Genomic DNA, 52,929 nt, shown 5'->3' with positions numbered 1-52,929 from the left:
CTGTAGACCAGCCAGCGGCGCAGGGCCGCGCCGAAGGCCGGGGGCTCGTGGGCCTCGATGTCCCGCACCTCCAGGCACCGAAGCCATGACCGACACGAACACCGGAGGCAGCCTCACCGACGGCCTCGACGAGCTCGCTCGCGCGCTCGACCGCGAGCATGTCTTCCACTCCTGGTCGACGCAGGCGAATCCGTCGGGCCTCGTGATCGCGAGCGGTCGCGGCAGCCGGGTCTGGGATCACGCGGGCCGTGAGTACCTGGACTTCTCGAGCCAGCTCGTGAACGTCAACATCGGACACCAGCATCCCTCGGTGGTGCAGGCGATCCGCGAGCAGGCCGAGCTCCTCACCACGGTCGCCCCGTCGACCGTGAACCTCGCCCGCGGCGAGGCCGCCAAGCGCATCGTCGAGCGCGCGCCATCCGGATTCCGCAAGGTGTTCTTCACCAACGGCGGCGCCGATGCCAACGAGAACGCGATCCGCATGGCGCGCCTGCACACCGGCCGTGACAAGGTGCTCTCGACGTACCGCTCGTACCACGGCAACACCGGTGCGGCCATCGTCTCGACGGGCGACTGGCGCCGCATCCCCAACGAGTTCGCCCGGGGCCACGTGCACTTCTTCGGGCCCTATCTCTACCGCTCCGAATTCTGGGCGACGACGCCCGAGCAGGAGTCCGAACGGGCCCTGCAGCATCTCCGCCGAGTCATCGAGGCCGAAGGGCCCTCGTCGATCGCGGCGGTCCTGCTCGAGACGATCCCCGGCACCGCCGGCATCCTCGTGCCGCCGCCCGGATACCTCGCCGGCGTGCGCGAGCTCTGCGACCGGCACGGCATCCTCCTGATCCTCGACGAGGTGATGGCCGGGTTCGGCCGCACCGGCCGCTGGTTCGCCTTCGACGGCCACGACGTGCGACCCGACCTCATCACCTTCGCGAAGGGCGTGAACTCGGGGTACGTGCCGGTCGGCGGCGTGATCATCTCCGACCCGATCGCAGCGACGTTCGACGACCGGGTGTTCCCCGGCGGACTCACCTACTCGGGGCATCCGCTCGCGATGGCCTCGATCGTCGCCGCGCTCGACGCGATGATGTCGGAGGGCATCGTCGACCACGCCCGCGAGATCGGCGCGACGGTCATCGGCCCGGCACTCGTCGAACTCGCGGAACGGCACGCCATGATCGGCGAGGTGCGCGGCGAGGGCGTGTTCTGGGCGATCGAGCTGGTCGCCGACCCCGCGACCCGCGAGCCGCTCCCCGCGGCGGCGATGGGCCGTCTCAAGTCCGCGCTCGTCGAGCGCGGGCTCCTGCCGTTCGTGCAGGACAACCGCATCCACGTCGTGCCGCCGTGCGTCGTCACGGCCGACGAGGTCGCCGACGCGATGGCGATCTACGACGACGTCTTCCGCACCGCACTCGAAGGAGAGGGCTGACCCATGAGCCAGACAGACCAGACACAGGCAGACCAGAACGACCGGGCGGGCCGAACGGCCGCATCGCTCGCCGAGACCCAACCGCTGGGCGCCGAGCTCGTCACGATCGAGCACTGGATCGACGGGGCATCCGTCGCCGGCGACTCCGCCCGCAGCGGACCCGTCTACAACCCCGCTCGCGGCGTCGAGCAGAAGCGCGTGCGCTTCGCGTCGACCGACGACGTCGACGCGGCCGTGGCGGCGGCGGCCCGCGCGTTCCCCGCGTGGCGCGACACCTCGATCGCCAAGCGCCAGCAGGTGATGTTCGCCTTCCGCGAGCTGCTCAACGCCCGCAGCGGCGAGCTCGCCGCGATCCTCACGAGCGAGCACGGCAAGGTGCTCTCCGACGCGGCCGGCGAGATCGCCCGCGGCCTCGAGGTCGTGGAGCTCGCGTGCGCGATGCCGGGGTACACGAAGGGCGAGTACTCCGAGAACGTGTCGACCGGCATCGACGTGTACTCGACGAAGCAGCCCGTGGGCGTCGTCGGCATCATCAGCCCGTTCAACTTCCCGGCGATGGTGCCGCTGTGGTTCTTCCCGCTCGCGATCGCGACCGGGAACACGGTCGTGCTGAAGCCCTCAGAGAAGGACCCGTCGGCGGCGATCTGGCTCGCTCGCCTCATGCAGGAGGCCGGGCTGCCCGACGGCGTGCTGAACGTCGTGCACGGCGACAAGGTGGCCGTCGACGCGCTGCTCGAGCACCCCGTCGTGCGTTCGATCTCGTTCGTCGGCTCGACCCCGATCGCGAAGTACATCTATGCCACCGCGACCGCGAACGGCAAGCGCGTGCAGGCCCTCGGCGGAGCGAAGAACCACATGCTCGTGCTGCCCGACGCCGACCTCGACCTCGCGGCCGACGCCGCGGTCAACGCCGGCTTCGGCTCGGCGGGTGAGCGCTGCATGGCGGTCTCGGTCGTGCTCGCGGTCGACTCGGTCGCCGACGAGCTGGTCGAGAAGATCAGCGAGCGGATGTCGCGGCTCACCACCGGCGACGGCACCCGCGGCTGCGACATGGGGCCGCTCATCACCCGCGAGCATCGCGACAAGGTCGTCGGCTACCTCGACGTCGCGACGGCCGACGGGGCGACGGTCGTGGTCGACGGTCGCGAGACGCCGATCGACGGCGACGACGCGGGGTTCTGGCTCGGCCCGACCCTCGTCGACAAGGTCTCGCTCGAGTCATCCGTCTATCGCGACGAGATCTTCGGGCCGGTGCTCGGGATCGTGCGCGTCGACGGCTACCAGGAGGGGCTCGAGGTGATCAACGCCTCGCCCTACGGCAACGGCACGGCGATCTTCACGAACGACGGCGGCGCCGCCCGGCGGTTCCAGCGCGAGGTGACGGTCGGCATGATCGGCATCAACGTGCCGATCCCCGTGCCGGTCGCGTACCACTCGTTCGGCGGCTGGAAGGACTCCCTCTTCGGCGATGCCAAGGCCTACGGTGCGCGCGGCTTCGACTTCTTCACGCAGGAGAAGGCGGTGACGTCGCGCTGGCTCGACCCGAGTCACGGAGGACTGAACCTGGGGTTCCCGCAGCACGACTAGACGTGCGCCGAGGGGCCGGCCGACCTGGCGGGCGAGGAGAATGGAGTCGTGCGCGTAGAGATCCTCCACATCGACGACTGCCCGAACACCGCGAAGGCGGGCGATGCGGCACGGGCGGCGCTCGACGCGATCGGGCTCGCCGACATCGCCGTGGAGTTCGTGCTGTTGACCACCCCGGAAGCGGCTCGCGAGACTCCCTTCGCGGGCTCGCCGACGATCGCCGCCGACGGCCGGGACCTCTTCCCATCCGACGGTGCGACCGAGTCCCTCGCCTGCCGGGTCTACCCGACGCCCTCCGGCCTCGCCGGTGTGCCGACGGTCGAGCAACTCGTCGAGGCGCTGCGAGGGCGGGCGAGCGGCAGCTAGCTCGAGCGGACGGGCCGCCCGAACGCCGCGATGCGCATGGCGGCCTCGGGCGTCGCGAAGGCCGCGCCGATGGTGCGCGCCTCGTCGTCGAGGGCGACCTGGAAGTCACGGGTGAGGCCTGAACGTACGAGGCGCTTGGCCTGCCCGAAGGCCGCGGTCGCTCCATCGATCCACGACTGCGCGATCTCGCGGGCTCGCGCCTCGAGCGCCTCGGCGCGCACGACCTCGGCGACGAGTCCCCAGTCGAGCGCCTCGGCGGCGGTGAGGGTGCGCGAGGTCAGCGTGAGCTCGAGGGCGCGCCGGGTTCCGACGGCCTCGGGCAGCAGTGTGCTGACGCCGCAGTCGGGCGTGAGCGCGACATCCGCGTACCGGCTCGCGAACGTCGCGTGCTCGGAGGCGACGATGAGGTCGGCGACGAGCATGAAGCCGAGCCCGCCGCCTGCGACCGGGCCCTGCACGGCGGCGACGATCGGCTTGGAGCTCTCGCGGAGCGTGCGGTGGCCGTCGTGGATCGCGTCGGCGAGCGCCGTGATCGTCGCAGCGGCGGACTCCTCGCCGCTCGACTCTGCTGCGGCTGCCAGCTCGGACATCGCCCGCACGTCGCCGCCCGCGCAGAACGCCCGGCCGTTGGCGTCGAAGAGCACGGCGCCGATGTCGTCGCGCTCGGCGATCTCGTGGGCGAGGCCCTGCCAGCGACGGATCGCCTCGGGGTCGACGGCGTTCAGCCGGCTCGGCCGGTTGAGGGTGAGGCGGGCGAGCCCACCCTCGACTTCGAACAGGATCGCGTCATCGCTCATGAACGTGGAGTCTACTTCGCAGCTCGGGACCCTTCGTGTCGCACGGGACCATCGACAACCGGGGTCCGGTGCGACACGAGCCGTCCCGAGCAGGTGGCGCGGACGGCGTCCGCTCGGCTCAACCGGTCGCCGCCGCGTGCGCCTGCTCGAGCCGCGAGGCGCGCGCGACGAGCACGTCGAGCACCGTGCGCACGGCGAGGCGCTCCGCGACATCCGGCCGCACCAGCGCCACGATCTGCCGGGCGGATGCCACGCCGCGCAGCGGCTTCAGCACGATCGAATCGGGCACGGCGCCGCTCGTGAACCGTGGCACGAACGCGATGCCGAGGCCCGCCTCGATGAAGGCCTCGATGATGCGCATGTCGCTGAACCGCTGGCTGACGTTCGCCCGCTGGCCCGCCTGCTGCTCGATCGCGTGCAGGATGCGTTCGAACGGGAAGCCGGGCGGCACGCCGAGCCAGGTCTCGTCGACGAGATCGGCGGGCGTCAGGTGCGCTCGCCCGGCCAGGCGGTGGTCGGCGGGCAGGCCGATGTCGAGCGGCTCGGTGAGCAGCGGCACGGCCTTCAGGCCGCGGCCGCCCCACGGCAGCACCCCGGGCATGGTGTGCGCGAGCACGATGTCGAAGTCGGAGGTGAGGTCGGCGAACTCGGCGAGCTCGGGGTCGAGGTCGGTGGCATGCACCACGAGCCCGGCGACCTGCGCGAGGTCGGTGAGCACCGCGGGCAGGAGCGTCGCGCCGACCGTTGGGAAGGTGAGGAGCGAGACCTCACCGCTCGGGTGGTTGCGGAACTCGTCCCACAGGGCGGTCGCGCGCTCGAGGGCGATCGCGACATCGGCCGCGCTGCGGGCGAGGGCGTGCCCGGCGCTCGTGAGCACGACGCCGCGGCCGCTGCGCTCGGTGAGGGGCATTCCGGCCTCGCGCTCGAGCACCTTGAGCTGCTGCGACACCGCCGACGGCGTGCGCCCGGTGGCCTCGGCGACGGCCGTCACGCTGCCGCGTTCGGCGAGCTCTCGCAGCAGGTCCAATCGCCGCACATCCATGTAGCCAGCCTACATCGTCATTGTAGAATCGTAAGCTTGTGCTGCACTATCATTCGCGATTCAATTGAGGTGTCGAACTCGTGCAATGGGGCATCGATCGCTCGATCTCCCGCTCGTACTTCGAAAGGAATCACCATGTTCAGTGTCATCGTGCTTCTCGGCGCCGTCTCGGTCGCCGCCATCATCGGCTCGGTCGTCGTCACCGCTCGTGACGGTTACCGTCGCCAGCCGCGAGAGACGTTCGCGCGCACCGTCTAGGTCCGCGAATTCCGGGGGTCCGTTCCCCGGATCGCAGGACCGTTGCACGGAAGAGGGGCAATCCTCTTCCAGATGCGCGGCCCTGCTGCAGGGCCGCCGCGCGGGGGAGGGACACCCCGCGGGGCGGCCCTTCGTCATGCGTATCGGGATGGGATGGGGGGATCCCGATGCGTGCCGTCGCGCCTCTCGACACGGCTGACGATCTCCCGCTAGCGTGTGCCCGAAGGCTCGACGTTTGGGGGAACGATGGCGCATGTGGTTGCGACCGGCGCAGGCAAAGCGATGATGGAGCGTCGGGCCGACCCGACGCACGACTACATCTTGAAGCTCACCGGCAAGGAGCGCCCGCGCGTGCTCTTCGTCGGCACGGCGACCGGCGATGACGCCGCGTACATCGTGAGCTTCTACACGACGTACGACTCCGACCGCTGCGCACCGCATCACCTGCCGCTCTTCCATCGCGCGGTCGACGACCTCGCAGGCTTCGTGAAGGGCTTCGACGTGATCCACGTCGGCGGCGGCAACACCGCCAACATGCTCGACGTCTGGAAGCGCCAGGGCCTCGACGAGATCATGCGCGAGATGTGGGAGGACCCGAACTCGAACACGGTATTCACCGGCGGCTCCGCCGGTGGCATCTGCTGGTTCGAGGGCGGTACGACCGACAGCTACGGACCCACCCTGCAGGTGCTGCCCGAGGGGCTCGGCTTCCTGCACGGCAGCTTCTGCCCGCACTACGACGCCGAAGACCAGCGCCAGCCGCTGTTCCACGCCTCCCTGCTGAGCGGTGAGCTCGCGACGGGCTACGCGGTCGGCAACCTGCAGTCGCTGCACTTCGAGGGCTCCGAGTTCGTGACCGCCGTCAGCCCCGTCGAGGACCCGCTGGCGCTGAGGGTCGAGGCGATCGACGGGAAGATCGTCGAGACGCCCCTCCCGACGAAGGTGCTGGCCAGTACCGGCCCCATCGTGAAGGGACCCTCGTCGTGAACGACAACGTCTGGATCCTCGTCGCCGAACTGATCGTCGTCATCCTCGCGATCTACATGGGCACCCGCACGAGCGGGATCGGCCTCGGCGTCTGGGGTCTCGTCGGCGTCGCGGTGCTCGTCTTCGTCTTCGGCGAGGCGCCCGGCAACGCGCCGGTCGACGCCGTGTTCATCGTCATCACCGTCATCACCGCGGCATCCGTCATGCAGGCCGCCGGCGGCATCGACTGGATGGTCTCGATCGCGTCGAAGGTCATCAAGAAGCGACCGAAGTCGGTCGTCTTCCTGGCGCCGGCCATGTCGTTCCTGTTCACCGTCGGCGCCGGTACCGGCAACATCTTCTACCCGCTGCTTCCCGTGATCTACGACGTCTCGTACCAGCAGAAGATCCGCCCCGAACGGGCGCTGTCGGTCTCGGCCGTCGCCTCGCAGGTCGGCATCCTCTGCAGCCCGGTCTCCGCGGCCACCGCCTCGATGGTCGTGCTGCTCGCACCGCAGGGCGTCGACCTCGGCAAGCTGCTGCTCATCATGTGGCCCGCCTCGATCATCGGCCTCGGCATCGCCGCGCTCGTCATGGTGAAGCACGGCAAGGACCTCGAGGACGACCCCGAGTTCCAGCGCCGCGTCGCCGAGCACCTCGTGAAGCCGGCCGTCGTGGTCGACACGGACAAGAAGCTGCCGCGCAGCGCCGTGCTCTCGGCATCGATCTTCCTCACCGGCGTCGGCGTCATCGTGCTCTTCGGCCTCTTCGAGGGCCTCCGCCCGGTGATCGGCACGGATGACTCGGGCGACCCCGTGCGGGTCAGCATCACCGTCATCATCGAGGTCATCATGGGCGTCATCGCGGCACTCATCTTCGTGACCTGCAAGGTCAAGGCTGCGGATGTCCCGAAGCAGTCGACCTTCCCCGCCGGCATGGTCGGCGCGATCGCCCTCTTCGGCATCGCGTGGCTCGCGAACACCTTCGTCGCCGCGAACAACACGCTCATCGTCGACGGTCTCGGCTCGCTCGTCTCCGGGTCGTCGGCGTTCCTCGGCGCCCTCCTCTTCGCACTCGCGCTGTTCCTCGTCGCGATGCTCACGACGAGTCAGTCGAGCGCGACGAACGCGATCGTGCCGATCGGCATCACGATCGGCCTGCCGGCCTCGCTGCTCGTCGGCCTCTGGCCTGCCGCGATGGGCATCTACACGTTGCCCGCGAACGGCAGCCAGGTCGCCACGGTCGCGTTCGACCAGACCGGCACGACGAAGATGGGCAAGTTCGTCTTCGACCACTCGTTCCAGCTGCCGAACCTCGTCTACATCGTCGTCGCGATCCTCGTGGGCGTGGCGCTCTCCTTCGTCATCGTCTGATGGCGGAGGCGGCCGACCAGGCGCTGCTCCGCAGGTTCCTTCTCGGGCTCGCGGAGGGCATGAACGCGGCCGCCGACTCGACCGACAAGATCCGCGACACGCTCGTGAAGGTCTCGGGCGCCTACGGGCGCGACGACACCGACGTGGTGGTGCTGCCGACCGTGATCCTCATCGAGACGGGTGCGGGCGATTCGGGCAGGGTCGCGATCCGGTCGTCGGTGAACGCCTCGTTCCGCTTCGACCAGATCGCGGCGCTCTATCGGCTGATCGACTCGGCCAAGCGTGCCGAGGTCACGCCGCTCGACGGCATCACCCGACTGAACGAGATCGGCGCGATGAAGCCGTCGCACGGCTGGGTCGTGCGCACGTTCGGCCACGCCGTGCTGACCACCGGGCTCGCGCTGCTGCTCGCGCCGACGTGGCAGGGTGCGCTCGTCGCCTTCGTGCTCGGGGCGTTCATCGGCGTCGCGAAGCTCGTGCGCTCGCCGACGCTGCAGATCGTCTTCCCGGTCTTCGCGGCGTTCGTGTGCGCGACGGCGGTGTTCCTCATCGCACCGTACTTCGCGGTGGGTGATCCCATCCGGCTGCTGATCGCCCCCCTCGCGACCTTCCTGCCCGGCGGGGTGCTGACGACCGCGGTCGTCGAACTCGCGGCGGGCCAGATGCTCGCGGGCGCCTCCCGTCTCGTGTTCGGGCTCGTGCAGCTCTCGCTGCTCGCGTTCGGAATCCTCGCGGCGGGCACGCTCGTCGGGGTCGCCAGCTCCTCGTACGTGCCGCTCGACTCCGGCGAGGCCTTCCCCTGGTGGGTGTCGGTCTTCGGGGTGCTGCTCTTCGCGATCGGCAACTACCTCCACTTCTCCGCGCCGCCGCGCACGTTCGGCTGGGTGCTGCTGGTGCTCCTCGTCGCCTACAGCGGCCAGGTCGTCGGCGGCGCGCTCATCGGCGCCTCCGTGAGCGGGTTCGTCGGCGCCCTCGCGATGACCCCGGTCGTGCTGTGGGTCGCGACGTTGCGGCACGGCGCGCCGTCGCAGCTCACCTTCCTTCCTGCGTTCTGGCTGCTGGTGCCCGGAGCCGCCGGCCTCGTCGGCCTGACGGAGGCGATCGGCACCACCCGCGGCTACGAGGACTTCGCCGAGGCGCTCATCTCGATCATGTCGATCGCCCTCGGCGTGCTCATCGGCACGGCGCTCTACCGGGTCGTCCATCAGGGTGCAGAGGAGATCGCCGAGTTCCACATCGACGTGCCTGCGGGCCTCGTCGAGGAGGAGGAGCCGCCCTTCTGGGCACGACTCGTCCCCGGTACTCCGCGTTCGTTCTGGGGCCGTCGGCCGCGACGCTCGGCGGGCGATCGACGGGCGGATGCCTCGGCGCCGTCGTCGCCCGTCGCGGAATCCTCCCCTTCCTCTCAGGCAACCGGGTCGTAGAGTATTCGGGTGACCCTCCGAGAGCCTCAGCCCATCGACGCCGCGCGCGCCCAGTTGATCGACTTCATCGCGGCCGACGCCGTGTTCCATGGGGACTTCACCCTCACGAGCGGCAAGAAGGCGACGTACTACGTCGACCTCCGCAAGGTGAGCCTCGACCACCGCGTCGCCCCGCTGATCGGACAGGTCATGATCGATCTCATCAAGGACGTGCCCGACATCGCCGCCGTCGGCGGCCTGACCATGGGCGCCGACCCGATCGCCGCGGCGATCCTGCACCAGGGTGCGGCCCAGGGTCTCGCCTACGACGCCTTCGTCGTGCGCAAGGAGCCGAAGGACCACGGCCGCGGCAAGCAGGTCGAGGGCCCCGACCTCGCCGGCAAGCGCGTCATCGTGCTCGAGGACACCTCGACCACGGGCGGTTCACCGGTCAAGGCGATCGAGGCGCTCCGCAAGGTCGGCGCCGAGGTCGTGGCCGTCGCGGTCGTCGTCGACCGAGCGACCGGTGCCCGCGAGGTCATCGAGGCCGAGGGCGTGCAGTACCTGTACGCCATCGGGTTGGAAGACCTGGGGCTGGCCTGATGAGCGGCGACGGGCAGGGTCTGGGAGGCGACGGGGCCGATTGGCTGCTCGCCCAGTTGGCGGGCGGCGAAGCGCCGCGCCGCGACGTCCAGCCTCCGCCCGTCGCACCGCCCGCCCAGCCGGTACAGCAGGCCGCGCCCGCGGCTCCCTCCGCGCCGCGCACTCCCGCGCCGCGACGTGAAGAGGTGCTCGACTGGTTCTCCGAGGCCCCCGCTCCGGGGGCGGACGCCGTCACGGCAGCCCTTCCCGTCGTCGGTTCGCCCGCGCCGCGCTCCTCCGAACCGCCGCAGCAGTACGCGCCGACGGCTGATGCGGCCGGCCAGCCGTCGCCCGCTCCGTCATGGACCCCGCCGTTCGCGGTCGGACTGCCGCATGAGCCGCCGGCCGCCGCACCGGTCTACCTGACCGCGGTCGAGCCGCCGGTCGGCACGCCCGCGGTGCCGCCGGTCGCACCGGCTGCATCCGCCGCTCCGGTTCCGCCCGTCACTCCGGCTGCACCGTTCGCTCCCGCCGCTCCCGTTGCTCCGGCTGCTCCGGCTGCAGCCTGGCCGCCTGCCGCCCCGAGTGCCGCGTGGCCTGCCGCCGCCCCGAGCGCCGCGTGGCCGCCGGCTGCGCCGGCCGCGCCGATCCAGCAGGCTGCGCCTGCACCTGCCGAGGCGCCGTCGACTCCGCCCGGGCCGGTCACGCCGACCGCGCCGTTCGCACTCACATGGGGTGCCGATGAGGCGCTCTCCTCGGAGGACGCGATCCGGGCGGCCTTCCGAAACCTCTCCGAACCGCCGACCGCGACGTCCGACGTCGAATGGCGCGGCCACGGCGCTACGGCGCCCGCGGCACCTGTGACGCCCGCGGCACCGATGGCGCCGGTGGCACCGGTGGAGCCCGCCGCGCCGGTCGCCCCAGCCGACTCCCCGTTCGCCGGCTTCGCGCCGCCGCCGGTGGCACGGCAGTCGTTCACCCCGGTGCAGCCGGCCGAGCCGGTCACGCCTCCCGTGCATCCGACCGCCCCGTCGACCGCACCGGCCGGATGGGATGCACGCCAGCCCGTCGCGCCGCAGCCGGCCTCCTATGACGACGAACTGTGGGCTGCGCTCAACGAGCCCGAGCAGGCCTCGGCGCCCCAGGCCTCGGCGTTCCAGTCGCAGACCCTGCCCCCGGTGCAGCCGGTGGCCCAGCCGCAGTCGGTGCAGCCCGTGGCGCCCGTGCAGCCGGTGGCCCACGTGGCCCCCGAGCCGCCGGTGCAGCAGGCGCCGCGCCCCGAACGCGACCGGTTCGCCGCGTTCGCCGCGGACACGACCGATCCGTTCGCCGCCCTGACCGAGACGAGGGCCGTTCCGATCCAGCCCGCGGCTCCGGCTCCCGTGCAGCCCGATCCCGTCGCGCAGCAGTCCGCGGCGCCGCAGTTCGAGCGGAACAGCAGGGCCGTGCCCGACGCCGAACCCGATGCTCGCACCGGGTTCCCGTTCCTCGAGGTGCGCGGCATGGCCGCGGCGCAGGAGAACGCAGCGGTCGGCGCTCCGATCCGCGAGGCGAGCGCGTTCAACACGACGCCGTTCCCGGCCTTCGCCTCCGCGAGCGGCGGAGATGACGACCCGACGCGTGAGCCGCCGGCTCCGGTCGACGACCTCCTCGCGTCGCTCGGCGGCGGTGCGCCTCGAACACGCGGTGCCGAGCCGACGCCGCCCTCGGGCGGGTCCGGCACGACGCCGCCGACCCCGCCCGCGCCGTCGGGCCTCGACGCACTGGGCCTGGACTTCGACGACGACGAGACCGTCGACGCTCCGGCGAACGACGCCGACGAGCGGGAGCCGTCCGGCATCCGTGGTCGATTCTTCGGCGCCCGCTTCGGCGAGCCCGACGCCGACCAGGACCGTGACCGGGACGCGGGGGATGAGCAGGAGGTGGCCGACGCCGGCTACATCTGGAACCTGACGCCCGATCCGAACGCGAAGGACCCGAAGGACAGCCCCGCATCCGTGGCGACCGCCTTCCTCGGTGAGAACGCCGCCGTCGGCTCGAACACGGCGGACGACTTCGCCGCCGATGACGCGTCCCCGGCGTGGGACGACGAGCCCGCGCTCGAGGCCGCAGGCCCGGACTGGGCGTTCCCGAACGACGCGGAGCCTTCGGACACCCCGGCCTTCTCCACCGACACGGCCCCCTATGGCGACGATCTGCGCTTCGCCGCATCGTCGGCAGCGACGAATCACGAGGCGTCCGACGACGACGACGCGATGGGCGCCCTCTTCGGGGCAGCCGCCGCGAACGACCCGTTCGGAGCCGCGAGCAGTGGCCAGACCTCAGGATCCGGCTTCCCGGCGACTCCGGCGCAGGGTCCCGGCGGCGGCGGCATCGGTCCGCAGCGCACTGGCGGCGGCGGCGCCGGCGGTCCGGGTTCAGGCGGCGGGGGTGGCCGAGGCGGCAGCAGCGGCGGCACCGGCGGCTCGCCCGCCCCGAAGGGCGGCAACCGCACCACGCGCACCCTGATCTGGGTCGCCGGCGGCCTCGTCGTGCTGCTCGTGCTCGCCGGGCTCTACTTCCTCGGCACGCAGCTCACCGGCGGGGGAGGGGAGCAGGCGAGCGGCGGCCCGTCGGCGAGCTCCTCCGAGACGCCCGTGGCCGCGCCGACAGCACCGCAGCCCGCAGGCGTGCACGCGTGGGACACCCTCTTCGGCGGCGAGTGCATCGACCCGTTCGAGTCGGTCTGGGCCGAGGAGTTCACCGTCGTCGACTGCGCCGCACCGCACGCCGCGCAGCTCGTGTACCGGGGCACGCTGCCCGGTGACGAGGCGGCGCCGTTCCCAGGCGAAGCCCAGCTCGTGGCCGAGATGCCCGCGCTGTGCCGGGCCGCGGGCGTCTTCGAACCCACGCTCGTCGCCGGCATCCCCGACCTCCAGGTGCAGGGCAGCTTCCCCGTGACCGAGGAGCAGTGGGCCGAGGGCCAGCGCAACTACTACTGCTTCGCGAATCGTGCGGGCGGCGAGCCGCTGACCGGACCGATCAACGGCCCCGGCCCGACGGCCTGACCGCATGGCGGCTGAACTCAACGACTCCGGCACGGCCGCGAACACAGGCGTGCCGGGCCGGGTCGTCGTCATCGGCTCGCTGAACGTCGACTCGACGAGCTACGTCGATGCGTTCCCCGCGCCCGGTGAGACGATCCTCGCGCGCGAGTTCCACGTCGCGCTCGGCGGCAAGGGCGCGAACCAGGCGGTCGCGGCGCACGTCGCGGGCGTGCTGGTCGAGTTCGTCGCCTGCGTCGGCGATGACTCGAGCGGAGCGTTCGCGTGCGAGACGCTCGAGCGGCTGGGCCTGCCGACCGCCGCGATCCGTCGTGTGCCGGATGCCCCGACCGGCGTCGCCCAGATCACCGTCGTCGCCTCGGGCGAGAACACCGTGATCGTCACCGGGGGAGCGAACCTCGCCCTCACCCCCGCCCTCGTCGACACGGAGCGCGATCGCGTGGCGGCCGCGACCGTCGTGCTCACGCAGGGCGAGCTCGCCGTCGCGACGATCGAGCACGTCGCCCGGGTCGCGAACGAGCTCGGGGCCCGGTTCGTGCTGAACCTCGCCCCGCCGGCCCCGGTCTCGGCCGCGGCCCTCGGCGTCGCCGACCCGCTCGTGCTGAACGAGCACGAGGCCCGAGCGGTCGGCATCGGCACGGATGCCTCGACTGGCGCGTCCCTCGACGAGTGGCGGGTGCTCGCGGCATCCGCTGCCGGCGGCATCGCCCGCTCGGTCGTCGTGACGCTCGGCGCGGCCGGTGCCGTCGCCGCCGATGCGACCGGCTCCTGGACGGCGGCTGCACCGCGCGTGACCGCGATCGACACGACCGGCGCCGGCGACGGGTTCACCGGCACGCTCGCGGCGTTCCTCGCCGAGGGGCGGCCGCTGCCCGAAGCGCTCCGCCTCGCGGTCGCGGCCGGCGCACTCGCCGTGCAGGCCCGGGGAACGGTCGACTCGTACGCGCCTCGCATCGACGTGCTCGCCGCCGCGGGCATCGCCGACTGAGTCCTTCCGACCCACCCGACCCGAGAGAACGAGCCCCGACACATGACCATTCCCGTCGTCATCGACTGCGACCCCGGCCACGACGACGTGTTCGCCCTGTGGCTGGCGGCGGGGCATCCCGCGCTCGAGCTCCTCGCCGTCACGACGGTCGGCGGCAACGCGCCGCTCGAACTCACGACGCGCAACGCCCGCATCGCGCTGTCGGTCGCCGGGGTGACCGACGTGCCCGTCGCGGCCGGTGCCGCCGGGCCGCTCGTGCGGCCGCTGCAGACCGCCGAATGGATCCACGGCGACAACGGACTCGGCGGCCCGGAGCTGCCGGAGCCGACCGTGCCGCTCGACGCCCGCAGCGCGACGGAACTCATCGCCGACACCCTCATCGCCTCGGACGAACCGGTTGCGATCATCGCGACGGGGCCCATCACGAACGTCGCGATCCTGCTGCGCGACCGGCCCGAGCTCGCCGGCCGCATCCGCGAGATCGTCTGGATGGGCGGCTCGACCGAGCGCGGCAATGCGACGCCGTACGCCGAGTTCAACGCCCTCGTCGACCCCGAGGCGCTCGACCTCGTGGTGCGGAGCGGCGTGCAGTTCACCATGGTCGGCCTGAACGTCACCCACTCGGCGCTCGTCACGCCAGCCGTGCGCGAGCAGATCGCGTCGATCGGCACCGCGACGGCGGCCTTCGGAGCGGAGCTCTTCGACTTCTTCTGCCGCACGAACGACGAGGTGTTCGGCATGCCCGACGGGCCGCTGCACGACCCGGTGGCCGTCGCGGTGCTCGCCGACCACGGCTGCGTCGGGCTGCGGCGCACGCGCCTCGACGTGGAACTCCTCGGCATCGAGACGGCGGGGGCGACGAGCGTCGACCTCGACGGCATGCTCGGGCGGGAGCCGAACGCGTGGGTCGCGGTCGAACTCGACGTCGAGCGGTTCTGGGCCGGCGTCGCGGCATCCGTCGCCCGACTCGCCTAGCGGAACGGAACCCGGCCGAACGTCCGGATCACCCGGACCGAGTCGCTCCACGATGCGTATGGTGGCGGGTATCGGGGAGGGGGCCGAGCATGAATGAGACCGTCTGGATCGGCATCGCCGTCGTCATCGTCGTCGCCGTGGTGACCGTGCTGGCCATCGTGTACGTGCGCGCGTCCGGCAAGCGGCTCGGTGCGGAGCGCGAGGGTGCCGAGGCGAGGGACGAGGCCGAGCGGCTCAAGGATCAGGGGCGTCGCGACAGCGGGTGGATCGTCTGACGACTCCGGCGCCCGGCCGATCATGCCGCGGTCGCGTAGAGTGACGCGTATCGAGTGAGGGGGCGCCCATGGACTGGACCTTCTGGCTGGGCATCGTCATCATCGCCGTGCTGTGGGGCGTGACGCAGTGGGTGTTCTCGCTTCGGCGGCACTCCGAGAAGACGCGCGGAACCGATCGCGAAGCCGCCGACGCGATGAACGACGTCGAGCGCGGCAAGGAGCAGGGCCGCTACTGGTCGGGCTTCGGGGGCTGAGCCGGCGCATCGTCGCCGACGACGGCCGGCTCGGGTACCGAACTCGCGACGTGGATCGTGGCGCCGCCGGCCACGCACACCAGCACGATGCCGGCGATCGTGAGCGGGTCGAGCATCTGGCCGAGAAGCAGCATTCCGATGATCGCGGCGAGGGCGGGGTCGAAGGAGAACAGCACGGCGACGGTGCGTGCCGAGGTCAGGCGCACCGCGAGCATGTCGCAGGCGAACGCGATCAGCACGCCGAGGACCGCGGCCATGCCGAGCGGTGGGAGATCACCCGGCTCGACCGACGGGAGTGCGGCGACGCCGAACGGCGCCGTGAGCAGCGCTGCCACGATGACCGCGATGGTGAGGTCGTGCAGCGCCGCGGCCCGCGGGCGGTCGTCCGGCGCGGTGCGGCCGATGCGTTCGGCGAGCAGTGTGTACGCGGCGAGCGAGACGCCGGCGACAGCGGCGGCGACCAGGCCGATCGGGTTGATCTCGGGCGTCGGGCGGGCGATGAGGGCGACCCCGCCGAGGCCGAGGAGCGGGAAGATCACGAGGCGCGGGCGCCGCACGCCCAAGGCGGCCACGAGGAAGGGGCCGAGGAACTCGATCGTGATCGCGACCCCGAGCGGAACGAAGTCGAGTGCGACGTGGAAGCACACGTTCATCGCGGCGATCGACGTGCCGTATGCGAGGAGCGCGAACCATTCGGCGCGCGTGCGGCCGGTCAGTCGCGGGCGGATGATCGCGGTCGCGAGCACGGCGGCGATCGCGAAGCGCAGCCCGCTCACCCCGAGCGGTCCGAGGCGATCGAACATGCCGTGCGAGATGACGGCGGCCACCTGAACCGAGGTCGAGGCGATGAGGAGCACGCCGCACCCGAGCAGGGCACGGCGGAGTGTCGTTCGTGAGGTTCGCATGAGTCGAGCTGGATTCGTCGAGTAGGGTCAACGGCCCGGGGTCACCGGGGTGCTCGCTGTGCAGGGGAACCGGTCGATCTCGAGTGGAGAGCCGGACGCAACCCGTGCGACGCTACGTGCCGGGCCCGCGACCGGCGTCGGGGTCGACCCGGGCGCGGGTTCAGGGCAGGCACTGAGGCATCGGGTCATCGCGCCGTTTGCAGGGTCGCGGTTCGCGCCGATCGGCTCAGGCGAGCGAGCGGATGACTCCGGCGAGCCGAGCGACCGCCTCGTCGACGAGCGCGTCGGAGAGGTTGCCGTAGCCGAGCACGAGCGCCTCGGGGCTCGGCGTGGCGGCCGAGACGCGGTATCCCGTCAGACTGGACACGGCGATCTCGGCGTCGGATGCCGCGTGCCGCACCGCGCCGGCGTCGACCCCGGGCGGCAGTCCGAGCACGGCGTGCATTCCCGCCGCGATGCCGGTGACCGCGAGGCCCGGGAGCTCGCGTTCGAGCGCCGCCAGCACGGCTGCCCGGCGGCGGCGGAACCGGCCGCGCGCGGCGCGCAGGTGCCGCTCGAGGTCGCCGGCGGTGATGAACTCCGCGAGCGCGACCTGGTCGAGTGTCGACGGGCGCGATCGGTCGGCGAGCGGCACGCGCTCGCGCAGGGAGCGCGGCATGACCGCCCACCCCAGTCCGAACGCCTGGGCCATCGACTTCGAGAGGGAGCCGACCAGCACGATGCGCTCGGGCGCGAGCCCCTGCAGGGCGGCGATCGGCCGGCGGTCGTACCGGAACTCGGCGTCGTAGTCGTCTTCGATCAGCACTCCGTCGACGTCGCGGGCCCACCGCACGATCGCCTCGCGGCGGGCGGGCGACAGCGCTGCGCCGAGGGGGAACTGGTGGGCCGGCGTGATGAGCGCCGCACGGGCGCCGGTGCGCCGGGCGGCTTCGACCACGGCGTCGACGTCGATGCCGGAATCGTCGACCGGTACGGGTACCGGGGTGAGCCCGTCCGCTGCGGCGATCTCGCGGAGTCGCGACCAGCTGGGGTCCTCGACGAGGAGCGCCGTGTGGCCGGCGGCGCGCAGCCCCGCGACGACCCCGGCCATGCCGTCGGTCGCTCCGTGCGTGATCACGATGTCGTCGGGCGTCGCGCTCGCTCGTCGCGAGCGCGAGAGGTAGTCGGCCACCGCGATGCGGGCGAGCGGATGCCCCAGGCGGTCGACCACGGCGAACTCGGCATCGGGGAGCCGGTCGAGGGCGCGCCGGACCGCCGCCGCCCACCTCGCACGGGGCACGTGGCGCAGGTCGGGCACGCCGGGGCCGAGGTCGAGGCGCGGTCGACGGTACTCCGCCCTGAGCTGCGCGACCGGGGCAACGGGGACGTCGGCGTGCGAGTCGCGCACGTCGTGCGAGCGCGGCGACGCGAGCGGATGCCGCCGGCCCGCCGGCACTCGCGTGCCGGAACCGGTCGTCGCCTCGAGGAACCCCTCGGCGACGAGCTGCCCGTACGTCTCGGTCACGACCCAGCGCGAGACCCCGAGGGTCTCGGCGAGCGTGCGGCTCGGCGGGAGGAGTGCGCCGGGAGGAAGTCGACCCGAGTGCACGGCGTCGCGGATCGCGCGATCGAGTCGGTCGCGGAGCGGCGCCGGGCCGTCGCCGAGGTCGAGCATCGTCTCCCACGCGAGCAGGGGGCCTGACCGAGACATCCCACCCCCTTGTCGCCCATGTGCGCAGACGGTGCCACCGTGGAAATTGGTCTGGTGAAGCATCCGCTGGTTGGAGTGTAATGCCGAGCCGAATGATTCGTACGCTCGATTCCGTCACCCACCACTTCACGGAGGAAACCATGCGATACCGCACGATCGGCAACGGCCGCACGAGCTTCGACGTCTCGACGATCTGCCTCGGCACCATGCAGATGGGCACGAAGATCGACGAGGGCACCTCGTTCGCGATCCTCGACCGCTTCGTCGAGGCCGGCGGCACGTTCATCGACACCGCCAACAACTACAGCTTCTGGGATCGCGGCCACGGTCGTGACAGCGAAGACGTGATCGGCCGCTGGCTCGCGAGCCGCGGCGGCCGCGACCGGCTGCGCATCGCCACGAAGCTCGGCGCCGCGAAGAAGGACCCGGAGCTCCCGCTCTCGAACACGGAGCCGACGAACTTCCAGGGCCTCGGCGCCGAGGTCATCGGCTGGGAGGCGCGCGAGAGCGCGAAGCACCTCGGCGTCGACCACCTCGACGTCGTCTACGGACACGTCGACGACCTCGAGACCCCGCTCGCCGAGACGGTCGGCGCCTTCGGCGTGCTGCAGGACGACGGCCTGATCGGCATCTCGGGCATCTCGAACGTCGCGCTGTGGCGTGTCGTCGAGGCGCGTGAGGAGGCGCTGCGCCAGGGCATCGCGCCGTACGGCCTCGTGCAGCAGCAGTACAGCTACGTCTACCCGCAGCCGAAGCTCGGCCGCCAGAACTTCGTGACGCCCGAGCTGCTCAGCTATGCGGCCTCGACCGGGGTCGACGGGCGTCCGCCGCTCGCGGTCACCGCCTACTCCCCGCTGCACCAGGGCGCCCTCACGCGAACCGACAAGCCGCTCTGGGGCGGCGTGAACCACCCCACGACGGTCGCGCGGATCCAGCTGCTGCACGAGGTGGCACGCGACATCGGCGCGACCCCGAACCAGGTCGCCCTCGCCTGGCTGCTCGGGCGCGAGGTGCCCGTGATCCCCGTCGCGGGGCCCTCGACCGTCGCGCAGCTCGAGGAGGTGCTCGGCGCCGCCGAACTCGACCTCGACCCCGAGGTTCGCGAGCGGCTCGATGCCGAGCCCGAGGAGCGGCCCGCGGCGAAGCAGCGGGTGGAGCCCGATGCGGCCTAGTCGGCGTCGGGGCGCGGCTCGGAGCTGATGAAGTCGACGAGGTCCTCGACGGAGTCGAACTCGACGGTCTCGACCCCGTCGGGCGCGTCGTCGGCGCCCTCGTCGTCGTCGGCCTCGGCGACGCTCAGGTCGTCGATCGCGAGCTCCTCGTCGAGCTGGCAGTACACGACCATGTCGGGGTACTGGGTCGGCGCCTCGTAGACGAGCACGAGCGTGGCATCGGCCGAGACGATGACGCCCTGCAGCTCGAGCTCGCGCGCGAGGACGTCGTAGTCGTCGGCCGTGACCTCCTGGCCGGTGCCCTCGTATGCCGAATCGGTGAGCTCGCGCACGACGTCGGCGTCGATGCGCGCGAGGTCGTCGGCGGTCGGGCGGCTGAGCGCACGCTCGGCGATGGAACGCATCTCGGCCGGTTCGACCGGCTCGTCGTCGACCGCGAACAGCACGGCGACGGCCCGGTCGCCTGGCAGCACGGCCGCGGCGACCAATTCGCCGTCGTCGAACTCGATGTCGGTCAACTCGACCATGGTGTCTCCTCGTCTCGCTGGGCGGTGCTCGGCAGTTCTACAGTTCGGTCTCGGCCGGCGTCGCCTCGACGAGGTCGGCGACGCCCGCGAGGATCTCGTCGGGCCGGAACGGGTACTTCTCGATCTCGGCCTGGTCGCTGATACCCGTCAGCACGAGGATCGTGTGCAGGCCGGCCTCGATGCCCGCGACGATGTCGGTGTCCATGCGGTCGCCGATCATCGCGGTGTTCTCGGAGTGCGCGCCGATCTTGTTGAGCGCCGAGCGGAACATCATCGGGTTGGGCTTGCCGACCACGTAGGGCTCCTTGCCCGTGGCCTTCGTGATGAGGGCGGCGATCGCGCCCGTCGCCGGCAGCGGGCCGTCGGCCGAGGGGCCCGTCGCGTCGGGGTTCGTCACGATGAACCGGGCGCCGTTGCCGATCAGGCGGATCGCCTTCGTGATCGCCTCGAACGAGTAGTTGCGCGTCTCGCCGACGACGACGAAGTCGGGCGCGGTCTCGGTCATCACGAACCCGGCATCGTGCAGCGCCGTGAGGATGCCCGCCTCGCCGATCACGAACGCGGTGCCGCCCGGCACCTGCTGCTTCAGGAAGTCGGCCGTCGCGAGGGCGCTCGTCCAGATGCGGTCCTCGGGAACGTTCAGCCCCGAGGAGCGGAGCCTGGCCGAGAGGTCGCGCGCGGTGAAGATCGAGTTGTTCGTCAGCACGAGGTAGGGCGTGCCCGCGTCCTCCCACTGCTGCAGCAGCTCGGCAGCGCCCGGCAGCGCGTGGTTCTCGTGGACGAGCACGCCGTCCATGTCGGTCAGCCAGCACTCGACTTCTTCACGTCGTGACATGCTCCCAGCCTAGGGCGCGCAGGTCACAGGGCGATGTCGAGCGGATGTCGCGCAGCGGTGCAAGCGACCGATCAGCCCGCTTCGGCGAGCCGACGGGCGTCGGCCGCCTCGGCGATGCGCCCGAGCGCTTCGAGCGAGTCGGCGAGGGCGATGCGAGCGATCGAGACGGCGTCGGCCTGCCCGTCGAACCGTTCGATGGCCTGTCCGATGAGCACGAGCGCCTCATCGTGCCGCCCTTCCGACTGCAGCACGCGACCGGCGAACAGCATCGAACCGCCCGCCGGTCGGGGAGCGCCGGCCGCTTCGAACAGCTCGGCCGCGGTGAGCGCGGTCGACACGGCCTCTTCGGGGCGGGAGAGGGCGGCGAGCCCCCGCGCGCGGGAATCGACGACGTCGGCGAGCAGCCAGTCGGCGCCGTGCTCACGCGCGAGCGACGCGACCTCGTCGAGTCGCTCGAGGCCCGACGGTTCACCGTGTTCGAGGCTGACCTGGCCGAGCAGGTGCAGCGAATCCGCGAGGGAGGCCACCGTCTCGGGGTCGCGGCGGGCATCGGCGACGGCGCGCTCGAGCACTTCGATCGCCTCCTCGGCATAGCCGAGCCCCGCGAAGAGCCGGCCGAGGTCGAGCAGCACGGCGACGGCTCCCGGCCAGGCCTCAGCCTCCTCGAAGAGGTCGGCGGCGGCGTGCCAGGCGCCGGATGCCGCGGCGAACTCCTCGTCGCCGCGGAATGCGGTGCCGAGCAGGTGCAGCGTCTCGGCGCGTGCTGCCGGCGGGGCGCCCGCGGCATCCTCGGCCTCGAAGACCTCCTGCAGCACCTCGACCGCCTCGCCGAAGCGGCCGGCGCGGAGCAGTTGGCGGCCGAGTCCGTACCGCACGCCGACGAGCCCCGGCGACTCCGCGAGCTCGGCGTGCTGCACCGCGAGGCGGAGCCGCGCGACGGCGTCGTCGGGCCGCGCGAGGTCGTCGAGGATCGCAGCGGAGAGCTGGCAGTCCTCGATGACGCGCATCCGCGCGTCGACCGCGAGATCGAGTTCGAGTGCCGACTCGGCAGCGGCCAGGGCGGCCTCGGGCTCTGCGCTGCCGGCGAGCAGTCGCGCACGCAGTCGGTGCGACTCTGCGCGGCGGACCCGCGTCGGTTCCGCGGCGACGGCCCGGTCGAGGAGGGAGAGGGCGGAGGATGCATCGCCGTCCTGCGCGGCGAGGAACGCCGCCAGCTGGAAGGCCGCACCCACGAGCGAGGGGTCGGGCGCGGTCGCCCGGTCGAGGACGGCGACAGCGGTGTCGGCGGCGGTGCCGGCGCTCTCGGCGTCGCCGGCCTCTGCACGGATCGAGGCGATGCGCAGGGCGATGCGTGCGGCGAGATCGTCGGCACCCGACTGCAACGCGGCGCCGAGCTCCTGCTCGAGCTCGGGCAGGTCGGCGGCGGTGGCGGCGCCGGTGAGCAGCAGGCCCCGACGGGTGAGCGCATCGGCGAGGGCGTCGTCGCCGGTGGCGCGCACGGCCGCGATGCGCTCGGGCAGCACCTGCGCGGCCTCGTCGAGCCGTTGCGCCGCGACGAGCGCCGCGAGGCGGATGCCGACGAGTTCGGCGCGTCGGTCGTGCGCGGTTGCCGCCTCGGAGGCTTCGCGTTCGGGCGCCGGCTCCGCGTCGAGCGCGTCGAGCGCGGCGAGTCCGCGATCGGCGGCGGCGAGTGCCGCGTCGATCTCGTCGAGCACGGCGAGCTCGCGAGCCCGATCGACCCAGCCGGAAACATCGACGGGGTCTGCGGCGACCACGGGCATCGGCGGCGCGAAGGTCTCGCCCGTGATCGGCACGTCGTAGCGCTCGGTGCGGAGTGCACGCGTGGCCTCGAGCCGATCGGCGAGGTGGCGGTTGCCGTTCCGACGATCGAACTCGGCCCCGATCGCGGCTGCCGCAGCCCAGGCGGCGGGGCTGAGGTCGGCGACGGTCCAGCGGCCGTCGTGCCGGCCGAAGAACGGCTCGAGCTCGACGGCGTCGGCGCCGCGCACGACGGTGTCGCCGTATCCGGCGTCGATGACGGTGTCGAGCAGCAGGCCGGTCGCGGCGAGCGCACCGAACTGGGCGCGCTGGTTCAGGCGGTCGTGCGCGATCCAGGCGATGTGGCGCTCGAGCATCGCGAGGCCGCGGGCCCCGTTGCCGGTGATCGCGCAGAAGATCAGGTGGTTCGCGATGATGCCGATGTTGTCGGCGTTGCCTCGCGCGTCGCGGTAGCTCCGCAGGTGGAACGACTTCGCCCGTTCGAGTCGGCCGGCCCTGAGGTAGGGCAGCAGTGCGTCGGAGAGGGCGTGCTCGGGCTCCTCGCCGCAGCTGAACCCGCCCTCGACGATCTCCTCGTAGAGGGCGATGGCCTCGTCTTCACGACCGGTGGCGGCGAGGTAGGCCGCGCTCTCGCTGCGCACGCACGCGTCGCAGTGGCTGTAGTCGTCGCGCTCGGTGGTGGTCAGCACGCGGTAGGCGGCGGCGGCCTCGTCGAGCCATCCGTTCGCGAAGGCCGCACCGAATCGCGCGGTCGCGACCCCGCTCTGGCCGACGCCGGCACGCTCGTACCGCGACTGCATGTCGTCGAGCACGGCGCGGATGTCGGCGGCCGGGAACGCGGGACTCGCCGAGAGCGTTCCGGCCATCCACTTGTACTGCCAGAGCAGGTCGGTGGCATTGTCGTCGGGCTTCGCCGGGAAGCGGGCGGCGTCGGCGTCGTGCTTGCCGAGGCACCAGGCGAACGAGCTGAGCAGTGCGTCGGTGTCGCCGGTCATGTTCGCCGACGACGCGAGGCGCATGCGCGCGCGGTACTCCGAGTACTCGTCGCCCGACTCCACCGCGATCGCGATGGCCTCGTCGATCAGCGCGCGCTCCTCGGGTCCGAACGGCGTCTGGTCGACCTGCTCGAGCAGTTCGTCGATGCGGATGGCTTCGGACACGGTTCTCCCTTGACGGTCGATGATCGGGGGGTCGGGTTCGGGGTCGGAATCGCGGCGCGGGGCCGGGGTCAGCGGGCGAGGCTCAGCGCCACGAGGTCGGTGAGCGCGCCGGTCAGCATGGCCCGTTCGCTCGCCCGGAGCGGTCGATGGCCGGCCAGCAGCGCCTGCACGTAGAGCAGCCGGATGGTGCGGTCGAACACGGCGTCGTCGACATCGCCGGCGAGCGTGCGCACGAGGGGGTTGTCCCAGTTGAGGCAGAGCTTCGCACGAGCAGCGCCGCCGTTCGCGAGGCTCGGCAGGTGCTCGTCGATGCGGCCGAGCACTCCGCTCCAGAGCTGGCCGGTCGTGTCGCGGGCGGCGCCGCGGGTGATCGAGCGCAGCACCTCGGCGTCGGCGAGGTAGAGGCTCGCGAGATCGCTCGGTGCGAAGCGGCGCACGCTCGGCTCGCAGCCGACCTCGGCGAGCACTGCGGCGGCGCGGTGCTCGAGTTCGAGCGCGGGGCCGCGATCGGCCAGCGGCGGCACGTCGAGCGAGTCGAGCTCGCCCGAGACCGTCACGCGCTCGACCGTGACGCCGTCGAACAGCAGCGGCAGTCGGCGCAGGATGTCGGCCTCGTACACGTACCCGCCGTTGACGACGGCCCGCGATGCTGGCACGATCCCCGCGATCTGGCGGAACTCGTCGACGGTCTCGGTGAATCGCACGTGCGGGTGGGCCCGCACGAGCTCGTCGATGGTCATCACCCCGACCGAGGTCTCGACCGTGAGCCAGCGGGTGATGAAGCCCGCGAGTTCGTCATCGTGCAGCAGGAGGGACTTCAGGCCGAGATGGTGGATGCCGACGAACTCGGCGAGACGTGCGGGGCGCTCGACGGCGAGCCGCATCACCCACGCGCGGATCGCGGCGCCGAGCTCGCCCCGGGTCGCCTCGAGCGACTCGTCCTCGATGAGGTGCTCGCGCGACGCGGTCGGCCGCAGCCCGTTCGAGTCCACGACCGCCCGTGCGAAGAACGACCAATCGGGCAGCAGCTCGTCGGCGCGCGGGTCGACGAGCATGCCGCCGAGGTAGACGCGGTTCGCCTGGCGGGCGCCGGGCGTGGGCGGGAACGGCAGCACGAAGGCGGTGCCGTGCGTGTCGGTCGCGGTGGAATGCAGCTCGATGACGTCGAACGGCGTCGACCCGACGACCTCGCGCCCGAGCTCGGCGATGGCGTCGCGAACGTCGCTGCGCGCATCGCCCGCGAGGGCGAACACCGCCGGCCGCGCGACGCTGTCGAAGCTGCCTCCGCCGGTGCCCACGAGGATCGGGATGGGAAGGTACTCGGCGTACCGGCGGGCGAGGTCGAGCAGGCTCGCCGGTGAGCAGAGCTCCGCCTCGTCGGGGCGCGGCACGAGCGAGACGGTCGTGCCGACCGCGATTCCGGATGCCTCGTCGCCCTCGAGCACCCGCACCGTGAAGGTGCCGTCGGTGCTGCCGACCCACTCGACGGGAGCGCCGCCGCGGGCCGAGCGCGAACGCACGACGATGCGATCGGCGATCATGAAGCAGCTCAGCAGGCCGATGCCGAACTGGCCGAGGAACCCCGCGCGGGGCAGGTCGAACAGGTCGCGCTTCGAGCTGCGGCCGACCGTGGCCAGCAGCTCGCCGACCTCGTCGGCGGTGAGTCCGACGCCGTCGTCCTCGAAGCGGAGCGCCGGTTCGGCGCTCGTCGGCGGGTGGATGCGGACACCCCACGCGGCATCACGGCGACCCTCGTGCTCGGCGCGGGCCGTGATGGCGTCGCGCCCGTTCTGGATGAGCTCGCGGAGGAACACGTGCGGGCCCGAGTAGATGTGGCGGCTCAGGAGATCGACCACGCCGCGCAGGTCGACGAGGAACGGACGTGCCTCGGCCGTCGTATCGCCCGTCATGCGGACAGCCAGATCGCGCTGGCCGCGCCGTTCGGCAGCTCGTGCGTCTCGCCGGCGATGCGCACGCGTGCGTTCGCCTCGGCGTCGACGGACTCGATCTCGAGTTCGACCCCGGGGTGGACGCCGGCGGTCTCGAGGTCGCGCAGCAGGCCGGGGTCGCGATCGCTGATGCGGATCACCCGCCCGAGGTGGCCGTCGGCCGCCTCGTCGACGCGCACGAACGGCTCGGCGACGATCGAGCCGTCGGCGGTGGGGATGGCGTCACCGTGCGGGTCGCGCAGCGGCCGGCCGAGCCGGGCGTCGATCGCCTCGAGCAGGCGGTCGGAGATGGCGTGCTCGAGGATCTCGGCCTCGTCGTGCACCTCGTCCCATCCGTAGCCCATCTCCTGCACGAGCCAGGTCTCGATGAGCCGGTGACGGCGCACCACGGCGAGCGCCTGCACCGTGCCGGCGTCGGTGAGCCGCACCGCGCCGTAGGGCACGTGGGAGACGAGCCCCTGCGCGGCCATCTTCTTCACCATCTCGGTGACCGACGACGGCGCGACGCCGAGCTTGCCGGCGAGCACGGAGGGCGTGATGGGGTCGGGCTGCCATTCGGTGTGCGAATACACCGTCTTCAGGTAGTCCTCGATCGCGGGGTTCTTGCTGCTGGGCATCGGCCCCAGACTATCGGGAGGCACCGTCGCTGCGCCGGGGTCAGGCCCCCGTGAACACGAGCCAGAGCAGCACGCCGTTGAGGGTGATCAGGAACACGGACGCCGCCATGCCAGCGGTCGTCGTCGCCCAGTGGTTCTTCCACCGGCCGAGCACGCCGGCCTTGGCCGTGAGCGCCACGAGCGGCACGAGGGCGAAGGGGATGCCGAACGAGAGCACGACCTGGCTCAGCACGAGCGAGAGGGTCGGGTCGAAGCCGAGCCAGAGGATCGTGAGGGCCGGGATCAGGGTGACGAGCCGGCGGAGGATGAGCGGCACCCGCACGTGCAGCAGCCCGTGCATGATCTCGGCACCCGCGTAGGCGCCGACCGAGGTCGAGGCGAGGCCGGAGGCGAGCAGGCCGACGGCGAAGAGCGTCGCGATGACGGGTCCGAGTGCGGTGCCCAGCGCGGCGTAGGCGCCCTCGAGGCTGTCGGTGCCCTCGACGCCCGCGAGGTTGACCGCGGCGAGCAGCAGGATGCAGAGGTTCACGGTGCCGGCGATCGCCATGGCGATCGAGACATCCCATCGCGTGGCGCGGAGCAGCAGCCCGGTCGGCACGTCGGTCGCCGTGCCCGGCAGGAGCTCGGGAGCCTCTGAGCGGCGGCTGATGCCGAAGCCGTGCCACGCGGGCTTCGGCGTCGCCGCCCCGGGCGAGGTCGACAGCGTCGCGGCACGGCGCGTGACGAAGCGGTCGCGGCTGAGCGCCGAGTGCGCGTAGATCGCGTGCGGCATGATCGTCGCGCCGAGGATGGACGCGGCGAGCAGCACCGAGTTCGCGTCGGCGAAGCGCGGCACGAGCCCGCCGAGCAGCCCCGCCGGGTCGGGCGGTGCGACGAAGACGCCGACGGTGAAGCCGATCGCGATGATGATGAGCAGCCCCATGATCACGAACTCGAAGGTGCGCGGGCCGCGTCGCGACTGGAGGATCAGCAGCCCGATCGAGACGGCGCCGGTGATGAGTCCGCCCCACACGAGCGGCACGCCGAAGAGCAGGTTGAGCGCGACGGCACCGCCGATGACCTCGGCGAGGTCGGTCGCCATCGCGACGAGCTCGGCCTGCAGCCAGTACGCGCGGCGGCCCCAGCGGTTGCGGATGGTGCCGCCCAGCACCTCGGGGAGGCTCCGGCCGGTGACGATGCCGAGCTTCGCCGACAGGTACTGGATGAGCCAGGCCATGACGTTGCCGAGCACGACGACCCACACGAGCAGGTAGCCGTACTGCGCCCCGGCGGTCATGTTGCTCGCGACGTTGCCGGGGTCGAGGTAGGCGACGCCCGCGACGAGGGCCGGGCCGATCAGCCAGGCCACCCGGGGCACGGATGTCGCGCGCCCCCGCTGCCCGGTGGAGCCGCCCTCGGGCACGGGCTCGTTCGTGGTCGTCTCGTCGTCGAGAGTTTTCGGCATACCGAAAACCTATCAAAATTTAGGCGCACCGAAAAGTCTGGATCGACGTTCGGGTCCGCTCACGCCGACTGCAGCATCGACAGCAGGTGCGCGGAGACGTGCGCGGGCGTCAGCGCCGTCATCGACGGCAGGAGCAGCACGTACCGTGTGAAGATCACTCCGACGATCGCGGTCGCCATCCGTCGGGCGCGCTCCTGCCCGAATTCGGCGGTCAGCGCGGCGAAGACCGTGTGCTGCAGATACGTCATCAGCGTCGGTGAGCGATCGTCGCCGGATGCGAGCCGGCGAGCGAAGTGCTGCAGCCGCGGACCGTTGTCGGGGTGCTCCCACACCATGACGAGCCCCGCCGCGAGCCGGGCGAGATCGATGCGTCCGTGCTCGTCGGTCGCCGAGGCGACCACCTGATGCGGAGCGGCCCGCAGCGAGAGGGCCGCGGCGATCAGCGCATCGCGCGAGCCGAAATGATAATTGACCAGTGAATGGCTCACGCCCGCTTCTCGGGCGAGTTCGCGGGTCGACACCGACGCCAGATCGCCCGATTCGAAGTGCCGGTGGGCAGTCTCCAACAGGCTTCGGCGGGCCGTGGCAGCGCCCCGAGGTCGACCGGCGCGTTTATTGACCATGCTCGCATCCTGGCATCTGCGGGGTGATCGTGGGACCCATGAGCACCCAGATCGACACCGACTGCGTCATCGTCGGAGGCGGACCCGCCGGCCTGATGCTGGCGCTGATGCTCGCACGTCAGGGCATCGACGTCACCGTCGCCGAGAAGCACGCCGACTTCCTCCGCGACTTCCGTGGTGACACGATCCACCCCTCCACGCAGGAGCTGCTCCTCCAGCTCGGACTCCTCGACGAGTTCCTGGCTCGACCGCACAACGACATGTCCCGCGTCACCCTGAGCTGGCAGGGCACCGAGCTCACCCTCGCCGACTTCACCCGCCTGCCCACGCACCGCAAGGTCATGACCTTCATGCCGCAATGGGACTTCCTCGACCTGCTGGCCGGCAGCGCGTCGCGGCACCCGGGATTCCACCTGCTCCGTTCGACGCAGGTCGACGGACTCATCACGGAGAGGGGCCGCGTCGTGGGCGTCACCGGCACGGCGCCGGAAGGTGACGTCGTCGTGAGGGCGCAGCTCGTGGTCGATGCGTCCGGGCGCGATTCGGACGTGCGGGCGGCCGCCGGTCTCACCCAGGTCGGCAGCGCCGCGGCGATGGACGTGCTGTGGTTCCGGCTGGCGAGACGCGCGGGTGAGACGTATCCGTTCATCCAGGCCGGCGACGGCATGATCATCACGATCGATCGCGGCGACTTCTTCCAGATCGCACACGTCATCCCCGCCGGCAGTTGGACGGGCTCCGTCGACGACCTCGACCGCATGCGGAAGCGCGTCGCACGCATCTCACCGCGCATGACGGATCCCGTCGCCGCCGTCGCCGTGTCCGACGTGCACGTGTTGCGGGTGAGGCTCGAACGGCTGCGCCGCTGGTACACCGAGGGGATGCTGTGCATCGGCGACTCCGCACACGCCATGTCGCCGGCGGGCGGAGTGGGGATCAATCTCGCGATTCAGGATGCCGTGGCCACCGCCCGTCTTCTCGGACCGGTGCTGAAGGTGCGCGCCCCGGTGGGGAGGGACCTGCACCTGGTGCAGCGCCGGCGCACCTGGCCCGTCTGGATCACCCAGTTCGTGCAGCGCCGGATTCAGGGGCAGTTGATCGCATCGCGCGAGCCCGGTGCCGCGTTGCCGTTCGCGCTGCGGATGCTGCGCGATCACCCGCGGCTCGCATACCTGACCGGCAGGTTCGTCGGGTTGGGGGCGCGGCCGGAGTCGATGTGAGGGGCGGCTGGATGCGGGTTGCGTGAGCACCGGCACCCGTCCCACGTCGCCATCGAGAACTGCCGAATTGTTGGCTCGAGTTTCCCTCCGGACCGGTGTCAGGAGAACAGCTCGAGGGTCGATGCAGCGTCCCGTGCGAGGAGGAAACCGACGATTCCGATGATCCAAGCGGTGTTCTCCGCCGAGTTCTTCTCGAGCCAGGTGGCGAGCTTGACGAGCGGCGGCTCGACGAGTGGCCGGGCGACGACCCGGGCGGTGAGAAGCACGAGCGCCGGGGTGATCATGACGAGGCAGTACAGGACGAGCACTCCGGCCCACAACTGCGACGGCATGCCGGCTGCCGTGATCATTCCCACGGCGCCGAGATACGGGAGCATCGTCGCCAACTCCACGAGTCCCGCGCCAAGGGCGAGGGCGACCACGAGGGTCGGTGCGCCGTCACCCATCGCGCGATCGCGAAGCCGGGTGAGTCGACCGGGCGGGCGCTCCTCGTTCTCTGGCCTCTTCCGGTCGATCCAGAAGCTCCCGGCGACGAGCCCGACGCCGAGGACGAGCTGGGTCCAGCGAGCCGCCGGGGAGCGGAGCAGCTCCGAGAACCCGCTGAGCAGGGCATCAGCGCCCGCGGTGAGCGCGAGACCGACGAGGAAGTAGAACACGGCGATCGTCGACAAATAGAGCAGGACTCGTCCGGTGCGGACGCGCCCGGGGGCGACGAGGAAGAAGAGCGGGATGAGCAGGGTCCCGATGCTCAGGCTGTCCACGAGGGCGAGGGCACCCAACGTGAGGCCAAGTTCAAGAGTCATGCCTCCAGCCTCGGAGGGGTGCCCGCGGTGTGCATCGGGCGAAGGATGACCCGCTCGTACATCTTTCGGAGGACCGCCCCGGCCACGCCGTGTGCTGTGATGGGGGCATGGAATGGCGCAACGTGGCGGGCGTGCGGAACGTCTCGCACCTCTACGCCGTTCGGCCCGATCTTGTGACGGCCGTCGCCACAGCGGGTGCGGGCACCGCGTTCATAGCGATCGGGCTGACGAATCTCTGGTCGGACGCCGCGTGGGCACCGGACATCAGCCCGTGGTGGCACCTCATCCCGATCCTCGTCGGCTCCGCGCTCATGCTCGGCAAGCGGCGTCGCCCGGCGACCATGCTGTTCGCCGGCACCGTGGTCGCCGGCGTCGACATCTGGCTCGGCGGCAGCCTCGGCATGGTTCTCGTGTACTTCGATCTGCTGTATTCCGCGGTTCTCTTCGGGCGGGCACGGGTCGTCAGGGCACTTCTCGTCGTCATCGCGGTGCTCGTTGCTGCAGCCTTCGTCGCGCCGCTGCTCTCTGGTTCCTCGCTGCAGGCGGCAATGCTCCTCGCGCTTCAGGCGTTCCTCCTCCTCGGCACGCCGTACTGGTGGGGGATGTCGGTGCGCCGAAGTCGCGAGCTGGCGGCGCTCTCCGATGCTCGGGCACGTGATGCCGAACGCTTCGCCAGCATCGTCAAGGCCGACACCGTTCGCGAGGAACGAGGGCGGATGGCGCGCGATCTGCACGACGTCATCGCGGGAAACCTCTCGGCAATCGCGATCAACGCAGAGGCGGCACTGTCCTCGAAGACCCAGACGCATGATCGGGCGGCGCTGCGCGCGATTCGGGAGGCGAGCATCGACGGTCTCGACGAGATGCGCTCGATGATCCTCGTGTTGCGATCCGGAACTGATCCGCTCATCGCCCCGCCGCGTCTGGCTGAACTCCCCGATCTCGTGGCGCGGAGCCCGGCCGTGAACGTCACTTTCGTAGGCGACACGCCACACGTCCCCACCGCGATCGACCAAGCGCTCGCACGCATCGTGGGAGAAGGGCTGAGCAATGCGGCTCGGCACGCACCCGGGGCGGACGTCGAGATCCGTTTCCGAGCGACCGAGGCGGAGACCGGGGTGAGCATTCTGTCGCGCGGCGGCACCCCGGCGGCGCCGACCATCGGAACCGGCCACGGGATCGGACTTCTTCGCGAGCGCGCCGAGCTCCTCGGCGGCACGCTCTCGGCCGCTCCGGTCGAAGGTGGTTGGCGGCTCGATGCCCAGATACCGCGGAGTGCGCAGTGACCGTGCGCGTCCTCGTCGCAGACGATCACGCCGCCATCCGCGCAGGACTGCGCGCGCTCCTCGAGGAAGCGGACATCGAGGTGGTGGGCGAAGCAGCCGATGGTGCTGCGGCAGTGCGAAACGCGCGCGCCCTTCGGCCCGATGTCGTGCTCATGGATGTGCGCATGCCCGGCACCGACGGCATCGACGCTACGCGCACGATCGTGGCCGAGGCGCTCGCTGAGGTTCTCGTGCTGACCACATTCGACCTCGACGAGTACGTCTTCGGTGCCGTACGAGCGGGCGCTGCGGGATTCCTCTTGAAGTCCGCGACTGCTGGAGCCCTGCATGCCGCGGTGCACGCGGTCGCCCGGGGTGAGGGGGCGCTCGCCCCTGAGGTCACTCGCCGGCTGCTCGACGCATTCGCGACGACTGCGCAACCGGGCGAATCGGATCCCGTCCTCGCGAAACTGACCGAACGAGAGCGCGAAGTGCTCGCCGGGCTCGGACGCGGTCGCTCCAACGCCGATCTCGCAGGCGAACTCGGCATCAGCGAGTCGACGGCGAAGACACATGTCTCGCGCGTGCTCGGGAAGCTCGGTGTCTCGTCGCGCATGGAGGCCGCGGTTCTCGCACGGCATGCGGCGCCCGACTGAACGAGTTCCTCGGCAGAGAAGACGTCACTCCGTTCCTCGAGCGCGAAGAATGCACTACCCGGGAGTCCCCGGTCGGCTCTGGACCGAAGGTCGGATGATATGCAGCGAACCTGCCATTGAGATTCACGGACAGCGAGTCCCGGCGATTGATCGATCGGAGGCTTTGAGGATCAACATCAATGTAGTAGTATTATCGTACTAATCGATTCCCGCTCCTGTCTTTGGATATCGATCACGTACGAGCGAAGCAGCTCACAGCGGCCAGGCCCCAACGAAGGTGCCTGTGCGGAGAGGACTTACCGATGCACTCATTCAAGGCCGGCACCAAATGGCGGCGCGCTTCCACCGCTGCAGTCGCGCTTGGCACCGCGGCACTGCTATCCGGATGCGCTGTGTTCCAGGGGGATTCCGGGGGCTCTGCAGACGGCGACAACCTCGTCTTCTGGTCAATGTGGGAGCGGGGCGAACCGCAGAGCGAAGTGCTCCAGAGCGCCATCGACGAGTTCGAGGACGAGACCGGAGTCACGGTCGAGGTGCAATGGGCCGGCCGCGACGTCAGTACCCGCGTGCAGACCGCCGCGAACACCGGTGACGTGCCCGACCTGACCGACGATGCTGTCGAAGTGCTGCTCGCCGGAGCCGGGGCTGGCGTGTACCGGGGACTCGCTTCGGTGTACGAGCTCGAGATTCCCGGCGAAGACCAGACAGTCGCCGACGTGATTCCCTCGGCATACGTCGAGCCGTACGTGAACGCCGACGGGGAGCCCATCGTTGTTCCGCACAGCGTGACGACCACGTCGATCTGGTACGACGGCAACAAGCTGCCGGAGGTCGCCGCGGCACCGCCAACGACCTGGGACGAATTCCTCGCGCTCGTCTCCGACATGAGCGCTGCCGGGCAGGTGCCGTTCGCGGCCGACGGGACCATCCCCGACTATAACGCTTACTGGCTCGGACAGATGGTCCTTCGTCAATTGGGTCCGGGCTGGCTCAATGACGCCGCCCACGACAAGACCGGGGAGGCGTTCAAGGACCCCGAGTTCCTCGCAGTCGCGCAGCGCCTCGAGCAACTTGTCGACGCCGGGTACTTCATGGAGGGCTACCAGGGCAGCAAGCTGCCTGCGCAGGAGCAGGCCTGGGCCGCAGGCGACGCGAACTTCCTGATGATGGGGTCGTGGGCGCCGCTTGGGAAAGAGGATGTGGCGCGAGAAGGAGCAATCTGGCGCACGTTCCCGCTTCCGCTCGCCGAGGGCGGGGTGAACACCATCGAAGCGAACCTGCTGGGGTTCGGCATTCCCACTGACGCGAAGAACCCAGAGAACGCCGAGGAGTTCATCGCCTTCTTCATGGAGCACGACCGGATCGGCGGCATCTCATCGGAGGCCAACCAGCTCACACCTCGGGCAGACGTCGAGCCCCCGACCGATCTGGTCGACGTGGCAGAGATGCTCGCGAGCGCCGACTCCGCTCACCGCTATCTCGACGGGATCCCGTCGGAGCTTCCCGACTGGTGGACCGGCGTCTTCCTCCCCGTCGACGACCGGCTCTTCTTCGGTGAGATCTCAGCTGCCGAGTTCGTGGAACAGCTGTCCGCGGAATCGGCGAAGTTCTGGAAGAACAACGGATGACGGATCGCACGTCTCTGTCCACGCCGCCGAGGGCATCCAGGGTGGGTGGCGCGACGAGTCCGCTCGATGCGCAGCGTCGACGACTGCGCGTGCCGTTCATCCTGCCGGCCGTGATCTTCTACACCGTGTTCTTCGTCGCCCCATCGCTCGCCTCATTCGTGATCAGCCTGTTCCGGTGGCGTGGCGCGGGCGACGAGCCAGAGTGGCTGGGTCTCGGCAACTTCCTTCGACTGTTCAACGACGACATCTTCCGAGGCGCCTTCGTCAACACGCTCGTGGTGCTGCTGGTCGTGGGCGTGATCATCTTCGCCCTCGGCTTCTTCTTCACCGCGTTTGTCGCGGAGATGCGTGGCAAGCACATGCTGAGGGCCCTGATCTTCTTCCCGTCGCTGGTCAACCCGGTCGTGCTGGCAATCGCGTGGGGCTTCATCCTCGATCCGACCAGAGGAGCCCTGAACACCACGCTGCGTGCGATCGGGCTCGGCGAGTTCACCCAGGTGTGGCTCGGCCCGCAGCTCATCTTTCCGATGATCCTCCTCACCATGTCGTGGATGACAGTCGGCCTCTTCACCGTCATTCTCATGGCGGGAGCCGACCGGATCCCCACCTCGCTCTACGAGGATTGCGACCTCGCGGGCGCGACGATCGGGCAGCGGTTCCGCATGGTAACCCTCCCGCTGCTCTGGGAGGTCGCGGCAGTGGCCGCGGTGCTCTGGGTGATCACCGCGGTGAAGGCCTTCGAGTTCATCTACGCCTTCGCCGGAGTCGGCACGGCGCCACCGCGATCGACGTGGACCGCCTCGGTATACGTCTACATGCAGGGATTCGGCAGTCAAGGGCTTCCCGAGCTCGGACGCGCGAGCGCGATGTCGGTGGTGATGCTCATCGTGGTCGGTGTTCTCGTCGTCGTGCTGCGCAAGCTGATGAGCCGGCAGAAAGTGGAGTTCTGATGACCACGCAGTCCGTTGATCGGCCCGTTTCGGAGGGGCGCCCACGTCAGCAGCCGGGCGTCGGGAGGCAGCGGCGCGGCACCCCTGCGCCGCTCGCCCGTCGCCGCACGCCGTTGCGCATGCTGGGAATGGCCGCCGTCTGGGTATGGGTGGCCTTCAACTTGGCGATCTTCGTGTGGATGCTCCTGTCGTCGCTGAAGAGCGACGGCGAAGTATTCGCCGATCCGTGGGGGTTGCCCAACGTCTGGCACTTCGAGAACTACGTGCGGGCGTGGGAGGGCTCCGATCTCGGTACGGCGGCGCTCAACTCGGTGTTCCTGGTCGCGGCGGCCTCCGTGTTCACCGTCGCGATCGGTGCGCTGGCCGCTTACCCCCTCTCACGGCTCCAGTCGCGCAACAGCAACGTGACACTGATGTACTTCGTGCTCGGTATGGGAGTGCCGTTGCAGAGCATCGTCGTGCCGGCCTACATCGCGATGGCAGGGCTCAATATGACGAACACGCTCGGCGGGCTGTTCCTGCTCTACGTCGGGTTCTCACTTCCGTTCACGGTCTTCCTGCTGACCGGATTCTTCCGCACGCTGCCGACCAGGCTCGAAGAGGCTGCGGCACTCGACGGATGCTCCGCGTTCCGCACGTTCCGGAGCGTGATGCTGCCGCTCGCGAGGCCGGGCATCGTGACGGCCCTGCTGCTCAACGTCGTCAGCCTGTGGAACGAGACGCTGCTCGCGCTGATCTTCATCATCGACGACGGGAGGCAGACGCTCGCACTGGCGATCCTGGGCTTCTACGGCACCATGCTCTACAACAACGCGTGGGGCGCGCTCTTCGCGGGAGTGTGCATCGTGGTACTGCCGATGCTTCTGCTCTACCTCTGGCTTGGCAAGAACATCATGGACGGCATGACGCTGGGAGCGACGAAATGAGTATCGACAACATGACGGATCGAGCGGCGAGCGCGGTCGAGCGCACGACCACGGGCGTCGACGCCGTCACCTTCAAGGGGGCCACGCGCTTCTATCCGAAGTCGGATATCGCGGCGCTGGACGGCCTCGACCTCGAGGTGAGCGCCGGTGAGTTCATGGTGCTGGTCGGCCCGTCGGGTTCGGGGAAGTCGACCGCGTTGCGCATGCTCGCAGGGCTCGAGGGCGTGGATGCCGGAAGCATCCACATCGGTGACGTCGACGTCACACACCTCCCGCCGATCCAGCGGGACATCGCGATGGTGTTCCAGGACTACGCGCTCTACCCGCACATGACGGTCGCCGAGAACATCGGGTTCCACCTCAAGGTCGCAAAGATCTCGCGATCGGAGATCAGAACCCGCGTGAGCACCACGGCCGAGATGCTCGGTCTGACGCCGTACCTGGATCGACGCCCGGCCGCGCTGTCCGGCGGGCAGCGCCAGCGCGTCGCGATGGGACGGGCGATCATCCGCAGGCCGAAGGTGTTCCTCATGGATGAGCCGCTCTCCAACCTCGATGCCAAGCTGCGCACGCAAACGCGCAACGAGATCGCTCGGTTGCAGCGCAACCTCGGCATCACGACGATCTACGTGACGCACGACCAAGTGGAGGCGATGACGATGGGCGACCGCGTCGCGGTCCTTCGCGACGGACGGCTGCAGCAGTGCGACCGGCCGAAGCGTCTCTTCCAACGACCGGCGAACACCTTCGTCGCGACGTTCATGGGGACGCCGTCGATGGCGCTGCTCGAGGCGCACATCGAGGGCGAAGCGGCCCTGCTTCCCGGACATGCGCCACTCACCCTGACCCGTGACCAAATTGGCTGCGCTGACCGGAGCACGCGTGGTCGTCGGTGTGCGGCCCGATGCCGTCTCGCTGACCTCGCCGAGTGACGGCATTCCCGGGACGGTCGAGGTCGTCGAAGAGCTGGGAAACGAATCGTTCCTCTACGTGCGGTCCGAGTTGGCAGGTGGCTCCGTGACCATCGCCGTGCAGGACCGCGACGGTGTCTTGGACATCGCACCTGGAACGATGGTCGGCCTTCGCGTCACGCCCGGGATGGTGCACCTGTTCGACGCAGGGACCGGACAGCGGCTCCCGGACTGACCCCGCTCCCGCCCATGAATGGAAGACCTTCGATGACGACACTTCGCCTCGATTCGCTGCGGCAGCCCGCAGCCGATCTCGGTCCGCTCAACCCCCTGCCACCACTCGTACGCACCGGCGACCCGCATGATGGTCTCCCGCCCGAGATCGACGACCCCGCCATGCTCGCGAGGATCGAGTACGGACGGCTGCCCTCATTGATGCCGTACCTCTCCCAAGACGGCTACGATCGCGTGCGCACCGATCGGACACAGCCGACCGCGGTGCTCGAGAACGAGGTGTGGCGTGCGACCTTCCTCATCGGCCTGGGGGGTCGGCTGTGGTCGCTGATCCACAAGCCGACCGGTCGGGAGCTGCTGTACCGGAACTCGGTGTTCCAGCCCGGGAACCTCGGGCTTCGCAATGCGTGGTTCGCCGGTGGTGCCGAGTGGAACCTCGGCACCACCGGGCACACGGCCCTCACCTGCGAACCACTGCACGCGGTTCGTGTTGACGATCCCGACGGCACGCCCGTGCTGCGGATGTACGAGTACGAGCGATCGCGCGAGCTGCTCTTCAGCATCGACTTCTCGCTGCCCGAAGAGTCGGCGGTCATGCTCGCCACCATCCGCATCACCAACCCGACGACTGCTCCGGTGCCGCTGTACTGGTGGTCGAACATCGCCGTCCCGGAGCACGACGACGTTCGCGTCATCGCACCGGCGACGCAGGCGTTCCACTACGCCTACGATCGAGGACTGCACGTGATCCCCGTTCCCGAGAGCGGCGGGCGGGACCTCAGCTATCCGGCCACAGCCCCGGGTGCAGCCGACTGGTTCTTCGACTGCCGCCGGGCGACCCGGCCGTGGATCGCTGCGATCGATGGTCGAGGTCAGGGCCTTGTGCATGTCTCGACCGACCGACTCGTCGGCCGCAAGCTGTTCGCCTGGGGCAACGGGGTCGGTGGGCGCCACTGGCAGGAATTCCTCTGCGGCCCAGGTGAGCGATACCTGGAGATCCAAGGAGGACTGGCCTCGACGCAGTTCGAGCACGAGTCGCTCGCGGCCGGCGAGACCTGCACATGGGTGGAGGCCTTCGGCATGGCCGAGGTGGATCCTCGGTCGGCTCACGGGAGCTGGGCGGACGCCCGGCGAGCGGTCGCACTCAGCGCCGACGAGCTCGCGCCCAGCGAACTGCTCGAGGGGGCCCTCGCCGCCGCGCACCGCCGCGCCGACGTCGCTCCCGCGGCCGTCCTGCAACGTGGCTCCGGTTGGGGAGCACTGGAAGAGCGACGCCGGGAACATGTCGGGGAGGAGCCCATGGCGTCGCCGGGTACTCCGTTCCCGGACGACACGCTCGGCCTGGAGCAGCACGCATGGATCGAACTCCTCACCACCGGCGCCCTCCCGGCCAGCGACCCTGCCGAGCCCCCGCGGTCGTATCTCGTGAGCGAGCGCTGGCACCCGCATCTCGAATCGGCCGATGACGGTTGGGCCGCGTGGATGCACCGCGGACTGGCGCGCTGGTATGCAGGAGATCGGGACGGCGCGTATGAGGCGACCGCACGCTCGGTGGAGGTGCAGCCCACGGCGTGGTCGCTGCGCAACCTGGCGGTGATGGATCGCGCAGCCGGACGAACATCTCGCGCGGCGGAGCACTCCCTCGCGGCATGGCGGCTCGCTCCCGCGCTGCGACCACTGCTCATCGAGACGCTCGTCGCGCTCATCGAGGCGGGCGCGTCCGCCGAAGCGCTCGAGCTCATCGACGGACTGGATGCCGACCAACGCTCCATCGGCCGGATCCGGATGATCGAGCTGCGCGCAGCGTTGGCGTCCGGCGAGGTCGAACGAGCCGCTGCCCTGCTGGAGGCCGACATCGTCCCCGACGACCTGCAGGAGGGGGAGGACGCGCTCTCCGCCCTGTGGTCCGAATTCCATGCGCGTCGAGGCTCCGACCCCGTACCCGCTCTTCCAGTCCGACTCGATTTCCGGATGGGGTGAGCATGGACGTCGTTGCAGTTCACAACACGGCGAAGATCCGCCCTACCGACCCGCTGCCGCTCGGCGAATCGTTCGTCGATCTCGCCGCCGCGCGCAACCAGGCCGAAACGGGGCAACTGGTGCTGCGCACGCACGCCCCGATCGACGCGCTGCACGTCACGGTCTCAGCATTGCGCGGACCCGATGGCGAGACCTTGCCGGTGGAGCTGTTCCAGCAGCACTACATCCGCCTCGAGCGCACAACGACCCCCGCGTTCGAAACAGGCTGGTACCCCGACGCGCTCGTACCGTTGGAGGGCCCGATCGACGTCGAGCCGAACGCCAACCTGTCGGTGTGGCTGAAGGTCCGCGTCCCCGAAGGGCAACGGGCCGGCGACTACACGGGTATGGTCCGCGTCGGCGAGCGCGACATCCCCGTGCGCCTGCGCGTCTGGGACTTCGCGCTTCCGGCCGCCGGCCATTGCCGCACTGCGTTCGCAATCTGGTACGACCAGGTGGCCGACTACTACGGACTCACCCGCGATTCCGCCGAGCACTGGGAGCTCGCAGAGCGGTTCTACTGGTTCCAGCTGGAGCAACGCCTGCCTGCTGACGACCTTCCGATCTCGCCGTCGATCTCGGCGCAGGACTGGTTGTCGGCTGCAGCACGCTTCCTGGATGACCCGCGGGTGATCGCCTACCGGATTCCCGCCAGGCCGGCGGAGCCGTCGTGGACGACGGAGGTCGTCGACGGCCTTCGCCGGGCCGGGTGGCTCGAGCGCGGCTACTTCTATCTCGACGAGATCGACGAGCCGACGGCCGGCGGCATCGAGGAACCGCAGGGCGGGGCGGCGAGGGTGCGCGAGCTCTGCACATGGCTCCAAGGGATCGCCCCCGAGGTCGAACACCTCGTGACGGCGGAACCCGTGCCGGAACTCGAGGGAGCGGTCGCCACCTGGGTTCCGCTCTTCGATCGATACGACGCCGGCGACGCCCGCGACCGGCGATCGAAGGGGGAGGACTCCTGGTGGTACGGGTGCGTCTATCCGACGCATCCGTACCCGAGCTACCACATCGACGACGACCTCATGGCGGCACGGGTCGTGCCGTGGCTGATGCATCGCGACCGGATCGCTGGGAACCTCTATTGGGCGACGACGATCTTCGGCGCCTGGGATGGCGAGCGATTCGCGCCGCGTGACCCGTGGACTGATCCGATGGCGTGGCCAGGGGCGAACGGCGACGGTCAGCTGATCTATCCCGGACCGGATGGCCCGCTTCCGTCGATCCGACTGGAAGCGATTCGAGCAGGGCAGGATGACTTCGAGTACCTCTGTTTGCTCGAGCAGGCGCTCACCGAGTCGGCGGGCATCCATGCGGATGGCGTGTGCGAAGTGGAGTCGATCCTCGCGAGCTATCGCGACAGGATCGTCGAGTCGGCGTTCGACTTCGCCAGGGGAGCAGAGGTCGAGCGCGTGCGTCGTGCGATCGCCGTGCACATCCTCCGACTTCGCGGAATCGAGGTGGGCGCGGTCGAATCGAGTGCCTTCGTCTCGCTCGTCACGCCGGTCACCGCGCCGGAACCGGGCGCGATGCCATCACTGCGCCGTCGATTCGACCCGGACGAGGCAGAGAGCGAGGGCTGGGCGGCCGCTATCGACCGAGATGTGCTCCGTCTGCGAACGGGACCGAACGGAGAGCACCGCCCTTGGGTGCGCTGGAACATCGACGACCTCACCGACTTCGACGTCGTCGAGTTCGACCTCGTCAACCGCTCGTCGCTCTCGACCGCGCTCTTCGTCACGTTCCTTCGAGACGACGGCGTACGGCACGAGGGCGCCCGGGCAATGGTCGATGCGCATGGCCGCGAGCAGGTTGCGGTGCCGGTCGACTTCGCGCTGATGAACCCGTCGCGGATCACGGGGTTCCAGCTCGAGTTGATGCCCCATCAACCAGGAGCCCGACTGGAGGTTCGGGGAGTGAGTGTTTCCGCATCCACCGGTGTTACCCGGTTTCACCGGGCGCTCGGCTGAGGTGGCCGCGCCACGGGCTGCGCGGTGACCTCCACCCACCAGCGCAATGGCCGTCGCGGTGAGACGAAAGGCACGCGGTTGAGTCGTATCGCCGTGTCGAGCGCGTCGAAGTAGGCGGTCGCGGGCTCGATCGCGATGACGGGCTCTCGGCTGAAGGCGGCACGGTCGAACCAGAGACCGACGTACGGGCACTCGGGCGACCAGCTCAGCGCGAGGGTCGAGCCGTCGGCTCGCACGAGCCGGGCGCCGTGCACCGGTTGTTCGGGATGCGCGTAGAGCTTGCGATACCCGCTCGGCGGAACGGTGTCGATACTCGCGAGGTCCTCGCTCCAGATGAGTTCCGGCAGTGCCGGGTCCATCACGTCGACTACGCGCATCACGCCGGTCCCGCCGCCGTCGAGCTCCACCCGGGTGCCGGGCGGAGCGATGAACTGGGGATGTGCCGCCCAGAGGAAGGGCAGGACGCCCCGGAGGGCGGTGACCTCGTACTCGAGGCGCAGTCCGGTCTCGGTCGCGCGGATGCCGCGGCGGAGACGATATCCGAGCGATGACCCGACCGCAGTGACCGTGGTGCCATCGGTCTCCACGTCGAACGGGATGTCCCACAGATCGCCGTGATCGGGCAGATCGTGATCGCCGACGCGACAAGCCACGATCGTCGGCGCGCATTCATCCCAGCCCGCCATCTCGGCATCGACGAAGGCCTTGCCCCGGAGACCATCGGCTGACGGTTCGGCCTGGGCGAGCCATTCGACGCCATCGGCGTCGCGGAGGGAGAGTATCTTCGCACCGCGTCGGGGGTCGACGACGGCGGTCAGCGCAAGACCGCCGACGGTGATCATCGACGTGCTCGAATGGAAGGGCGCCGGTGGCGGCCCGGACCCACGGCGACCACCGGGCTCACACCGCCACCGTGGTGCTCTGTCCTCCGTCGACCGCCAAAGCCGCACCGGTTACATACGATGAGCCCTCGCCCGCGAGGAACACGACAACGGATGCGACCTCCTCGGGTCGGCCAAAGCGGCCGAGCGTCGCCTGCCGCCGCGCCGCGGCCCGGCCGGCCTCGTCGACCGAGTCCCAGGCCCGTGTCTCGATCGATCCGGGCAGTACCGCATTCACACGTACGTTCGGTGCGTACTCGACCGAGAGCTGACGAGTGAGCGCGACGATGCCGCCCTTCGCGGCCGCATAGGCAGGATGCCCCGGCCATCCGAGCAGCGCGTGCACACTCGCCACGTTGACCACCGCGCCGTGCGCTGCGGTCAACGTGTCGTGAAACGTGCGCACCGATCGATACACCCCGCCGAGCGTCACGTCGACCGTCGCCTGCCAATCGGCGGGATCGAGCTCGTGCACCGGGGCGACGGTGTTCCGGAAGGCGTTGTTGACGACGATCGCGGGAGGCCGACCGGCACCGCGGAGCTCCTCGGACAGGGCTGTCCAGTCGGCGTCCGATGCCACGTCGAGCCCGTGCGCGGTGGCCGAGCCTCCGGCCGCGCGGATGGTGCGCGCAACCTCCTCGGCGGACTCGGCGTCGAGGTCGGTGACGACGACATCATCGCCCTGGTCGGCGAAGGTGTGCGCGATCGCCGCGCCGATACCGTTCGCAGCGCCGGTGATGAGCACGACGCGGTTCATGCGTCCAGTCCATCATGTCTGGAGACGAGCGCAAGGAGTGCGGGCCCCTGGCCCCAGGGCACGACGTATCCACGAGGAACAGCCGAGTAGTGGTCGGGCACCGTGCTGGCGTAGACCGCGGCCGACACCTCGCAGAGTTGCGCGTCGGCGTCGAGCGACTGCAGCACCGCGTCGCGCGCCCGGTGGGCTGAGCGGGCGAGCACCGGCCGGTCGCCGATGCCCAATGCGATCGCCGAGCTCATCGCGTGGGCCATGAACGCGGCAGTCGAGTACTCGTCACCCGACGCCGGCCGGTCGACGACGACCTCCCAGTGCCCGTCGGGCCGCTGCAGGGCGGCCATCCGCTCGAGCAACAGGGCAGCGGATGACGCGAGCTGCCGTTCGTCGGCCGCGAATCGTTCGGCACCGGTCCCACCCGCGGAGCCGAGGGCGAGACGGCGCGCGCGCAGCTCGGTCACGACCTCGAGCAGTCCGAGTGCCGCCCACCCCTGCCCCCGGCCCCAGCCCGGGCCGAATGCGGCGTGCTCACCACGCAGGACGAAGTGGTCGAAGAGACCGTCTTGGCGCTGCAGCAACCGCACGTAGGCGCTCGCCTGTCCGACGCCGTCGGCGATGAGGGAGTCGTCGCCGACGACGCGGCCGAGCGCTGCGAAGAACGGCGGATCGAAATGCAGGCAGTCGACGAAGACACCCGCAGGTGGATCCGCGAGCAGCGCCCGGTCGTCGTCCGTCATCGGAGGCGCTCCATACGGTGCGAGGAGGGGCGCCCGGTCCCACGTCTCGTAAGCGCCGTCGAGCGTGTTCCGTCGGCGCAGGAAGGCGGCGAGCGCCGTGAGCACCGCGAGCAGCTGCCCGTCACGATGCCGCTCGGCCACGAGGGTGAGCGCGCGGCCGGGCACGGTGCAGTCGAGCCGGGCGAACGGCTGCGCGCGGGTCGCCCATGCGCGACCCCATCCGTGCGCGAACCGCTCCCACCGGTCGTCGCCGAGATGTGCCGATGCTTCGATGAGGGCCTCGAACGCGACGGAGTCGCCGAAGTCCCAGGTCTTGAAGTGCAGGTCGACGAGGACATCGGCGACCTGTCGAGCGAGCCCGATGGTGTCATCGTGGGGTGCAGCCGGGCCGGCTCGGCGCGTATTGCGCAGGGCGGCCGCGGCATCTGCTTCGGCGACGTACTCGTCGACGCCCCAGGCGACTCCGCTCATGCGGCCGCCCAGATCGCCACACCGTCGCGCTCTCCGACGCGGCGAGCGCGTCCCCGACCGGTCAGCCGCTCCAGGTGGCCGGCGACCGGGAAGGCGAGTGCGCCCTCGGTGCCGGCTACCGGCCACCGACCCGCGACGGAGTTCAGGTGTGCAAGGAGTTCGGCGAACGTGGATCCCGCGGGTGCCGCAGTGAGGGCATCGGTGACCAACTGGTCGAGCCGTTCCACGAACTCGCGGCTTCGTGCAAGGAAGGCCCGAGACGCATCCGTGTGCATGGTGGGGTAGTGGGCCGTGAGGAGGAGCCCACGGTCGAGCCCCTCGAGTCGAGCGACGGTCGCGAGATAGTCGTCGACATAGCGGTAGGTCGGCGGGAAGGCAGGCGTCCCGTCGGCGAGATCGACGGAATCCGCGAGTACGGCATCGCCCACGAGCACCGCGTCGGCCCATGGCACATCGATCGCGACGTGCCCGTGTGAATGACCCGGCACGCTGAGGACCTCGATCACGCGATCGGCGCCGAGATCGATGCGCTCGCCGTCGGCCGCGACCCCGTCGAGCGCGCCTTCACGGGTCACTGATCGGCACCAGGCGAGTACCGCCGGGTCCTCGTCCCAGCCGTAGTCCGCGACGAATCCGCGGGCACGTTCGGTGAGGTACCGGTCGTAGTCTTCGATGAGCGGCACGTCATCCGCACCGGCCACGATTCGTGCGTTCGCGAATGCCTCGCGGGCGTCGGCGACGCCTCCGAAGTGATCGACGTCGCAGTGCGAGACGACGACCGCAGTCACTTCGTCGGCCGTGCGGCCGAGCATCCCGAGAGCCGGCAACACGTGCGCGGGGATGGTGCCGTCGACCCCGGTGTCGTAGAGCAGCACGCCGGCCGGGCCTGCAACGAGGTACAGGCTTGTGAACCGCTCGCCGAGCGGGGAGTCTATCCGGTGCACACCCGACGCGACCTCGACGGGCGCGACGGCGTCGGTCTGCGGCGTTCGCTCGCCCATCGTCAGCGCCCCGTGAAGACTGGTGCGCGCTTCTCGGCGAAGGCTGCTTGGCCCTCGGCGGCGTCTTCGGTCTTCATCAGGTACGAGAAGGAGTCATTCTCGATGTGCAGCGCCGCGTCGATGCCGACGTTCTGAGCAACTCGCACCATGTACTTCGTTCGCTGCGTCGCGATCGGCGACTTTTCGGCGATCGACTCGGCGATGGCCGCCGCCCGTTCGAGGAGCTCGTCGCGCTCCACGAGCTCCTGCACGAGGCCGATCCGGTGCGCTTCGGCTGCGTCGATGCGCTCGCCGGTGAGGAGGATCTTCGAAGCGCTTCCGGGGCCGACCAGGTGCGTGAGGTACTGCGTCTGGCCCGAGCCGCCGTGCCAGCCCCAACGGATCTCGCCCGCGCCGAACGACGCGTCGGGGCTCGCGAGACGGATGTCGCAGGCGCTTGCCATCTCCAGGCCACCGCCGATGCAATACCCGTGCACCGCCGCGACCGCGGGCTTGCGCAACAGCCAGATCGCGCGCGCGTAGTCGGTGCGGTTGTCGAAGCGGTTGCGGTAGCTCCAGTTGTCGCCGTACTCGTCGAGGTCGGTGATGTCGCTGCCGGCGCTGAACGCACGGTCACCCGTGCCGTACAGCACGACAACTCGGATGTTCTGGTCGTTGTTGATCTCGAACACCAGCTCGTTCATGCGATGGTCCATCGCGACTGTCATGGCGTTGAGTTTCGCTGGGCGGTCGATCACCAGATGGGCGATGTGGCCATGGCGTTCGAGGCGAACTTCGCCGGAGCCGGGGTCGGTCATTTGGGCCTCCTGATGATCACGTGGACGTCTGCAGAGGCAGATAATCATATTATATGGTTGATGCGCAAGCGCCACCAGGTCGCTGGCCCACGTGAGCAGGATCATTTCACACGACCGTGTCGTCAGGTCGGGACAGTTGCCGGCATGTCCGCGCATCTCGACCAATCCGCGGCGTGTAGTAGTATTATCGTACTAATCGAAGGAGATTCGAATGACCGTCCCACACGCGCCGGAAGGTGCACTCGACGGCATCCGGGTGCTCGATGCCACGCAAATGCTGGCCGGTCCGCTGGCCGCCACCCGACTCGGCGACCTCGGAGCCGACGTCATCAAGCTCGAGTCGCCGCAGGGCGGCGAGTTCAATCGCACACACGGGTTCGACGACATCCGACTGCACGGCGAGATGACCACCTTCCTTGCTGTCAACCGCAACAAGCGCTCTCTGGCGGTCGACCTGAAGCACCCGGATTCACGCGAGATCGTCGTCGACCTCGTGCGCGACGCCGACGTGTTCGTGCAGAATTTCCGCCATGGCACAGCCGAGCGACTCGGTGTCGGCTACGAGCAGCTCCGCAAGATCAATCCGAGACTCGTGTACTGCTCGATCTCCGGATACGGTTCGTTCGGGCCCTACCGCGATCGGCCAGGTCAGGACCTCGTCGTGCAGGGATACTCCGGGTCGATGTTCTCCGTCGGCAGCGCCGACGACGCCCCCGAGCCCGGCGCGTTGTGGGCCGCCGACGTGATGACCGGCTACCAGGCCGCGATCGGCATCCTGGCCGCGCTGACCGCGCGCGAGCGGCTCGGTGTGGGCCAGAAGGTCGAGGTCGACATGCTCTCCATCGTGCTCGACGCTCAACTGCAGGAGCTCGTGACATTTCTGAACACGGGGCGTCAGCCCCAGCGGAGCGCCGAACCGTCCGCCCACGCGTTCATACCTGCGCCCTACGGCGTCTATCGCACGCAAGACGGTTGGCTCACGCTCGCGATGACCCCGCTCACCGCACTGGGCGACGTACTCGACGACGACTGGCTTCGCTCGCTCACCGACTACAACGACGGTCATACGCACCGCGACGAGGTGTACCGGCATATCCGTCACGCGTTCGAATCTCAGTCCACGGCGCACTGGTTGGAGCGTTGTGATCGCGTGAATGTGTGGGCGGGACCGGTGCACGACTACGCAGACGTCGCGAACGACCCTCACGTCGTCGAGACCGGCATGCTCGTCGAGCAGCCGTTCGGGGAACACGGCGACACCGTGCGCACCGTGCGGCCGCCGCTGCGGATGTCGGCGACACCGCCCACCATTCGGCGCGGTGCGCCCGTCCTCGGTGCCGATACCGCCGACATCCTCCACGATCTCGGCTGGACCGAGGAGCGCATCACCAGGGCTGCCGCGACCGGTGAGCTTGGCGTCGTGTCGGGCTCCTTCGCTCGGGCCTGACAGTAGGCTCTGCACCGTGAGTACATTCGGCGGACGCGGCCTGCATGGGCAGGTGGTCAATGCGCTGGGCGCCCGCATCATGTGCGGCGAATTGCCGCCAGGAAGCACACTCGACCCCGAGCAGGTCGCGGATGAATTCGACGTGAGCCGAACGGTCGTGCGCGAGGCGATCAAAGTGCTCGCCGCGAAGGGGCTCGTGGGCGCTCGCCCAAGGCTCGGCACCTTTGTCACCGAGCGGGCGCAGTGGCAGTTGCTCGACGCCGACGTGATGGCCTGGCGCGCAACCGACGCACCAGACCCGCGGCTGGTGGTCGAGCTCGACGAGGTGCGCCAGATCATCGAACCGGCCGCCGCACGGATGGCGGCCGAGCGTCGCAGCGCCGCCCAACTCGATCGTATCCGCGTCGCCTGCGACCTCCTCGACCAGTCGTATCAGAGCGATGACCCCGACCGTCCCGATCACACACAGGCCGATCTCGACTTTCACCGCGCCGTGCTCGCCGCAACGGGGAACGAGCTGCTCGAGCACTTCGAGGTCGTGCTCGCGCCCGCGTTGCAAGCTCGCGACAGGCTTGCGCACCGACACATGACCACGCTCGACTTCCTCGACGGGCATCGTGGGGTGCTCGACGCGATCGCGGCGGCCGACCCCGACACCGCTTACGAGCGCATGCGCGCGCTCATGGAGCTCAGTGCGACCAACTCGGCAGAGGCGCTCGGACTGCGTGCTCGCCGCAGTTAGACGGTAAGTGTCGCCCCCCGTGCGCTCGGCGAGCGAGCGAGGGTGCGCCGACCGCGACGCAGCCCGCCTGCGCCAGAGATGAGCGTGCATTCGCAGAATCTGCTCAGGTGTCGAAGGACCTCACCTCCCGCCGCTCAGCTCGCGACGTAGAGCGACTCGATTCCGGCATCCACCGACAGGGCGACGCCGTTGGTCGACCCCGAGCGGGGCCCGGCCAGGTACGCGACCGCCTCGGCGACCTCCTCGGCCGAGATGAGCCGCCCGTGCGGCTGGCGCGCCTCCAGCGCGTTGCGCGCGGCGGCGGGGTCGTCGGCATCGTTCAGGAGCCGGCCGATCCACGGGGTCTCGGTCGTGCCGGGGCACACCGAGTTGAAGCGCACGCCGTCGCGGAGGTGATCCGCTGCCATCGCGCGCGTCATCGACAGCACGGCACCCTTGCTCGCCGTGTACAGGGCCCGGTTCGGGAAGCCGGTCAGCGCGACGGCGGAGGCCACGTTCACGACGCTCGCCGTCGGCGAGGCGATCAGGTGCGGCAGGCAGGCGCGGATGACGTTGGCCGTGCCGATGACGTTGATCTCGAGCACCCGCCGCCATTCGTCGTTGTCGTTCTCGGCGACGGTGCCGGCGGCGCCGATGCCGGCGCAGTTGACGAGCATGTCGATGCGGCCGGTCGTCGCGACGATCGCGGCGACGGCCTCCGCGACCGCCGTCTCATCGGTGACGTCGACGGCGAACGCGAGGTCGTCGGGGGAGCCGTCGCGGTCGAGCACCGCGACCCGCGCACCGAGTTCGCGCAGCCGCGCCGCGCACGCGGCGCCGATCCCCGACGAGCCGCCGGTGACGACGGCGACCGTGCCGGCGAACCGGGGGTCGCTCATACCGCCTGCTCCTCGGCGACGACCAGCTGGCGCTGCAGGCCCAGGCCCTCGATCTCGATCTCCATGACGTCGCCGGCCTTCAGGTACGGGAAGCGACCCGAGAGGGCGACGCCCTCGGGGGTGCCGGTGAGGATCACGTCGCCCGGCTCCAGGACCGTGTAGCGGCTCAGGTCGCGGACGATCGTTGCGACGTCGAAGATGAGGTCGCTCGTGCTCGAGTCCTGCCGGGTCTCGCCGTTCACCCGCGAACGCAGACGCAGGTCGCCGGGCTCGATCTCGGACGCGGGGACGAGGGAGGGCCCGAGCGGGAGGAATCCGGGGCCGCTCTTGCCCTTCGACCACTGGCCGCCCGATTCCTCGAGCTGCCACGTGCGCTCGGAGATGTCGTTGGCGACCGTGTAGCCCGCGATGACGGCCATCGCGTCGTCGTCGGGACCCAGGCGCCAGGCGCGCCGCCCGACGACGAGGGCGAGCTCGACCTCCCAGTCGAGCTTGTCGGCCCCCGGCGTGGCCGGGAAGTCGTCGTCGGGGCCGGCGACCGTGTGCGACGGCTTCATGAAGACGACGATCCGCTCCGGCGGCTCCGAACCGCCCTCGCGAGCGTGGGCCGCGTAGTTCATGCCGATGCAGTACACCGAGTTCGGGCGCGCGATGGGCGGGCCGACGCGCAGGGTGTCGGCGTCCGCCAGCTCGGGCAGCGTGTCGAGCGTTGCGGTGACCGTGCCCACGGGGTCGCCGGCGAGGAATTCGCCGGTGATGTCGGCCGTGACCGGCCGCAGGTCGAGCGTGCGGCCGTCCACGACGGCGACGGGGATTTCGGCGCCCACGGGGCCGAGACGTTGGAACTGCATGGTGATCCGTTCGATGAGGAGGATGCCGGGCCGGAGCCCGACGGATGGTCGCGCCGGGGGAACCCGGCGGAGGTCGGGAGGATTCAGGAGAGTGCGACGCGCCGCACGCGCACGGTGGAGACGAACTCGCCGCCGCCCGCGATGACCGTGCCGTCACCGCCGCGCGTGCGCCCGCTGCTCGAGACGCCCTCGCCCGGCAGCACGTTGCCGGGCTCCACGGCCATCGCGTACATGCGGCGGAACCACGGCCAGCCGGTGCCGGCGTTCGCCTCGATCCACAGCCACGCCACGGGGTAGTCCTCGCGCTGCCAGCTCAGTTCCATGCCGAAGCCGTGCGTCGGGCTGGCGAACAGCACGGCGGGCTCGGGCGAGGCGAAGTCGGTCAGCGCGCCGAACAGCGCCTGTCTTGAACCGGGGCCGGGCAGCGCGACGCTCGAGGCGACGGGGCCTGCGGCGAGGATCGTGTCGGGGCGCCCCGCGACATCGGCACCGGTGAGCGTGCCCGGAGCCGCGGCATCCGTGAGCAGTGCGCCCGCATCGGTGGCCAGGTAGCTGTGCGCATCGAGGAACGGCGTTCCGAAGGCGGGATGCTGCAGCATCCGTGCACTCGCATCGTCGTCCGACAGGTTGCGCACCGTGTCGACCACGGTCAGCCCGTCGTCGTCGACGTCGATGCGGCGGTGCAGCTCGAAGGGCGCCGTGATGAGCCGGGCGGTCAGCTCGGCGGACGACTCGCCGTGTTCGAGCACCCGCCACGTCGAGAGGGCCGACTCGCCGTGGTAGCCCTGGAGCACGCCGTCGTGCACGCGCTCCGGACCCGCGTTCGGGGTGAGGAACTGCCAGCCGCCGGGGTAGCCGGTCGTCCATCGCGTCATCGAGTCGCCGCCGAATGCGGGGGGCGTCGTCGCGTCGGCCGTCGGCGAGACGCTGAGGGTCGGGATGCCGGTGGCGCGGTCGACGATCTGCACGATGTCGGCGCCGCGCTCCGGCGCGACGACGACCTCGAACATCGACGAGGAGAGCGTGATCGTCATGGCTCAGCCCCGGAAGAGCGCGACGGGGGCGCCGACGGCGCCGTGCCCGCTGATCTCGAAGACGGAGCCGGCGGCCGGTTCGCTCTCGGCCGCGAGCCCGGCCGCGGCCGACGTGACCCACAACGTCCGGAGGTCGGGCCCGACGAAGGCGCAGGAGGTCGGCTGCTCGGTCGGGATCGGGATGCTGCGGAGCACCGTGCCATCGGCATCCAGCTCGTGCACGGCGCTGCCCCCGAACTCGGCGAGCCAGAGGTGCCCGTCGGCGGAGACCGCGAGTCCGTCGGGGTAGCCGCCGAAGTCCCGTGCGATGACGGTCGGCTCGCTGGTGATCGTGCTCGTCTCGGGGTCGAAGTCGAAGCGCAGGATGCGGCGATCCTGGGTCTCGACGAGGTACATCGCCGTGCCGTCGGGGCTCCAGCCGATGCCGTTGGGCTGGGTGAGGCCCGGCAGGATCAGCTCGGCGGCGAGGTGCTCGTCGAGCCGCCAGAGGCCGCCGAGGCCTGCGCGAAAGTCCATCGCGCAACTGCCCGCCCAGTATCGCCCCGCGGGGTCGACCTTGGCGTCGTTCATGCGGATGCCGGGGGAGAGGATGTCGATGCGACGGGTCACCGCGCCCGCGGCATCCAGCACCGCGAAGCCGGACTCGACCGCGAGCACCAGGCCGCCGTTCGCGCGGGGAGCCGCCGCCCCCACCATCTCGGGATACTCGATCACGGCGGTGCCGCCGCCGATCGTGGAGCGCAGCACCTGCTTGCCGACGATGTCGACCCACACCACGGTGTCGCTGACGGTGTCCCAGTACGGACCCTCGCCGCAGGCTGCGCGGCGTGAGACGACGACGTTGACGCTCTCGGACACTGTGTTCTCCCAGGTGGTGAGTGGTGGGCGCCGCTACTCGGCGAAGAAGGTCGGATTGGCCGCGCGCAGGCGCACGGTGTCGGTGAGCACGCGGGTGGAGTGCTGGTCGATCACCCGAGTGCCCAGATCGAGATCCCGGGCGGCGAGGGCGTCGACGAGCTGCTGGTGCTCGACGAGGAGCTCGCCGTTGGTGAGCGCCGCCTCGAGGTTCAGGCGGCGGAGCCGGTCGAGCTGGATCTTCGTGGCGCGGACGACGTCCCACAGTCGCGGCACCCCCGCGAGCTTGAACACCGTCTGGTGCAGCAGCTCGTCGGTGTCGAAGTACGCGTCGAGGTCGCCGGCGCCGGCCGCGGCGACGTTCGCGTCGACGTGGGCCTGGATCTCCGTGGTGTCGGGCGTGCCGTTCGCGATCGCCTGCTGGAAGGCGCTCGTCTCGAGTGCGCGGCGGATGAAGACCGCCTCCTCCACCTCGCGGATCGAGATCGGCGCGATGCGGCTGCCGACCTGCGGGACGACCGTGACGAGGCCGAGGTCGACGAGCCGGGTGATCGCCTCCCTGACGGGAGATCGGCTGACCTGGAGCGATGCGGCGATGCCCGGCTCCGAGATCGGGGAACCGGGCGGCAGCTGGAGGTTCCGGATGGATTCGCTCAGCGTCGTGAACACGGCGTCGGAGATGCGATACCGCGATCTCGGGGTCGCCAATGGCTGCAGGGCGGGGATCGCTGAGGGTGTGTTCGTCATGTGTGCCTCCTCTCCGGAGTCTAGCTTGCGGACTAGTATACAAGTATGTAGAGTTGCCGCCGCATCACATCCGAACATTCAAAGGAGAACGTCGATGAAGGTCACCAAACTCCTCACGGCGATCGCGGGCGCCGCCCTGGTCGCCTCAGCGCTCGCCGCCTGCAGCGGCACAGCGGCAGCCGGGGGCGGCGGGGAAGCCGGTCCGAAGATCGGGCTGATCATGCTCCAGGGCGACACCTACTTCCAGGGCATCCAGTCCGGCCTCGAGGCCGCCGTCGAGGCCGACGGGGGAACCGTGACCACCGGCCTCTCGAACAACGACCCCGCGACCGAGAACCAGGTCGCGCAGAACATGATCCAGGCCCAGATGGACGCCGTCCTCATCCAGCCCACCGCCGACGAGGCGTCGCTGGCGACCATGAAGGCGATCAAGGATGCCGGCATCGCACTGATCTGCTACGGCAACTGCGTCGGCGCCACGGCGGATCCCGACGTCGTCGACGGAGTCATCCAGTCGGACAACACGGCGCTCGGCACCGGGACCGGCGAGGTCGCGGCCGCGTACGCCACCGAGAACCTCGGCGACACCGTCGATCTCGCGATCCTCAACTGCGATGTCGCCTCGGCCTGCAAGCTTCGCAAGGCCGGGTTCCTCGAGGCGCTCGAGGCCGGCGGCATCACGGTCAACATCGTCACCGACCAGGAGGCGTACCTCGTCGACAAGGCCACCCCCGTGGCGACCGACATCCTCACGGCGAACCCCGACATCGACATGATCTGGGCCTCGAACGACGGCGGCACCGCCGGTGCGGCGATCGCCGTGAAGCAGGCCGGCGCCGACGTCCCCGTCTTCGGCACCGACATCTCCACCCAGATCGCCGACTTCCTGCTCGACCCCTCCGGCACCCTGCAGGCGTCCACCGGTCAGGACCCGGTCGGCACGGCCGAAGGCGCGTACGAGATGGCGAAGGCCGTCATCGCGGGCAAGGCGGTCGACCCGCACAGCGTCGAGCTGCCCGGCATCGTCTACGACCGCAACGCTCCCGACACCATCGACGCGTTCCTGAACCAGTAGCGATCAACCCGGCCGGCGGGGCACTGCGGTGCCC

The 52,929-nt window shown here is 70.3% G+C and carries 47 protein-coding genes and 1 pseudogene; 26 read left to right on the top strand and 22 right to left on the bottom strand.

Annotated features, from left to right (window positions below; translation table 11 throughout):
• Positions 1-85 precede the first annotated feature (85 nt).
• From ACFTQE_RS07635 to ACFTQE_RS07625, 3 genes are read left to right on the top strand one after another with little or no spacing between them, the layout of a single operon-like run.
• Positions 86-1,429: an aspartate aminotransferase family protein gene (locus ACFTQE_RS07635; protein ID WP_376924480.1), complete on the top strand. Its 1,344-nt coding sequence runs from the start codon at positions 86-88 to the stop codon at positions 1,427-1,429.
• Positions 1,430-1,432: 3 nt separating this feature from the next.
• Positions 1,433-3,016, top strand: a complete 1,584-nt coding sequence (locus tag ACFTQE_RS07630) for a CoA-acylating methylmalonate-semialdehyde dehydrogenase (RefSeq protein ID WP_376924479.1) — start codon at positions 1,433-1,435, stop codon at positions 3,014-3,016.
• A 48-nt stretch (positions 3,017-3,064) separates the two neighbouring features.
• The gene (locus ACFTQE_RS07625) at positions 3,065-3,382 is read left to right on the top strand and encodes a hypothetical protein (RefSeq protein WP_376924478.1); all 318 of its coding nucleotides are present in this window, start codon (positions 3,065-3,067) and stop codon (positions 3,380-3,382) included.
• Here ACFTQE_RS07625 and ACFTQE_RS07620 read toward each other — a convergent pair.
• Together ACFTQE_RS07620 and ACFTQE_RS07615 are read right to left on the bottom strand one after the other, a co-directional pair.
• Positions 3,379-4,179: an enoyl-CoA hydratase/isomerase family protein gene (locus tag ACFTQE_RS07620; protein ID WP_376924477.1), complete on the bottom strand. Its 801-nt coding sequence runs from the start codon at positions 4,177-4,179 to the stop codon at positions 3,379-3,381. The genes ACFTQE_RS07625 and ACFTQE_RS07620 overlap by 4 nt on opposite strands.
• 118 nt (positions 4,180-4,297) lie before the next feature.
• Positions 4,298-5,221, bottom strand: a complete 924-nt coding sequence (locus tag ACFTQE_RS07615) for a LysR family transcriptional regulator (RefSeq protein ID WP_376924476.1) — start codon at positions 5,219-5,221, stop codon at positions 4,298-4,300.
• A gap of 135 nt (positions 5,222-5,356) precedes the next feature.
• Here ACFTQE_RS07615 and ACFTQE_RS07610 point away from each other — a divergent pair, with 135 nt between their 5' ends.
• The 10 genes from ACFTQE_RS07610 to ACFTQE_RS07565 all read left to right on the top strand — a co-directional run bounded on the left by ACFTQE_RS07610 (position 5,357) and on the right by ACFTQE_RS07565 (position 15,339).
• Positions 5,357-5,479: a hypothetical protein gene (locus tag ACFTQE_RS07610; RefSeq protein ID WP_376924475.1), complete on the top strand. Its 123-nt coding sequence runs from the start codon at positions 5,357-5,359 to the stop codon at positions 5,477-5,479.
• A 246-nt stretch (positions 5,480-5,725) separates the two neighbouring features.
• A complete protein-coding gene (locus ACFTQE_RS07605; RefSeq protein ID WP_376924474.1) occupies positions 5,726-6,466 on the top strand; it encodes a Type 1 glutamine amidotransferase-like domain-containing protein in 741 nt (246 codons plus the stop codon).
• Positions 6,463-7,818, top strand: a complete 1,356-nt coding sequence (locus ACFTQE_RS07600; RefSeq protein ID WP_376924473.1) for an anaerobic C4-dicarboxylate transporter family protein — start codon at positions 6,463-6,465, stop codon at positions 7,816-7,818. The genes ACFTQE_RS07605 and ACFTQE_RS07600 overlap by 4 nt, the downstream gene beginning before the upstream one ends.
• Complete coding sequence (locus ACFTQE_RS07595; protein WP_376924472.1) at positions 7,818-9,242, top strand: threonine/serine exporter ThrE family protein; 1,425 nt, start codon at positions 7,818-7,820, stop codon at positions 9,240-9,242. The genes ACFTQE_RS07600 and ACFTQE_RS07595 overlap by 1 nt, the downstream gene beginning before the upstream one ends.
• Positions 9,243-9,275: 33 nt before the next feature.
• Positions 9,276-9,824: an orotate phosphoribosyltransferase gene (pyrE, locus tag ACFTQE_RS07590; RefSeq protein WP_375836695.1), complete on the top strand. Its 549-nt coding sequence runs from the start codon at positions 9,276-9,278 to the stop codon at positions 9,822-9,824.
• Positions 9,824-12,850, top strand: coding sequence for a hypothetical protein (locus ACFTQE_RS07585; protein WP_376924471.1), 3,027 nt, complete (start codon positions 9,824-9,826; stop codon positions 12,848-12,850). The genes pyrE and ACFTQE_RS07585 overlap by 1 nt, the downstream gene beginning before the upstream one ends.
• 4 nt (positions 12,851-12,854) lie before the next feature.
• Positions 12,855-13,835, top strand: a complete 981-nt coding sequence (locus ACFTQE_RS07580) for a ribokinase (protein WP_376924470.1) — start codon at positions 12,855-12,857, stop codon at positions 13,833-13,835.
• A 42-nt stretch (positions 13,836-13,877) separates the two neighbouring features.
• On the top strand, positions 13,878-14,810 hold the full coding sequence (locus tag ACFTQE_RS07575; RefSeq protein ID WP_376924469.1) for a nucleoside hydrolase: 933 nt from the start codon (positions 13,878-13,880) through the stop codon (positions 14,808-14,810).
• An 89-nt stretch (positions 14,811-14,899) separates the two neighbouring features.
• Positions 14,900-15,085: a hypothetical protein gene (locus ACFTQE_RS07570; RefSeq protein WP_376924468.1), complete on the top strand. Its 186-nt coding sequence runs from the start codon at positions 14,900-14,902 to the stop codon at positions 15,083-15,085.
• Positions 15,086-15,153: 68 nt separating this feature from the next.
• Positions 15,154-15,339: a hypothetical protein gene (locus ACFTQE_RS07565; protein ID WP_376924467.1), complete on the top strand. Its 186-nt coding sequence runs from the start codon at positions 15,154-15,156 to the stop codon at positions 15,337-15,339.
• On the opposite strand, the gene ACFTQE_RS07560 is transcribed toward ACFTQE_RS07565, so the two are convergent.
• Complete coding sequence (locus ACFTQE_RS07560) at positions 15,315-16,244, bottom strand: DMT family transporter (RefSeq protein ID WP_376924466.1); 930 nt, start codon at positions 16,242-16,244, stop codon at positions 15,315-15,317. The genes ACFTQE_RS07565 and ACFTQE_RS07560 overlap by 25 nt on opposite strands.
• Positions 16,245-16,470: 226 nt before the next feature.
• Positions 16,471-17,934: a PLP-dependent aminotransferase family protein gene (locus ACFTQE_RS07555; RefSeq protein ID WP_376924465.1), complete on the bottom strand. Its 1,464-nt coding sequence runs from the start codon at positions 17,932-17,934 to the stop codon at positions 16,471-16,473.
• A 140-nt stretch (positions 17,935-18,074) separates the two neighbouring features.
• Here ACFTQE_RS07555 and ACFTQE_RS07550 point away from each other — a divergent pair, with 140 nt between their 5' ends.
• The gene (locus ACFTQE_RS07550) at positions 18,075-19,106 is read left to right on the top strand and encodes an aldo/keto reductase (protein ID WP_376924464.1); all 1,032 of its coding nucleotides are present in this window, start codon (positions 18,075-18,077) and stop codon (positions 19,104-19,106) included.
• Here ACFTQE_RS07550 and ACFTQE_RS07545 read toward each other — a convergent pair.
• From ACFTQE_RS07545 to ACFTQE_RS07515, 7 genes are all read right to left on the bottom strand, one after another.
• Complete coding sequence (locus ACFTQE_RS07545; RefSeq protein WP_376924463.1) at positions 19,103-19,633, bottom strand: hypothetical protein; 531 nt, start codon at positions 19,631-19,633, stop codon at positions 19,103-19,105. The two genes, ACFTQE_RS07550 and ACFTQE_RS07545, sit on opposite strands and share 4 nt — an antisense overlap.
• A gap of 37 nt (positions 19,634-19,670) precedes the next feature.
• The gene (locus ACFTQE_RS07540; protein ID WP_375835867.1) at positions 19,671-20,468 is read right to left on the bottom strand and encodes an HAD-IIA family hydrolase; all 798 of its coding nucleotides are present in this window, start codon (positions 20,466-20,468) and stop codon (positions 19,671-19,673) included.
• A 71-nt stretch (positions 20,469-20,539) separates the two neighbouring features.
• A complete protein-coding gene (locus ACFTQE_RS07535; protein WP_376924462.1) occupies positions 20,540-23,407 on the bottom strand; it encodes a tetratricopeptide repeat protein in 2,868 nt (955 codons plus the stop codon).
• 68 nt (positions 23,408-23,475) lie between these two features.
• Positions 23,476-25,317 (bottom strand): HSP90 family protein, encoded by a 1,842-nt coding sequence (locus ACFTQE_RS07530; RefSeq protein WP_376924461.1) that lies wholly within the window; start codon positions 25,315-25,317, stop codon positions 23,476-23,478.
• Complete coding sequence (locus tag ACFTQE_RS07525) at positions 25,314-25,973, bottom strand: metal-dependent transcriptional regulator (protein WP_376924460.1); 660 nt, start codon at positions 25,971-25,973, stop codon at positions 25,314-25,316. The genes ACFTQE_RS07530 and ACFTQE_RS07525 overlap by 4 nt, the downstream gene beginning before the upstream one ends.
• A 40-nt stretch (positions 25,974-26,013) precedes the next feature.
• The gene (locus tag ACFTQE_RS07520) at positions 26,014-27,417 is read right to left on the bottom strand and encodes an Nramp family divalent metal transporter (protein WP_376924459.1); all 1,404 of its coding nucleotides are present in this window, start codon (positions 27,415-27,417) and stop codon (positions 26,014-26,016) included.
• A 59-nt stretch (positions 27,418-27,476) separates the two neighbouring features.
• A complete protein-coding gene (locus tag ACFTQE_RS07515; protein WP_376924458.1) occupies positions 27,477-28,040 on the bottom strand; it encodes a TetR/AcrR family transcriptional regulator in 564 nt (187 codons plus the stop codon).
• Between the two features lie 38 nt (positions 28,041-28,078).
• Between ACFTQE_RS07515 and ACFTQE_RS07510 the strand changes: the two genes are divergently transcribed.
• Positions 28,079-29,260 carry an FAD-dependent oxidoreductase gene (locus ACFTQE_RS07510; RefSeq protein ID WP_376924457.1) on the top strand — a complete coding sequence of 394 codons (1,182 nt, stop codon included), beginning with the start codon at positions 28,079-28,081 and terminating at the stop codon, positions 29,258-29,260.
• Between the two features lie 98 nt (positions 29,261-29,358).
• Here ACFTQE_RS07510 and ACFTQE_RS07505 read toward each other — a convergent pair whose 3' ends face one another.
• Positions 29,359-30,063, bottom strand: a complete 705-nt coding sequence (locus ACFTQE_RS07505) for a GAP family protein (RefSeq protein WP_376924456.1) — start codon at positions 30,061-30,063, stop codon at positions 29,359-29,361.
• A gap of 173 nt (positions 30,064-30,236) precedes the next feature.
• Between ACFTQE_RS07505 and ACFTQE_RS07500 the strand changes: the two genes are divergently transcribed.
• The 8 genes and pseudogenes from ACFTQE_RS07500 to ACFTQE_RS07465 all read left to right on the top strand — a co-directional run bounded on the left by ACFTQE_RS07500 (position 30,237) and on the right by ACFTQE_RS07465 (position 40,625).
• Entirely contained in the window at positions 30,237-31,349 is a 1,113-nt protein-coding gene (locus ACFTQE_RS07500; RefSeq protein WP_376924455.1) for a sensor histidine kinase, read from the top strand.
• The gene (locus ACFTQE_RS07495) at positions 31,346-31,984 is read left to right on the top strand and encodes a response regulator (RefSeq protein WP_376924454.1); all 639 of its coding nucleotides are present in this window, start codon (positions 31,346-31,348) and stop codon (positions 31,982-31,984) included. The genes ACFTQE_RS07500 and ACFTQE_RS07495 overlap by 4 nt, the downstream gene beginning before the upstream one ends.
• A gap of 221 nt (positions 31,985-32,205) precedes the next feature.
• On the top strand, positions 32,206-33,612 hold the full coding sequence (locus ACFTQE_RS07490) for an ABC transporter substrate-binding protein (RefSeq protein WP_376924453.1): 1,407 nt from the start codon (positions 32,206-32,208) through the stop codon (positions 33,610-33,612).
• Positions 33,609-34,562 carry a carbohydrate ABC transporter permease gene (locus ACFTQE_RS07485; protein ID WP_376924452.1) on the top strand — a complete coding sequence of 318 codons (954 nt, stop codon included), beginning with the start codon at positions 33,609-33,611 and terminating at the stop codon, positions 34,560-34,562. Before ACFTQE_RS07490 ends, ACFTQE_RS07485 begins: the two co-directional genes overlap by 4 nt.
• Positions 34,562-35,488 (top strand): carbohydrate ABC transporter permease, encoded by a 927-nt coding sequence (locus tag ACFTQE_RS07480; RefSeq protein WP_376924451.1) that lies wholly within the window; start codon positions 34,562-34,564, stop codon positions 35,486-35,488. The genes ACFTQE_RS07485 and ACFTQE_RS07480 overlap by 1 nt, the downstream gene beginning before the upstream one ends.
• Positions 35,489-35,499: 11 nt before the next feature.
• A pseudogene (locus tag ACFTQE_RS07475) lies at positions 35,500-36,634 on the top strand (ABC transporter ATP-binding protein).
• A gap of 32 nt (positions 36,635-36,666) precedes the next feature.
• A complete protein-coding gene (locus ACFTQE_RS07470; protein WP_376924450.1) occupies positions 36,667-38,613 on the top strand; it encodes a DUF5107 domain-containing protein in 1,947 nt (648 codons plus the stop codon).
• A gap of 2 nt (positions 38,614-38,615) precedes the next feature.
• Positions 38,616-40,625, top strand: a complete 2,010-nt coding sequence (locus ACFTQE_RS07465; protein WP_376924449.1) for a glycoside hydrolase domain-containing protein — start codon at positions 38,616-38,618, stop codon at positions 40,623-40,625.
• Here ACFTQE_RS07465 and ACFTQE_RS07460 read toward each other — a convergent pair.
• Genes ACFTQE_RS07460 through ACFTQE_RS07440 form a run of 5 tightly spaced genes read right to left on the bottom strand, consistent with a single transcriptional unit; the run spans position 40,607 to position 45,371 of the window.
• Complete coding sequence (locus ACFTQE_RS07460) at positions 40,607-41,467, bottom strand: hypothetical protein (protein WP_376924448.1); 861 nt, start codon at positions 41,465-41,467, stop codon at positions 40,607-40,609. The two genes, ACFTQE_RS07465 and ACFTQE_RS07460, sit on opposite strands and share 19 nt — an antisense overlap.
• A gap of 58 nt (positions 41,468-41,525) precedes the next feature.
• Complete coding sequence (locus ACFTQE_RS07455; RefSeq protein ID WP_376924447.1) at positions 41,526-42,263, bottom strand: SDR family NAD(P)-dependent oxidoreductase; 738 nt, start codon at positions 42,261-42,263, stop codon at positions 41,526-41,528.
• Positions 42,260-43,468, bottom strand: coding sequence for a glycoside hydrolase family 88 protein (locus ACFTQE_RS07450; RefSeq protein ID WP_376924446.1), 1,209 nt, complete (start codon positions 43,466-43,468; stop codon positions 42,260-42,262). Before ACFTQE_RS07450 ends, ACFTQE_RS07455 begins: the two co-directional genes overlap by 4 nt.
• The gene (locus ACFTQE_RS07445) at positions 43,465-44,469 is read right to left on the bottom strand and encodes an MBL fold metallo-hydrolase (RefSeq protein WP_376924445.1); all 1,005 of its coding nucleotides are present in this window, start codon (positions 44,467-44,469) and stop codon (positions 43,465-43,467) included. The genes ACFTQE_RS07450 and ACFTQE_RS07445 overlap by 4 nt, the downstream gene beginning before the upstream one ends.
• A gap of 2 nt (positions 44,470-44,471) precedes the next feature.
• A complete protein-coding gene (locus ACFTQE_RS07440; RefSeq protein WP_376924444.1) occupies positions 44,472-45,371 on the bottom strand; it encodes an enoyl-CoA hydratase/isomerase family protein in 900 nt (299 codons plus the stop codon).
• Positions 45,372-45,477: 106 nt separating this feature from the next.
• Between ACFTQE_RS07440 and ACFTQE_RS07435 the strand changes: the two genes are divergently transcribed.
• Positions 45,478-46,713 (top strand): CaiB/BaiF CoA transferase family protein, encoded by a 1,236-nt coding sequence (locus tag ACFTQE_RS07435; protein WP_376924443.1) that lies wholly within the window; start codon positions 45,478-45,480, stop codon positions 46,711-46,713.
• Positions 46,714-46,729: 16 nt separating this feature from the next.
• The gene (locus tag ACFTQE_RS07430; protein ID WP_376924442.1) at positions 46,730-47,455 is read left to right on the top strand and encodes a FadR/GntR family transcriptional regulator; all 726 of its coding nucleotides are present in this window, start codon (positions 46,730-46,732) and stop codon (positions 47,453-47,455) included.
• Positions 47,456-47,589: 134 nt separating this feature from the next.
• On the opposite strand, the gene ACFTQE_RS07425 is transcribed toward ACFTQE_RS07430, so the two are convergent.
• From ACFTQE_RS07425 to ACFTQE_RS07405, 5 genes are all read right to left on the bottom strand, one after another.
• Positions 47,590-48,333 (bottom strand): SDR family NAD(P)-dependent oxidoreductase, encoded by a 744-nt coding sequence (locus tag ACFTQE_RS07425; protein WP_376924441.1) that lies wholly within the window; start codon positions 48,331-48,333, stop codon positions 47,590-47,592.
• A complete protein-coding gene (locus ACFTQE_RS07420) occupies positions 48,330-49,184 on the bottom strand; it encodes a fumarylacetoacetate hydrolase family protein (RefSeq protein WP_376924440.1) in 855 nt (284 codons plus the stop codon). Before ACFTQE_RS07420 ends, ACFTQE_RS07425 begins: the two co-directional genes overlap by 4 nt.
• A gap of 83 nt (positions 49,185-49,267) precedes the next feature.
• Complete coding sequence (locus tag ACFTQE_RS07415) at positions 49,268-50,218, bottom strand: DUF4432 family protein (RefSeq protein WP_376924439.1); 951 nt, start codon at positions 50,216-50,218, stop codon at positions 49,268-49,270.
• Positions 50,219-50,221: 3 nt separating this feature from the next.
• Complete coding sequence (locus tag ACFTQE_RS07410) at positions 50,222-51,076, bottom strand: SMP-30/gluconolactonase/LRE family protein (protein ID WP_376924438.1); 855 nt, start codon at positions 51,074-51,076, stop codon at positions 50,222-50,224.
• 33 nt (positions 51,077-51,109) lie between these two features.
• The gene (locus tag ACFTQE_RS07405; protein WP_376924437.1) at positions 51,110-51,820 is read right to left on the bottom strand and encodes a GntR family transcriptional regulator; all 711 of its coding nucleotides are present in this window, start codon (positions 51,818-51,820) and stop codon (positions 51,110-51,112) included.
• Between the two features lie 94 nt (positions 51,821-51,914).
• Between ACFTQE_RS07405 and ACFTQE_RS07400 the strand changes: the two genes are divergently transcribed.
• Positions 51,915-52,895, top strand: coding sequence for a substrate-binding domain-containing protein (locus ACFTQE_RS07400; protein WP_376924436.1), 981 nt, complete (start codon positions 51,915-51,917; stop codon positions 52,893-52,895).
• Positions 52,896-52,929 lie beyond the last annotated feature (34 nt).

Origin of the sequence: Agromyces sp. NPDC056965 (genome assembly GCF_042673425.1) — a bacterium.
In the GTDB taxonomy this organism is placed as follows: domain Bacteria; phylum Actinomycetota; class Actinomycetes; order Actinomycetales; family Microbacteriaceae; genus Agromyces.
Note: the sequence above shows the minus strand (reverse complement) of the source record. Positions and strands in the feature narration are given on the sequence as shown.

What these genes read in the sequence shown, in the direction of transcription:
- ACFTQE_RS07635 (WP_376924480.1), top strand. Translation starts at nt 86, where the DNA reads ATGACCGACACGAACACCGGAGGCAGCCTCACCGACGGCCTCGACGAG.
- ACFTQE_RS07630 (WP_376924479.1), top strand. Translation starts at nt 1,433, where the DNA reads ATGAGCCAGACAGACCAGACACAGGCAGACCAGAACGACCGGGCGGGC.
- ACFTQE_RS07620 (WP_376924477.1), bottom strand. Translation starts at nt 4,179, where the DNA reads ATGAGCGATGACGCGATCCTGTTCGAAGTCGAGGGTGGGCTCGCCCGC.
- ACFTQE_RS07615 (WP_376924476.1), bottom strand. Translation starts at nt 5,221, where the DNA reads ATGGATGTGCGGCGATTGGACCTGCTGCGAGAGCTCGCCGAACGCGGC.
- ACFTQE_RS07610 (WP_376924475.1), top strand. Translation starts at nt 5,357, where the DNA reads ATGTTCAGTGTCATCGTGCTTCTCGGCGCCGTCTCGGTCGCCGCCATC.
- ACFTQE_RS07605 (WP_376924474.1), top strand. Translation starts at nt 5,726, where the DNA reads ATGGCGCATGTGGTTGCGACCGGCGCAGGCAAAGCGATGATGGAGCGT.
- ACFTQE_RS07595 (WP_376924472.1), top strand. Translation starts at nt 7,818, where the DNA reads ATGGCGGAGGCGGCCGACCAGGCGCTGCTCCGCAGGTTCCTTCTCGGG.
- ACFTQE_RS07585 (WP_376924471.1), top strand. Translation starts at nt 9,824, where the DNA reads ATGAGCGGCGACGGGCAGGGTCTGGGAGGCGACGGGGCCGATTGGCTG.
- ACFTQE_RS07580 (WP_376924470.1), top strand. Translation starts at nt 12,855, where the DNA reads ATGGCGGCTGAACTCAACGACTCCGGCACGGCCGCGAACACAGGCGTG.
- ACFTQE_RS07575 (WP_376924469.1), top strand. Translation starts at nt 13,878, where the DNA reads ATGACCATTCCCGTCGTCATCGACTGCGACCCCGGCCACGACGACGTG.
- ACFTQE_RS07570 (WP_376924468.1), top strand. Translation starts at nt 14,900, where the DNA reads ATGAATGAGACCGTCTGGATCGGCATCGCCGTCGTCATCGTCGTCGCC.
- ACFTQE_RS07565 (WP_376924467.1), top strand. Translation starts at nt 15,154, where the DNA reads ATGGACTGGACCTTCTGGCTGGGCATCGTCATCATCGCCGTGCTGTGG.
- ACFTQE_RS07560 (WP_376924466.1), bottom strand. Translation starts at nt 16,244, where the DNA reads ATGCGAACCTCACGAACGACACTCCGCCGTGCCCTGCTCGGGTGCGGC.
- ACFTQE_RS07555 (WP_376924465.1), bottom strand. Translation starts at nt 17,934, where the DNA reads ATGTCTCGGTCAGGCCCCCTGCTCGCGTGGGAGACGATGCTCGACCTC.
- ACFTQE_RS07550 (WP_376924464.1), top strand. Translation starts at nt 18,075, where the DNA reads ATGCGATACCGCACGATCGGCAACGGCCGCACGAGCTTCGACGTCTCG.
- ACFTQE_RS07545 (WP_376924463.1), bottom strand. Translation starts at nt 19,633, where the DNA reads ATGGTCGAGTTGACCGACATCGAGTTCGACGACGGCGAATTGGTCGCC.
- ACFTQE_RS07540 (WP_375835867.1), bottom strand. Translation starts at nt 20,468, where the DNA reads ATGTCACGACGTGAAGAAGTCGAGTGCTGGCTGACCGACATGGACGGC.
- ACFTQE_RS07530 (WP_376924461.1), bottom strand. Translation starts at nt 25,317, where the DNA reads ATGACGGGCGATACGACGGCCGAGGCACGTCCGTTCCTCGTCGACCTG.
- ACFTQE_RS07525 (WP_376924460.1), bottom strand. Translation starts at nt 25,973, where the DNA reads ATGCCCAGCAGCAAGAACCCCGCGATCGAGGACTACCTGAAGACGGTG.
- ACFTQE_RS07520 (WP_376924459.1), bottom strand. Translation starts at nt 27,417, where the DNA reads ATGCCGAAAACTCTCGACGACGAGACGACCACGAACGAGCCCGTGCCC.
- ACFTQE_RS07515 (WP_376924458.1), bottom strand. Translation starts at nt 28,040, where the DNA reads ATGGTCAATAAACGCGCCGGTCGACCTCGGGGCGCTGCCACGGCCCGC.
- ACFTQE_RS07510 (WP_376924457.1), top strand. Translation starts at nt 28,079, where the DNA reads ATGAGCACCCAGATCGACACCGACTGCGTCATCGTCGGAGGCGGACCC.
- ACFTQE_RS07505 (WP_376924456.1), bottom strand. Translation starts at nt 30,063, where the DNA reads ATGACTCTTGAACTTGGCCTCACGTTGGGTGCCCTCGCCCTCGTGGAC.
- ACFTQE_RS07485 (WP_376924452.1), top strand. Translation starts at nt 33,609, where the DNA reads ATGACGGATCGCACGTCTCTGTCCACGCCGCCGAGGGCATCCAGGGTG.
- ACFTQE_RS07480 (WP_376924451.1), top strand. Translation starts at nt 34,562, where the DNA reads ATGACCACGCAGTCCGTTGATCGGCCCGTTTCGGAGGGGCGCCCACGT.
- ACFTQE_RS07470 (WP_376924450.1), top strand. Translation starts at nt 36,667, where the DNA reads ATGACGACACTTCGCCTCGATTCGCTGCGGCAGCCCGCAGCCGATCTC.
- ACFTQE_RS07465 (WP_376924449.1), top strand. Translation starts at nt 38,616, where the DNA reads ATGGACGTCGTTGCAGTTCACAACACGGCGAAGATCCGCCCTACCGAC.
- ACFTQE_RS07460 (WP_376924448.1), bottom strand. Translation starts at nt 41,467, where the DNA reads ATGATCACCGTCGGCGGTCTTGCGCTGACCGCCGTCGTCGACCCCCGA.
- ACFTQE_RS07455 (WP_376924447.1), bottom strand. Translation starts at nt 42,263, where the DNA reads ATGAACCGCGTCGTGCTCATCACCGGCGCTGCGAACGGTATCGGCGCG.
- ACFTQE_RS07450 (WP_376924446.1), bottom strand. Translation starts at nt 43,468, where the DNA reads ATGAGCGGAGTCGCCTGGGGCGTCGACGAGTACGTCGCCGAAGCAGAT.
- ACFTQE_RS07445 (WP_376924445.1), bottom strand. Translation starts at nt 44,469, where the DNA reads ATGGGCGAGCGAACGCCGCAGACCGACGCCGTCGCGCCCGTCGAGGTC.
- ACFTQE_RS07440 (WP_376924444.1), bottom strand. Translation starts at nt 45,371, where the DNA reads ATGATCCTGCTCACGTGGGCCAGCGACCTGGTGGCGCTTGCGCATCAA.
- ACFTQE_RS07435 (WP_376924443.1), top strand. Translation starts at nt 45,478, where the DNA reads ATGACCGTCCCACACGCGCCGGAAGGTGCACTCGACGGCATCCGGGTG.
- ACFTQE_RS07425 (WP_376924441.1), bottom strand. Translation starts at nt 48,333, where the DNA reads ATGAGCGACCCCCGGTTCGCCGGCACGGTCGCCGTCGTCACCGGCGGC.
- ACFTQE_RS07420 (WP_376924440.1), bottom strand. Translation starts at nt 49,184, where the DNA reads ATGCAGTTCCAACGTCTCGGCCCCGTGGGCGCCGAAATCCCCGTCGCC.
- ACFTQE_RS07415 (WP_376924439.1), bottom strand. Translation starts at nt 50,218, where the DNA reads ATGACGATCACGCTCTCCTCGTCGATGTTCGAGGTCGTCGTCGCGCCG.
- ACFTQE_RS07405 (WP_376924437.1), bottom strand. Translation starts at nt 51,820, where the DNA reads ATGACGAACACACCCTCAGCGATCCCCGCCCTGCAGCCATTGGCGACC.
- ACFTQE_RS07400 (WP_376924436.1), top strand. Translation starts at nt 51,915, where the DNA reads ATGAAGGTCACCAAACTCCTCACGGCGATCGCGGGCGCCGCCCTGGTC.